Below are 54,295 nucleotides of genomic sequence, written 5' to 3'. Positions count from 1 at the left end.
ATGAAGCGCGGACGCGACCTCCACCAGCTCGACATCGGCTACCCGGAAGGCCCGCTCACCCGCGAACTGCGCCCCGCCGTACCCGAGGGCGCCCCGCGGGCCGGCGACCGCGCGCCGGACGCCCCCTGCGCCACCCCCGACGGCACACCCGTCCGCCTCTTCGACCTCTTCCGCGGCCCGCACTTCACCCTGCTGGTACTCGGCGAGACCGACCTCGACACCACCGCGCTCCCCACCGACCGTGCCCTGCTCCGCACCGTCCGCGCGGCCGGCCCCGCACCCGACCTCATCGACCCCGACGGCCACCTCCGCGACGCCTACGGCACCGCCCCCGGCCTCTACCTCATCCGCCCCGACGGCTACATCGCCGCGGCCACCCCCGCCACAGGGGCCACCGCCCACGCGACCGACGCCCTGCGCCCGTACCTCGCGGACACCACCGCACGGACGGCACGCTGAGGCCGGTCCCGCACACCCGGCGGCCCCGGTCCCGTACGGACGGTTCCCCGACGCGCCCCTCCCCGGCCGACAGCCGCGCCCGCGACCTAAACTCCCGTGGCGGCGCCGCGGCGGACAGCGTGGCGGCCGAGCACCGGACACCTCGTCAGCCCGCGGCGGGTGGCGGGACTTCCCGGCGGGCCGAGCACAGGTGGAGCGATGGTGGAGGCAGCGGAACGGGCCGGTGAGCCGCGGGCGAAGGGCATACGTCCGTGGACGGGGCGGATACCCGCGGCCCGGGAACCCGCGGATGACGCCGAGCGCCGCCCGGCGTTCCGCGACCGCCTTCCCGGGCCGCGCGCCACGGCCTGGTCCCTCACGGCGATCTGCTTCGCGCTCTACACCGTCGTCTCGCTCCTCAGGCACGACCGCATGCTCAACGCGGGCTACGACCTGGGGATATTCGAGCAGGCGATCCGCGCCTACGCGCACGGCCAGGCACCGGTCGTGGAGCTGAAGGGCCCCGGGTTCAACCTGCTCGGCGATCACTTCCACCCGATCCTGGCGCTCGTCGCCCCCGTGTACCGGCTGTTCCCCGGCGCCGTCACGCTGCTCGTGGTGCAGGCCGCCCTGATGGCGCTGGCCTGTTATCCGCTCACCCGGTGGGCGCACCGCGCGGCAGGTCCGGTCGCGGGCCTGGTCGTCGGCTGCGGTTTCGGCGCCTCGTGGGGCATCGCGACGGCGGTGACCAAGGACTTCCACGAGATCTGTTTCGCGGTCCCGCTGCTCGCCTTCAGCGTGACGGCGCTCGGGCAGCGGCGGTGGCGGGCCGCGGTGGCCTGGGCGCTGCCGCTGCTGCTGGTCAAGGAGGATCTCGGGCTCACGCTTGCCGCGATCGGCGGTTACGTGATGTGGCAGGCGGCCCGCGACCGGCGCAACTCGCCGCAGGATCAGCCCCGTTGGCCGTGGTGGCTGGGGCTCGCCGCGGCGCTGGCCGGGGTGGCGGGCACGGCGGTGGAGATGCTCGTCCTGCTGCCCGCCATGAATCCGCACGGCGGCTTCGACTACTGGCAGCAGATGCCGGGCGGCGCGTCGCCCTCCGGTGGCCCGATCGGCCTCGCATCGGCCGGGCTGCACCTCCTCTGGCCGCCGATGAAGTGGCTGCTGCTGTTCATGCTGGCCGCGCCCACCGCCTTCTTCTGCCTGCGCTCCCCGCTGACGCTGCTGTGCCTGCCCACCCTCTGCTGGCGGCTGTTCGCCGGCAACGAGCACTACTGGCAGCCGAACTTCCACTACAACGCCGTCCTGATGCCGATCGTCTTCGCGGGCCTGATCGATGTGCTGCACCGGCGGCCCGAGCTGCTGCCGGGACGCCGGCGCCGCCGGGCCCTGGCCTTCTCCGCCGCGTTCACGGCAATAGCCGCGGCCGTCTACCCCTTCCACGACCTGGTACTGCCGTCGGCCTGGCGCACCCCCGCCCACGTCCGCACCGCCGAGCGGGTGCTGTCGCACATACCCGACGGCGCCCGGGTGGCCTCGTCGAACCGGCTGGCGCCGATGCTGACCGACCGGACCACCGTCAGCCTGGTCTGCTTCGGCACCGGCCCCGACCCGGCCGCACCGACCGGCCTCCCGGCCACGCCACCCGACTGGGTCGTCTCCGACCGGCACGACCCCACCGTCAAAACACCGTGCCCGGCGGCCGGCACCGCCCGCATGCTCGACCTCTACCGCGCCCACGGCTACCGCGAGGTCACCCAGGAGGACGGCATCACCCTCCTGAAACGCCCGACGGCCGCCCCCTGACCGCCCGGAAGGACAGGTGTCCCCCCACCCCATGAGCACCGTGATCCTCACCGTCGCCCTGGCCTTCACCGGCTATCTCGCGACGTACCTCAACGGCCTGCGGCTGGCCCAGCGGCAGGAGCGGCTGGCCCGGGTGAACCGCCAACTCAGCGAGTTCTACGGCCCGTTGCTGGCCCTGACCGAGACCAACAGCCGGATGTACCACGCGTTCGCCGAGCGCCATCCCCGGCCGGACGACAGATCACCGCTCCAGCACGGGCCCGGGGAGACACCGCCGACGGATGAGGAACTGGCGGAGTGACGGCTGTGGGTCACCACGGCCTTCCTGCCCAACCTCCGGCAGATGCGCGACATCCTGGTGTCCAAGGCCGACCTGCTGGCGGAGCCGCACATGCCGGACGTGCTGCTGGAGGTCTACGCGCACGTCGCCTGGGAGGAGATCACCGCGGCCCGGTGGGAGCGGGGCGATTTCGCCCACGAGCTGTTCCCGACCCCGTTCCCCGCCGCCGAGACGCGCCGCTACGTCCGTGAGGGGTTCGACCGCCTCAAACGGGAACAGGCCGCACTCCTGGGCCACCGCCCTCGCCGGCGCGGCTGACCGCGGAGCGGTAACGCACACGGGGCCCTACCGGCGGCGGTTCGGCCGGTACGGCCCCGTGCGGGGTTCCGGGCCCTCGCGGGGGAACGAGGGCCCGGAGAGGACGGGCGCCGGGGGGGTGACGCCCGGGGCGGCTCGGGTGCCGCCCGGTGGGTTCCGCGCCGGTCCGTGGACCGGCGGTCTGCCGTGCCGGACCGCGGCTACAACACCAGCGACAGCAGCAGCACGCAGATGATGCCGACGACCGAGATCAGCGTCTCCATGATCGACCAGGTCTTGAACGTCTGGCCGACGCTCATCCCGAAGTACTCCTTGACCAGCCAGAATCCGGCGTCGTTGACATGGCTGAAGAACACCGAGCCGGTGCCGATGGCCAGGACCAGCAGGGCGACGTGGGTGGTGCTCAGGTCCGCGGCGAGCGGGGCGACCAGACCTGCCGCGGAAATCGTGGCCACCGTGGCGGAGCCGGTCGCGAGCCGGATGGCGACCGCGATCAGCCAGGCGAGCAGCAGCGCGGAGATGTTCCAGTCCTTGGAGATCTCCAGGATCATCTGGCCGACTCCGGCGTCCACCAGCGTCTGCTTGAAGCCGCCGCCCGCGCCGACGATCAGCACGACACCGGCGATCGGGCCGAGCGACTTCTCCACCGTCGAGGCGATCCGCCCCTTGCTGAATCCGGCCGGCCGGCCCAGCGTGAACATCGCGGCGATGACACCGGCAAGCAGCGCGATCATCGGCGAGCCGACCACGTCGAAGACCCGCTGGACGGAGTCCTTCGGATCGTCGACGACGATGTCCACCAGCGCCTTGGCCAGCATCATCACGACCGGCAGCAGCACGGTGGCGACGGTGATGCCGAAGCCGGGGCGCCGGGTCAGGGTGTCCGAAGGCCGCCCGGATCCGTCGGAGTCCTGGAGCATCTTCTCGGGCGGCGCGATGTCGACCCAGCGGGCCGCGTAACGGGAGAAGACCGGTCCCGCGATGATCGCGGTGGGGATCGCCACGACGACGCCGAGCGCGAGGGTGATGCCGAGGTTGGCGCCGACCGCGTCGATCGCGACCAGCGGCCCCGGGTGCGGCGGAATCATGCCGTGCATGACCGACAGTCCGGCCAGCGCGGGGATGCCGATGCGCATCAGCGAGAAGTTGCCGCGCTTGGCGACCAGCAGCACGACCGGGATCAGCAGCACAATGCCGACCTCGAAGAAGATCGGCAGCCCGACGACGCAGGCGATCAGCACCATCGCCCAGGGCATCGACCGCCGGCTCGCCCTGGCGAGGATCGTGTCGACGATCACGTCGGCGCCGCCCGAGTCGGCGAGCAGCTTGCCGAGGATCGCGCCGAGGGCGATCAGCACGCCGGTGCCCGCGACGGTGTCGCCGAGACCTGCGGAGAAGCTGGCGATGGCCTTGTCGAGCGGCGCACCGGCGACCGCCCCGAGCACCAGCGAGCCGATGATCAGCGACAGGAAGGCGTGCAGCTTGAACTTGGTGATGAGCAGGACGATGACGGCGATGCCGGCCAGAACGGCGATGCCCAGCTGTGCATGACCGGCCGAGGTGATCGGCGGGGCCACGTCCGCTGCGAGCATCTCCACGCTGAGATGAGTCACGGCGATTCCTTGAAGAGGGGAAGGGAAGGGAGGCCCTCGGCGGTTCAGACCGCCAGAGCGTGCAGCGCTTCGGCGGCCCGTGCGGCGATCTCCTCGGGCGTGCCGCCGACGTCCACACCGACGCCGCGCTCGTCGGAGCCGAGCGGTTCGAGGGTGGCGAACTGCGAGTCGAGCAGCGCGGTGGGCATGAAGTGGCCCTGGCGTTCGGTCATCCGCGCCTCGATCAGCGCGCGGTCGCCGGTCAGGTGCAGGAAGACCACGCCGGGTGCGGCGGCGCGGAGCCGGTCGCGGTAGCGGCGCTTGAGTGCGGAGCAGCTGACCACCCCGCCCTGACCTGCCTGTTCGTGCGCCCAGGCGCCGATGGCGTCCAGCCAGGGGCCGCGGTCGGTGTCGTCCAGCGGGGTACCGGCCGACATCTTGGCGATGTTGGCCGGGGGATGGAAGTCGTCGCCCTCGGCGTAGGTGACACCGAGTTCGGCGGCCACCAGCGGGCCGATCGTGGTCTTGCCGGTGCCGGCCACTCCCATCACGACGATGACGTGGGGCGTGCTCATCCCGTGTACCTCGCTGTCTTCTTCGACCTCGGTATGACACCCCACTGAAACCTATTAGGTACGACTTATTCAAGACCATGTGGCGAAAACGTCATACTTAAAAGCGTCCGGCCCGGAAAGTAGGGTGATCCCCATGGAAAACCAGGGGAAGGGACTGCACGCTCGGGTGCTCGAATCCCTCGGCCCGGCGATCACCGCGGGCGATTACCCTCCGGGCACGGTCCTGCGCACCGACGAACTCGAAGAGCGCTTCGACGTCTCGCGCACGGTCATCCGCGAGGCCATCCGCGTCCTGGAGTCCATGCAGCTGGTGGCGTCCCGCCGCCGGGTCGGCGTCACCGTCCGCCCCACCGAGGAGTGGAACGTCTACGACCCGAGGGTGATCGGCTGGCGCCTGGCCGGCCGGGACCGCCCACGGCAGCTCCGCTCCCTGACCGTGCTGCGCTCGGCCGTCGAACCGATCGCGGCGGGCCTGGCGGCCACCCACGCCACCCCCGAACAGTGCGCCGACCTGACCGAACAGGCCATGGGCATGGTCGCCACCTCACGCGGCCAGCAGCTCGACGCGTATCTGGTGCACGACACGGCCTTCCACCGCGTGGTGCTGACCGCGTCGGGAAACGAGATGTTCGCGCGGCTCGGCGACGTGGTCGCCGCGGTACTGACCGGCCGCACCCAGCACCACGTGATGTTCACCGACCCCGACCCGGCGGCGGTCTCCCTGCACGTGCAGGTGGCGGAGGCGGTACGGGTCGGCGACGCGGCGCGGGCCGAGTCGCTGACCCGGGAGATCACGGTGGGCGCGATGGCCGAACTGGACGTCCTGGCACCGTAGTCGAGGCGGCACAAGCCCCGCAGGGCCCGTCTCAGAACAGCGGCTGCTGCCCGGGGATCGGCGGCTCTTCCGGGTCGAAGAGCTTCTCCGCCGGCGCCATCATCGGGGCGATCCGGCGCGACCCCGGGCAGGAGATCAGCTCCAGCACCGTACGGCGCCCCGGCGGGTCGTGACGGGCGAAACGGCCGCCGACAACGGCGATCTCTCGGGTGCAGACGGGGCACGCGCGGCGGGGTGACGACATGGGAACAGTCTGACGCAACCCCGGATCAGGTCAGCTCACAGGCCCTGGGACCTCGGCTCATACGTCCCCCAGACCTCGCGCAGCGCGTCGCAGACCTCGCCGACCGTCGCCGAGCCGCGCAGCGCCTCGCGCATGGGGTAGAGCACGTTGTCCGTCCCCTCGGCGGCCCGCCGCAGCCGGGACAGCGCCGCCCTCACCGCGGCGCCGTCCCGTACGGACCGCAGGGCGGCAAGGCGGCTGACCTGCCCGGCCTCGATCGCCGGGTCGACGCGCAGCGGCTCGTAGGGCGCCTCCTCGTCGAGCCGGAAGCGGTTGACGCCGACGACGACCCGCTCGCCTGCGTCCGTCTCCCGCGCGATGCGGTACGCGTTGCGCTCGATCTCGCCCTTCTGGAAGCCCTTCTCGACGGCGGCCACCGCGCCGCCCAGCTCCGCCACCTTCCCCATGAGCCGGCCGGCCGCCGCCTCCAGCTCGTCGGTCATCGACTCGACCGCGTAGGAACCGGCGAACGGGTCGACGGTGGCCGTGACGTCGGTCTCGTACCGCAGCACCTGCTGGGTGCGCAGCGCGAGACGCGCCGAGGTGTCCGTGGGCAGCGCGAGCGCCTCGTCGAAGGCGTTGGTGTGCAGCGACTGGGTGCCGCCGAGCACCGCGGCGAGCCCCTGGAGGGCGACCCGTACGAGATTGACCTCCGGCTGCTGGGCGGTGAGCTGCACGCCGGCGGTCTGGGTGTGGCAGCGCAGCATCAGCGACTTGGGGTTCTCCGCGCCGAACTGCTCCTTCATCACCCGCGCCCACATCCTGCGCGCGGCACGGAACTTGGCGATCTCTTCGAGGAGTGTGGTGCGCGCGACGAAGAAGAACGAGAGGCGCGGCGCGAAGTCGTCGACGTCCATGCCCGCGGCGACGGCGGTGCGGACGTAGGCGATGGCGTTGGCGAGGGTGAAGGCGACCTCCTGCACGGGCGAGGCGCCGGCTTCCGCCAGGTGGTAGCCGGAGACGGAGATGGTGTTCCAGCGCGGGATCTCGGCCCGGCAGTACCGGAAGATGTCGGCGGTCAGCCGCAGGGAAGGGCCGGGCGGGAAGATGTAGGTGCCCCGGGCGATGTACTCCTTGAGCACGTCGTTCTGGATCGTCCCGGTGAGCTGACTACCCGTCACTCCTTGTTCCTCGCCCACGAGTTGGTAGAGGAGGAGCAGTGGCGCGGCGGGGGCGTTGATGGTCATCGACGTGGAGACCCGGTCCAGCGGGATGCCGTCGAAGAGGGCGCGCAGGTCGTCGGCCGAGTCGACGGCGACGCCGACCTTGCCGACCTCGCCGCCCGCGAGCGGCGCGTCCGAGTCGTACCCCATCTGCGTCGGCAGGTCGAAGGCGACCGACAGGCCGGTCGTGCCGTGGGCGATCAGCTGCCGGAACCTGGTGTTGGAATCGGCCGCGGTGCCGAAGCCCGCGTACTGGCGCATGGTCCACGGGCGGCCGGTGTACATCGACGGGTGGACGCCGCGGGTGAACGGGTAGCCACCGGGGACGCCGATGCGGCGTTGCGGATCCCAGCCGTCGAGCGCTTCGGGCCCGTACACCGGCGCGATCGGCAGTCCGCTCTCGGTGTGCCGGACGCTGTCGGAGTCACCTGCCATGGTTCCGCCTCCTGCCGGACGTACGGGGCGCTCCGTGCGGGGCGGCGGCTGCCGCGAGGGGCCGGAGCGGCGGGCCCCGCGCCTCGGGGCGGCGTACCGGGGCCGCATGTCCCAGCCTGCCCGCACGGGCGGCGCGGCGCAGCGCCGGGAGGGCGGGGGCGGGAGGTGCCGGGGAAGTGGGGGGCGCGGGCAGGGCCGGGGGAACGTGCCCCGCCCGCGCCGAATGCGCCAAGCCGTGGGTACGGGGGGAACCCGGGCCTGCGCGCAGCCGATGACCAGTCGGCTTCATCCAGTACTGCGCCGGGCGCCGGAAAAACGTCACACCGTACGGAGGGCCTGGGGTTTCGGGGCCTGGACCGTGGTGCTGCCCGAGGGTCTCGGGCCCGGGGCGTTCCCGCCCTGACCTGGGGTGGAGCCAGGACCGGGTGACGGGTGGTGGTCGTCGTCCTCGTCGTGGCCGCCGTTCTGTCCGCCGCCGGCTTGGCCGCCCGAGCCCGACGGGTACTTCTTGAGGTAGTCGCGGCAGAACCCGTGGACCTTGGCCGGGCCGCCGGCGGCCTGTTCGAGGCGGTGGAGGGTGTCGGCGTCCATCTCGCCGCGCTTGCCCGCCTGGTAGTTGCGGCAGAGCGACGCGATGACGGCGTGCCGGTCGTCCCCGCCGTTCTGCCCGCCGGTGTGACCGCCGCCGTTGCCGGTACCCGCGGTGGCGCCGTCGTCGTCGGAGCCGTCGCCGGGGGTGTGGCCGTCGGCCGGCGGTCCCGAGGTGCCGCCCGCCGAGGTGTCGGGGGTCTCCGAAGCCGCCGGGTCGGTCGGGTCCTGGCCGGGGGGCGTCGTCCCGGGTGACCGCGTGCCGTCCTCGGGGACCGTGCCGGGCTCCTCGCTCTCCAGGATGCCGGGGGTGACCGCGGCGGAGACGCTGGATCCGGGCTCGGGTTCGGTGCCGCCGCCGCGGAACGGCGTGGGCAGCACGCCGGTGCCGGCGGCGACGGCGACCCCGCCGATGGCGCAGGCGGCCAGCGCCACGGCGAGACCGCGCCGGAAGGGGCGGGCGAATGTGGTGGGTTCGGGGCGGACGGGCGCGGGGGCGGGGCGGACCTCCGTCGCCGTCGCACCGGCTCCGGCGTGCGCCCGGCGGAAGGCGGCGACGGCGGCTTCCTCCCCCGGCAGCGGCGCCGGGGCCGTCGCGTCCGCCCGGCCCGCCGCGGCGTCGGCCAGCAGCTGTGCGAGTTCCCTGGAGCCGTCGCCCGTGGTGGAACCGACCGGCTCGCCGCGCAGCAGTCGCTCCGCGGCATCATCGTCGAGCCAGGTGTACCGGTCGTCGGCCATCACATGTCCTTCTGCGTTCGCGCGGCCGTTTCCGTCACACCGGGTACGTACGATTCCGCGACGCCGTCCCGGCGTCTTCGTCCCTGTGCGGGCACCCCGCCCATCGTTCCACCACCCCCGCGCGGACCGCGTTCCGGCCGGTCGGATGGGGTGCCTGCGCGCTGTTCCGTGTCGTTGCCCGGGGCGGGTGACGTGCCGTTCGCGCCGGGTCGTGTGCTGTCCGTGTGTGCTGCCGCGCCGTTGCCGGCCGCCGCTCCCGCGCCGTCCTCCGCACCAAAGTCGCCGGGGTCGCCGGTGAGCAGTTCGGCGAGCCTGCGCAGTCCGCGGTGGGCCGCGGTCCGCACCGCGCCCGGCCGCTTGCCGAGTACCTGGGCGGTGCTCTTGGCGTCGAGTCCGACCACCACCCGCAGCACCACCGCCTCGGCCTGGTCCTGCGGAAGGCGGGCTATCAGCCGGAGGGTCCGGCCGGTGCCGAGGGCTTCGAGCGCCTCGCCCGCGGTGTCCGACGCGGCGGGCGTATCGGCGAGTTCGCTTTCGTCGCCGCCGGCCGCGGGGCGCCTGCCGCGCATCCGTATGTGGTCGAGGGCGCGGTTGCGGGCGATGCGGGCGGCCCAGCCGCGGAATCTGTCCGCGTCTCCGCTGAAGCGGGCGAGGTCGCGGGTGATCTGGAGCCAGGATTCGGAGGCCACGTCCTCCGCGTCCGCTTCACCCACCAACGTCCGTACATATCCCAGAAGTCGGGGGTGTACGGCACGGTAGACGACGCGGAACGCCGCCTCGTCACCGTCCTGTGCCGCTTGCACGGCAACGGTCAGCCGGCTGTCGTCCGGCTGAATGTCGTCCCCTCGCACGGATCCATCCTGTCGCATGCGGAACGTCCGCTGCCCGGTCCTTGCTGATTCACTGCCCCGCCGGTCACCCCGGCGCCGGGGTGACCCCGGAACCGCCGGTAACCCGGATGTTCACGCTGACGGTAACCCGCCTGGTCATCGGCTTCGCACCCGGGCCGGGCCGTGGCACGTTACGGGCCGGGACCTGCCGCCGTCCAGACCACGAGCGGTGCCCCCGCCCCCACCCCCTGTGACGCTTTCGGGCCGTCCGGCGCTGTAACGAATAGGGGCCGTCACCGGCCCCTCCGTGAACGACGGCCGGGGCCTCTCCTGTGGGGGGTGGCGGCCCCGGCCGTCCCTCGCGTCACCTTCGTGCGGGGCCGTCGCCCGCTCACACCTTGTCGGCCAGTGCCCGGAAGTCCGCCCAGCTCATCGCGGGTGTCCGCGGATCCCATACCTTCTGCGACAGCGCCGCGAGCGGCATCCGGATGCCGCGGGCGATCTGCTCCGGGGTCTGCGATCCGGCGAGGTCGCACCAGATCGCGAACCGCGCGCCCTGGATACGGTCCGGGCCCGTCATGCTCTTCGGCACGTCCACGGGCGAGGTGTGGCGCAGCACCGCCGGGGTCCAGCTGCGGTAGATGCGTTCACCGGTCGGGTAGACGAACTCGTTGGGCTCGCCCAGGACGTAGTAGAGGTACTCGTCGTTGAGGTTCACGAGGTTGCGGCCCTCGCGCAGGAATTCCGCGGGGTCGCGCTTGCCGATCTCCTTGCCGGTCCAGTAGCCGACCGTGCGGTTCTTGTCGGCCTTGACCTTCGCGTCCGGGAAGAAGCCGTCGTTCCACGCCTCGATCCGGTTCTTGCCCGCCTTCTCCACCGTCTTCTGACGGTCGTTGAGCCAGCCGGTCGCCAGATCCTCGATGGTGCCCTGCGGCCCGTACTTCTTCCGGGCGGCCTGCGCGAGGCCGGGGTACGAGGCGGCCGGGTCGGAGACCATCAGCGCCTGGTACTCGTCGCCGCCGAGGTGCCAGTAGGCGGGCGCGCCCTTGGGTGAGCCGAACAGCGGGGCGTACTCGCGCAGCAGATCGTCGACGATCTTGGCGGATGCGGGCTTGGAGATGTCGATGGCGCCGCGCAGCACGGTGCCCTGGGCGTTGCGGAGCTGGAGGTCGGGGTGCTTGTCGAGCACCGCGCCCAGGTGTCCTGGCGAGTCGATCTCCGGGATGACGGTGACGTGCCGGGACTGCGCCAGCTTCACCAGGTGGCGGACCTGGGCCTTGGTCAGGTGGTCCTTGGAGACGATCTCCGGGTGGCTGTCGCTCTCGATGCGGAAGCCCTGGTCGTCGGAGAAGTGCAGCTGGAGCTGGTTGAGTTTGAGGTCGCCCAGCTCGCGGATCCTGGCCTCGATCCACTGCGCGTCGAAGGGCTTGCGGGCGTTGTCCAGCAGCATGCCGCGCTGGAGCCGGTCGGGACGGTCGTCGATGGTCCCCTCGGGCAGGCCGCCGGCGGCGTGCACCGCCTGCTTGACGGTCCTGGTGCCCTGGAAGATGCCGGCGTCGGTGGGGGCGCTGAGGGTGAGCCGGGTGCCGCGGGCGGTGAGGGTGTACGCCTCGTCGGCGGTGGAGCGGGCCGGGGCGTTGTCCGGCAGCCCGCCGCCCTTGCCGGTGAGCTTCAGCTCGATGTCGCCGGGCCGTACGGTCTGCTCGCCCCAGACGACGGGGATGCCGCCGAGGTCCTGCGCGAGCAGCCGCGCCTCGTCGGCGACGGTGCTCTTCTCGCCGGCCGGCACCACGATCCGCGCGCCCTTGGAGGGCCGCCAGCCGCGCCCGTCGGCCGGTTTGAAGTCCCGTACGGCGGGGATGGTGCGGGGCTTGCCCGTCACCGCCTGCCAGGTGGGGGTGGGGCCGGCGGACGGCGAGGATCCGGTGCTGCCGGGGGGATCGGCGTCGGCGGCGTTCGAGCAGCCGGCCAGCGCCAGCGCGGCGGCCAGCAGGGCGGCGGGGAGGGCGGCGCGGGATCCGGGGGAACGGGATATGCGCGCCGTTCCTGTGGGTGCGTCAGGGCCCTGGGTGCGGGTCCGCCGCACCCGCGGCGCCAAGTTGGGCCATTCGGGGCGCCTCGGCCGGCTCGGGTTCAACATCGTGCAATCCTCACTTTTCTGGGCGAAGACACGGAAAGTGCGCGGCGTTGACGGCACACACTGCGGAAACGCAAGATCACGACACTGCCTGACGCCCGTCGCCTACGTGAAACGTCTCTCATCCGGGTGAAAAGCGCGCATCCGTCGGACAGTGCCCAACGGCCGTCGTTACGGTGGCGTCTCCACTCGGCAGCCCGCGCACCGGGCTCCCGGACCGCCGGAATCGCACCGGGGTCGCGCGCCGCAGACCAGTCGTCACGGCCCTCACCTCCGCTTCCGCACCCGTCCGGGATCGGTACGCCGCCCGTCCAGCTTCCGTCAGCAGTCCGCACCGCACCCGTCGACGCACCGCCGGCCGCGTGCCCGGCACCCACCCGGTGCGACCCCGTCCCGTCCGCCCCGTCCGAGGAGCCCACGCTGTCCGGTGACCTTCCGGCCGCCCGGCCGACGACGCTGTACCTGTCCCACACTCCGCGGCGCGGCATACCCTCGCAGACCCCGGGCCCGCCCCTGCCGCTTTCGGACACCGGGGAACCGGCCGCCTTCAACGCCCTGCCGCCGGACGCCGCCACGGCCGCGCTGCCGGCCTGCTGCGGCAGCCGCAGGTGGGTCGCGCGGATCGCCGCGCACCGGCCGTATCCCGATCTGGGCGCGCTGCTCGCCGCGTCCGACGAGGCGTGCTACGACCTCACCCCGGCCGATCTGGACGAGGCACTGGCCGCCGAGTCGGCGGCCCCGCTGCCGCTGCCGGTCGCCACCGGGCCCGGCACACTCGCCGCCCACACCGCCCTGCGCGCCGCGCACGCCGAGTACGAGCGCCGCTTCCGGCACGCCTTCGTCATCTGCCTCGACGGCTACCGCGACGACGAGCAGCTGGACCAGATGCTGGCCGGTATCCGCACCCGGCTGGGGAACGACCCGGACGAGGAGCGCGCGGTCACCGCGGACGAGATGCGCCGCCTGGTCCGCGGCCGACTGGCACGCCTTGCGGCTGAATGTCCATAACATCCCGATTCGCTCTTGTGTGATAGCCCGTTGGTGCCTGTTTGATCACACCTAAGGGCCCCGGCGTAAGGAACCGACAGCGCGTCGCTACGATGGCCAGGGCCGGTGGACCGTACCCGGCCGGGCCAGACCGACAGAGAAGCCGGCAGGCCCCAATCCCCGCTCCCGGAGGGTTTTTCCGTGCCGGCTGGAACGCTGTACCGCGGCCGGGAAGGCATGTGGTCCTGGGTGGCTCATCGAGTCACTGGCGTCCTCATCTTCTTCTTCCTGTTCGTACACGTCCTCGACACCGCTCTCGTCAGGGTCTCTCCCGAGGCCTATGACGACGTCGTCGCGACTTACAAGACACCCATCGTCAACGTGCTGGAGTACGGCCTCGTCGCCGCAATCCTCTTCCACGCGCTCAACGGCCTTCGCGTCATCGCGGTGGACTTCTGGTCGAAGGGCCCGAAGTACCAGAAGCAGATGCTGTGGACCGTTGTGGGCGTCTGGGTCGTGCTGATGGCCGGTGCCTTCTACCCCGTGCTGCAGCACACCCTGCGCACGCTGTTCGGGAGCTGATGACGCGAGATGTCTGCTGAAACAACTTCCCCCGCAGGTGCGACCGTGAACGACGTCAGCCTTTACGACGTGGACAACCCCGCGCCCGTGATCGAGCCGCCGCGCAAGCGCACCGGCAAGACCCCGAAGTCGACGCGCACCAACTTCGAGCTGTACGGCTGGCTGTTCATGCGGCTGTCCGGCGTCGTGCTGGTCGTCCTCGTCCTGGGTCACCTGCTGATCCAGCTGGTGCTGGACGGCGGTGTCTCCAAGATCGGCTTCGCCTTCGTGGCCGGCCGCTGGGCCTCGCCGTTCTGGCAGGCATGGGACCTGTGCATGCTGTGGCTCGCCATGCTGCACGGCGCCAACGGCCTGCGTACCGTCATCAACGACTACGCGCAGCGGGACAAGACCCGCTTCTGGCTGAAGATGCTGCTCTACACCGCCACGGTGTTCACCGTCCTTCTGGGCACGCTGGTGATCTTCACCTTCGACCCGAACATCGCCTGAAGCCGGGGCTGAGGTAACGACCAATGAAGATCCACAAGTACGACACCGTCATCGTCGGCGCCGGCGGCGCGGGCATGCGCGCGGCCATCGAGTCGACGAAGCGCAGCCGCACCGCGGTCCTGACGAAGCTCTACCCGACCCGCTCCCACACCGGCGCGGCGCAGGGCGGCATGGCCGCCGCCCTCGCCAACGTCGAGGAGGACAACTGGGAGTGGCACACCTTCGACACGATCAAGGGCGGCGACTACCTGGTCGACCAGGACGCCGCCGAGATCCTCGCGAAGGAGGCCATCGACTCGGTCCTCGACCTGGAGAAGATGGGCCTGCCGTTCAACCGCACCCCGGACGGCACGATCGACCAGCGCCGCTTCGGCGGTCACTCGCGTAACCACGGCGAGGCCCCGGTCCGCCGCTCCTGCTACGCGTCGGACCGCACCGGCCACATGATCCTCCAGACGCTGTACCAGAACTGCGTCAAGGAGGGCGTGGAGTTCTTCAACGAGTTCTACGTGCTGGACCTGCTGCTCCAGGACGTCGACGGCGTGAAGAAGTCCGCAGGCGTCGTCGCGTACGAGCTGGCGACCGGCGAGATCCACGTCTTCCAGGCGAAGTCGATCATCTTCGCCTCCGGCGGCACCGGCAAGTTCTTCAAGGTGACCTCCAACGCCCACACGCTGACCGGTGACGGCCAGGCCGCGGCCTACCGCCGCGGGCTGCCGCTGGAGGACATGGAGTTCTTCCAGTTCCACCCGACCGGCATCTGGCGGATGGGCATCCTGCTGACGGAGGGCGCCCGTGGTGAGGGCGGCATCCTCCGCAACAAGGACGGCGAGCGCTTCATGGAGAAGTACGCGCCGGTCATGAAGGACCTCGCGTCCCGTGACGTCGTCTCCCGCTCCATCTACACGGAGATCCGAGAGGGCCGCGGCTGCGGTCCCGAGGGCGACCACGTCTACCTGGACCTCACGCACCTGCCGCCGGAGCAGCTGGACGCCAAGCTGCCCGACATCACCGAGTTCGCGCGGACCTACCTCGGCATCGAGCCCTACACGGACCCGATCCCGATCCAGCCGACCGCGCACTACGCCATGGGCGGCATCCCGACCAACGTCGAGGGCGAGGTGCTGCGCGACAACGACACCGTCGTGCCGGGCCTGTACGCCGCCGGCGAGGTCGCCTGCGTCTCCGTGCACGGCGCCAACCGCCTGGGCACCAACTCGCTCCTGGACATCAACGTCTTCGGGCGCCGGGCCGGCATCGCCGCGGCCGAGTACTCCGCCGACCACGACTTCGTCGAGCTGCCCGAGAACCCGGCGCAGCAGGTCATCGACCAGGTCGAGCGGCTGCGCGACTCCCACGGCACCGAGCGGGTCACGGACATCCGCAAGGAGCTCCAGGAGTGCATGGACGCCAACGTGATGGTGTTCCGCACCGAGCAGACGATCAAGACCGCGGTCGAGAAGATCGGCGAGCTGCGCGAGCGGTACCTGAACGTGTCCGTCCAGGACAAGGGCAAGCGGTTCAACACCGACCTGCTGGAGGCCATCGAGCTGGGCAACCTGCTCGACCTGGCCGAGGTCATGGCCGTGTCCGCACTCGCCCGCAAGGAGTCCCGCGGCGGTCACTACCGCGAGGACTACCCCAACCGCGACGACGTCAACTTCATGCGGCACACCATGGCGTACCGCGAGGTGGGCGCAGACGGCTCGGAGTCGATCCGCCTCGACTACAAGCCGGTCGTGCAGACCCGCTACCAGCCGATGGAGCGTAAGTACTGATGAGCAGCCCCACGCTTGAGAAGCACTCCGCGGCACTGGACGCGGCGGAGAACACCGCTTCGCAGATGATCACCGCCACCTTCCGGATCCGCCGGTTCAACCCGGAGGTCTCGGACGAGGCGAGCTGGCAGGACTTCCAGCTGGAGATCGATCCCAAGGAGCGCGTCCTGGACGCCCTCCACAAGATCAAGTGGGACCAGGACGGCACCCTGACGTTCCGCCGTTCCTGCGCCCACGGCATCTGCGGCTCGGACGCCATGCGCATCAACGGCAAGAACCGCCTGGCGTGCAAGACGCTGATCAAGGACATCAACCCGCAGAAGCCGATCACGGTCGAGGCCATCAAGGGCCTGACGGTCCTCAAGGACCTGGTCGTGGACATGGAGCCGTTCTTCCAGGCGTACCGCGACGTGATGCCCTTCCTGATCACCAAGGGCAACGAGCCGACCCGTGAGCGGCTGCAGACCGCCGAGGACCGCGAGCGCTTCGACGACACGACGAAGTGCATCCTCTGCGCCGCCTGCACGTCCTCCTGCCCGGTGTTCTGGAACGACGGCCAGTACTTCGGCCCGGCGGCGATCGTCAACGCGCACCGCTTCATCTTCGACAGCCGTGACGAGGGTGGCGAGCAGCGGCTCGAAATCCTCAACGACAAGGACGGCGTCTGGCGCTGCCGCACGACCTTCAACTGCACGGACGCCTGCCCGCGCGGTATCGAGGTCACCAAGGCGATCCAGGAGGTCAAGCGCGCGCTGATCACGCGACGCTTCTGATCCCTGCCCCGGTTCGGGTGCCGATGACGGTACCGATCCGGGTCTGCACGCCCCGGAGGGCCCCGCTTCGCTCCGTACGGAAGCGGGGCCCTTCCGCGTCCGCGCCCGCCGGGTACACCAGCACCGGCGGCAGCCCGGGGTCGGCGGGCGCCACCGGCCCGTCGCAGAAGTACGAGGGCACCAGCAGCAGTCCGCGGCCCGCCAGATGCAGGTCACGCTCCACCGGGTAGCGGACCTCCAGGACCGGCGGACGCCAGCGCATCGCCGCCCCGAAGGTCCGCAGCAGCGCCTCGGCGCCCGACTGTCCCAGCGCGTGCTGCCGCAGCGCCCGGTCGGCGGCCACCCGCTCCGCTATCCGCGACCAGCCGGGCGCGATCGCCAGATGGTGATAGGTGCGCAGACCGCGCGCGAGCTGCCGCAGCGCGGCCGGCTCACCGTCCGCCAGGTCCCGCGCCAGGACCGGCAGCGGATGGCTCTCCGCCAGCACCGCCAGCTCCTCCCGCAGCCGCTGCCGCGGCGTCCGCATCACCGCTTCGAGGCCCGGCTCGACACCCTCCGAACCGGCGTACGGGGTGAGGAAGTCCGGGAAGTAGCCGTGCCGCGGCACCAGGGGCAGCAGGATCCGCAGCGGCCCGGGGCCGTGCCGTACGGCGTGCTGCCGCCAGGCGTCCAGCGCCGGATCGGCCCCGGAGCCCCGCAGTCTGTGCAGGCTCAGCGCGGTCTCCCACAGCGGGTCCGCCCCGTCCGCCACCCTCGTACGCGCCAGATCCTGCCTCGTGAAGTGCACTCGCAGCACGCCAACCCCCCGCCGTCCGGCCCCGCAGCTCCCCCGAGCGCGGTGCACACGAGGATCCGACTCCATGGCCGGTTTTCGCAACCCGCAGGCGGGGATCGAGTAATTCCCGTGACAGGAGGCGGAGTTGAGGCGGGCGGGACGGAGGAGGGAGGGGAGGGGGCGCCGGCCGGACGGCGACGGGGCTCAGGCCGAGCGGAGCGCGCGGGCGGCCAACGCCTCGTCCTGCTCCCGGCGTTCGCGCATCACACCCGCGTACCGGCCCAACGCCTCCCTCCGGCGCAGGAGTTCGGCGATCTCCGCGTCCAGCCGCGCGAGCTGGCCCTCCACCACCCCGCAGGAGAACGCACACGCCTGGAGGCCGGGGCCGCCCTGCGCGCACGGCAGCAGCTCGCGGATGGCGTCCGTACTCAGCCCGGTGGCGAGCAGCTCACGGATCCGCAGGACCGTATCGGCGGCCTCCGGGCGGTAGCGGCGGTAGCCGTTCGCGTCACGTTCGGCGCGCAGCAGCCCCTGCTGCTCGTAATAGCGCAGCGACCGCGCGCTGACCCCCGTACGGTCCGCCAACTGCCCTATCCGCCACGCCTCCTGGCCCCGCACACCCACCCCACTGGACAGCTCCGTCACATCCCCCACACCCGGCTCCACCCGCCGCACGGCACACCACACACCCTTCCCGCACTCCGGCCCTCTCCCCCCACCCCACCGGATTCCCCGCGCACCGGGAGAGAACGCCCGGCGACTTGACCTTGACACCGGTGTCAAGGGGCAACCTGCCCTCCATGACACAGATTCCCGCACCCCCGGCCTCCCCGCTCTCCCCGCTCGCCACGTCGGTCACCCGCCCGCCGGCCGCGGCCCGACCGCCCCACGGCTCCGGCCACGGCATCCTGCTCGCCCACGGCGCCACCGGCAGCATCGCCGACAACTTCGCCTCCCTGATCCCGCCGCTGGCCGCCTCCGGGCACACCGTCGTCGCCCCCGACTACCCCGGCTCGGGCGCCACCCCACGCGCCGAGGGACCACTGTCCCTGGACGCGCTCGCCGACGCCCTCGTCGCCGAGGCGGTCGCGGCCGGCGTGGAGACCTTCACCCTCGTCGGCTACTCGCTCGGCACGGCCGTGTCCGTACGGGCCGCGGCACGCCACCCCGAGCGGGTCCGCGGACTGGTGCTCACCGCCGGCCTCGCCCGCCCCGACCAGCGCATCCGCATCTGGCTCGACCTGTGGCTGCGCCTCCTGGAACGCGGCGATCACGCGGGCTTCGCCCAGGCCCGCACGCTCGCCGCCTTCGCCCCCGACCACCTCAACGCGCTGCCCCCGGCCGCACTGGCAGCCGCACTCGACGACGACCCGACGGTCCCGCCGCCCGGCTCCGCCGAACAGGCCGCGCTGGTCGGCACCGTGGACACCACCGCCGACCTGCCCGGCATCGCGGTACCGACCCTGGTCATCGCCACCACCCTCGACCCCTTGGTCCACCCGTCCGCGTCCCGCTACCTGGCCGACCACATCCCCGGCGCCCGGTACGCGGAGATCGCGACCGGCCACCTCCCGATGGTCGAGCGCCCCGACGCATGGACGGCCCTGATCACCGGCTTCCTCGCCGAACAGGACCTGTGACCCCGCGCCCGGGGCGTACGGCCCGGCCCCCGCACCCCGGGCACACGGCTTGCCGCCCGCCACGGCAAAGGCCATAGGCTCAGGGCAGGCCCGCCCCGCACACCGGAGCGGGCGCAGGACGGCACAAGGACCAGGACGAAGGCGTGGACGAGGGCGTGGACCGGACGTGAGCGACGAGACGCCGGCAGGGCAGGGCCAGGGGCGCAGGCCGGACGAGAGGGACGGGGCGACGGGCGCGGCAGACGCGGCGGGGGCACCGGCCCCGGCCGACGCCTCCAAGCGGTCACGCCGCAAGACGCCGACGAAGGCCACACCCCCGGAGCCGGAGGCAGCCACCCGGCCCGGCCCCGGCACCCCGTCCACCCCCTCCCCGGCTCCCGCCGCGAAATCCGGCCACCCCACCCCCAAGGGCCACCCCACCCCCAAGAGCGAGCAGACCAGAGCCCTCATCCTGGAGACCGCGATGCGCCTCTTCCAGGAGCGTGGCTACGACCGGACGACCATGCGCGCCATCGCCCAGGAAGCCGGGGTCTCCGTCGGCAACGCGTACTACTACTTCGCCTCCAAGGAGCACCTCATCCAGGGCTTCTACGACCGGATCGCGAAGGAGCACGCGGCGGCGGTCGAGGGCGTCCTGGCCTGCGAGACGGACCTGTCGGGGCGGCTGAGCGGCGTCCTGTTCGCCTGGCTCGACATCGCCGCGCCGTACCACGAGTTCGCCGCACAGTTCTTCAAGAACGCCGCCGACCCGGCGAGCCCGCTCAGCCCGTTCTCCGACGAGTCCCGGGGCCCACGCACCGCATCCATCGCCCTGCAACGCCAGGTCCTGGCCGGAACCAAGGTCTCGGCCGACCCCGAACTCGCCGCCCAGCTACCGCAGTTGCTCTGGCTCCAGCAGATGGGCATGGTCCTCTTCTGGGTCCACGACCGCTCCCCTGACTGCGCCCGCACCCGCCGCCTGGTCGAACGCACCTCCCCCTTGGTGGCCCGCGCCATCGCCGCCTCCCGCTTCCGCGTGCTGCGCCCCCTGGTACGCGAAGTCACCGACGTCCTGGCCGAGTTCCTGCTGCCGACGACGGACAAGGTCCCGGAATCGCCGGGCGGGCGGCGGGACGCGTCGGACGGACCGCGACGGCGGGACGCGTCGGACGGCGCCTAAGCCCTCGCCGCCTCCCCCTCCATCACCTTGTCCAGGAACCCCTCCAGGTTTCCCGTCAGGCGCTGGATGCGGTCCTCCACCGGCAGCGTCTCCTCGTACCGCGCGGCGAGCTGCGACCGCTTCCGGCCGCGTACGTAGAGCGAGCACGCGAGGTCGGCGCAGAAATACGCCCCCACGGTGTTCCCCTGGCGCCCCGCGGGACCGGCCCGGCGCGCCGCGAGCAGGCTCACGCCGGAGCCGGGGTGACCGGTCACACAGACCGAACACACCGTCGTCTTCGTGAAGCTCCGCCGCACGCCCTGCGGCACCCGCAGCGTGACCCCCATCAGCCCGTCCCCGCGCGGCGCCACCAGGTAGCCACGGTCCGGCGCCCCCGGGTCGCGCCACCCGAGAAAGTCCAGGTCACCCCAGGGGAGCTCGGCCATCCGCACAGGGAGGCTGATCCGGCTCGCCTCGCCCTTCGAGCAGTTCACGAACGACGCGCGTATCTCTTTTTCACCAACGGGGTCCATGGCGCAAAAAACTAACAGCGGGCCCCGCGACATGTCGCCCGAGTTTCCCCCGGGCGTTCCCCCTCAGCCCCAGGACTGGCCACCCCGGCCGTTCCGGCGCCGCACCAGGGCCACCACACCGATCACGACACCGGCGACGATGACGACACCGAGCCCGATGCCGCCGTAGAGCAGGGTGGCTTGCTTGCCGCCCATGGGGGGGTTGGGATCCTGCCCGTCCCCGGGGGCCGCGGCCTGATCCGACGCCTTGCCCTGCGGCATCGGGAGCGGGCCTTCCTTGGATCCCGCAGGAATCTCATGGGTGAGGGCGGCCAGCGGCTGGATGTAGCCGTAGCCGTAGTGCGCGTCCGGGAGCTTGAGGTGCTGCTCCTTGGCGGAATCCGGCAGCCCGGCGGTCTTCACCAGCCGGTTGGCGATCTGGCCAGGCGTGAGATCGGGGTACTTCTCCCGCAGCAGAGCCGCCGTGGCAGAGGCGTAGGCGGTGGCGATGGAGGTACCGCTGCTTTTGCCGTAGCGGGTGCCGTCGCCGCCCATGATCGGGACGTCGGCACCGGGGGCGGTCAAGTCGACGGTGGAGTTGTAGTTGCTGCCGTCCCAGGACTTTCCGTATGCGTCGATGGCGCCGACACCGATCGCACCCGGGCAGGCGGCCGGGTATTGCTCTTTCGGCAGGGCGTCGTTGCCCACACCGGCCACGACCACCACACCCTTTTCGATCGCGTAGTGGATCGATTCACACATGTCCGGCGTGTTCTTGTCCGCGACGAACGACATATTGATGACTTCGGCGCCGTGATCGGCGGCGTAACGAGTGGCTTCCGGCGCCTTCTTGTCCGCCGTCAGGGGCAGAATTTTGGCGTCGGGTGCCAGCCCCTTGAGTCCGTTCTGCCCGTCGGGCCCGTGTCCGTGCCCGGCAATGAGCGCGGCCATGCTGGTGCCGTGGGTGCGAATGTCCTCGCCCGGCTTTGCCTCGGGGAATTTGCCCACCGAGTTGGGGAATTCATGACCCGACTGGAATACGCCCGTCAGGTCGGGATTGTCGGTGAAGAATCCGGTGTCGATAACGGCGACGGTGACGCCCTTGCCGGTCGCGTGCTTCTGCACGCTCGCCGCATCGAAAGCCGTCAACGGCCACTGTTCACCGACCGGTTGATCCGCCGCGGCCATCCCGCCCGTGGTCAGGAACAGCGCTCCCGTCAGCGCAGCACCGATGGTCGCGCGCAGGGTACGTGTGACCCTCATGCCTTGCTCCTCACTACTTCCGTTCCGGGCGGATACGACCGCCTGAAGGGGTGCCCGTACGGACTGCACGGGACACCCCTCGGCCGGCGGGTCGCCGGCGCTCTGTCGTCGTTCTACTCGATCACGCGTGGCGCCACATTACGTTCCGGAGTCCAGGTCTCCTCGTCTTCGACAAGGTAGTCGGGCCGCTGCTTGCCGGGGCGCTCCTTACCGTCCTTGCCCCGCTTGCCCGTTGCGCCCTGCATCCCCGCGCCTGCCGTCTTGCCCGCCGGCGCCTGCGTGCCGCCCCGGCTGCGGTGCAGCGCGGAACCGCCCTGCTTCGCCCCGCCCGCCGGACCTCCCGGCTTGGCCGGCGTACGCGACGGTGCGCCGCGCCCGGCAGCGCCACCACCGGGCACTCCGGTACGGCCACCGATGCCACGGCCGCCACCGGGCCCCATCGTTCCGCCCATGCCACCGGGCCCGCCGATGACGCCCGGAGGGACGAACACCCCCGAGCCACCGCCCGAGTTGGCGTTCCCCGAGCCGCTGCCACCGCCGCCGGCACCCCCGCCGATGCCGGGGTGCGCCGGGTTCAGCGTTCCGCCCTGGACGCTGTCGAGGTCGGTACGTGTGGACGGCGCGACCGGCTTGATGTTGCCGAGGTCGTCGCGCTGGATGCCCTGACCGCTGTGCCGCGAGAGCGGCGAGTTCGGCGACAGCGCGGAGGTCTTGGGATGTGTGCCACCGACGAGCGGCATGTTCACCGGCGGCGGAGGCGAGTACGGCTCCGGCCGCGTCGGCCAGTCACCGGGGCCACCGGGCGGCGGTCCCGGCGCCACCTGCCCGTTGTGCGCGCGGTAGTGCGCCGCCAGCTCCTCCATCACGATGACGGCCTCGACCTGGCGCTCCTTGCTCAACGAGAGCTTGTCCCGGTTGAGTTCGAGCGCCATCTTCGCGTCCATCTTCGGGTTGGCCATGTCCTTGTGGAACTGCGCGTCGTCACCCGAAGAGTTGAACGCGCTCTCGACCTTGCCGGGATCCTTGATCCCCGACATGGTCTTCTGCGCCTCGCGCAAGTTGTACGCGATGCCGGACTTGGGGCCCGACGCGCGGCTCCCGATGAGCATCGACTCGACGTTGCGCGCATGACCGTAGGTGCGGTCGATCTTCTCCAGGACCTTGCCGGCCTCCCGCCGGAACGCCTCGGCGGCCGAGCCGTGCCAGTGCGCCGACGCGTGGTCAACGGCGTCCTGGAACGCCTTGCGGATACCGCCGTGGCCGTCCTGGCCCGCGAGCCGGTCGGCCGAGCCGCGCCAGTGATCCCCCGAGGTCTCCAGCGCGTGCGGGTCGGCCCCCTCCAGCATTTTGCGGAGTGCGCTGATCCCGTGATGGTGGAAGTCCGATGCGGACTTCTCGACCGGCTTGTGCCCCTTGAACTGCTGGAGCCGCTCCGATCGGTGCTTCTCGTCGATCTGCTTCTCGTACGCCTTGTTACCGTCACGGTCCATCGGGCCGGGCACGGACTTCCCCCTTAGTCGTCTTCCTGGCGTTCGTCACCCGCTCCGGTCTACCCCGTCATGGAGGACCGGGTTTCGTGCTCCTGATCCTCGTACGCGCCCCGGCTCCGCTCGGTTTTCTCGCCGAAATTCTTGATCAGGTCCTGCAGGGCAGTGATCACCTGCGTCATGTAGCTCTGCATCTCGTCGTGCGCCTTGCTGACGTCCGTGGCCTCCAGGAAATCGGATCCGAACGCCGACTTCGGGATGGACGTGCTGTATTTGATCTTCTGGCTGGGATCATCCATGTCCCCCTGAAGATGCTTGAGCTGGCGCACGACACCGTCCAGCTCATCAAGATCGACTTTGAATTGCTCGCCCACTGGTCCACTCCCCCGTTCGCTCGTTCGTGCGGGCCTGCCCGAGCCCACAGTTAAGAGCGGCGTAAATGATTTAAAGACTAGGGAGTTGAGCCCCCAACAAGCAAGATCGAAAGTCAGGATGTGTCCGATATACCGCCGGATCGCGACGCACTTCGTAGGCGCATTGTTACCAAGGCCACAGCAACCTCTCCGCGCCCCACGCACTCCGCGCCGCCGGGGCGTGTGAGGGAAGCGCGAGCCGCGCGAGCGTCGGGCAGGGCAAGCGAGGCGGAGGGTGCGCGGCTTGCCCTGCCCGGAGGGGGTCAGGAAGAGGGGGGTGTGGAGGAGGCGGTGGGCGGAGTGGTGCGCAGCGCACGGACGCCGCGGAACCCGATCACGCCGATCGCCGTCCCCAAGAGAAAGGACGTCACCGCGAGCAGCAGATGGACCCAGAAGTAGGCGGTCGGGTCACCCGCGTCGTCAAAGGCGAGGCCGCTGCCGTCCTGCCAGAGGTTTTTTACGAAAGTGATCCAGATGAACCAGCTCCACACCCCGAAGGCGAGCAGGAACCAGGACACGGGGCGAGAGAGCTTCATGGGTTCCAGTATGGGCAGCGGTGCCGGCCGGCGGTCGGCAGGGGCGCGTTTGCATGGGGTGCCGCCGGTGGGCGGGCGGCGGGCAGGTACGTTCACCGACGTGCCGACGACCTCCCACGCATCCACGTCCGCATCCGTCACTGCGTCCACCGCTGCGCGAGCAGGCGGGCGGGTACGGATAGTTCCTCCCCTTCGTACGGTTTTGTCCGCTCGGGTGGCTGCCGTGCTCGCGGCCTCGGCTCTGGTGGTGCCGCCCGTGGTGCTGGCCGGCGGGACCGCGTACGCCGCGCCCGGTGACGGCAAGGCCCCGCCGAAGACTGCCGCGCCGCCCGCCAAGATGTCGCACGTCGGCGGGGAGCGGCTGAGCGCGCCCGGCGTGCAGGTGCAGCTGAAGGACGGGGCGCCGAAGCTGCCGCACGGCATCACGGCGCGTTCGTGGATCGTGTCCGACGCCGAGTCCGGCGAGGTGCTGGCGGCGAAGAATCCGCACTGGCAGCTGCCGCCGGCCAGCACGCTGAAGATGCTGTTCGCCGATACGGTCCTGCCGAAGTTCCCCAAGAGCGAGAAGTACAAGGTCAAGCCGGCCGACCTGGCGGGGATGGGCGTGGGCAGCAGCCTCGTCGGCATAAAGGAGAACCTGACGTACTCCGTCCACGACCTGTGGCTCGGGGTGTTCCTGCGGTCGGGCAACGACGCGGTGCACACGCTGTCGGCGATGAACGGCGGCACGCAGGCGACCGTCGCCGAGATGCAGAAGCACGCGAAGGAACTGAACGCCGCCGACACGCACGTGGTCACGCCGGACGGTTATGACGCACCCGGCCAGGTCTCCAGCGCGTACGACCTGAGCCTGTTCGCCCGTGCCGGGCTGCAGAACCCCGACTTCCGCGAGTACTGCTCGACGGCGAGCGCGCAGTTCCCCGGCGACAAGGGCAAGGACGGCAAGCGGGCCTCGTTCGGGATCCAGAACACCAACCGGCTGCTCAGCGGCGACTACGACATCAAGCCGTATCCGGGGATCGCCGGGGTGAAGAACGGTTCGACGACGAACGCCGGATCGACCTTCACCGGCGTCGCGCAGCGCGGTGAGCGCAAGCTGCTGGTCACCGTGATGAACCCGGAGAAGAAGGAGCACAACGAGGCGTACAAGGAGACCGCCCAGCTCTTCGACTGGGGCTTCTCGGCCGCGGGCAAGGTGGAGCCGGTCGGCCGGCTCGTCGGGCCGCGCAGCGAGGAGGGCGATGCGACGGCCGCCGGTTCGGGCAAGGGCGCGGACGGCGACGGGAAGAACGGGAAGGGCGGCACGACTCGGGCGGCGCTGGAGGCCGGGGACAGTTCGGGGAGCGTCTGGACGGCGGTGGGGGTCACCGGCGGCGTGCTGATCGTGCTGGGCGCCGTCGCCCTCGGGGTGCGCCACCGCTCCCGGCGCTCGCGGGGCTGAGAGCAGGGAGCGGCGGGCAGGCGGCGGGGCGGGGCGAACGGCCGGGCCCGGGTGAGCCTTCGGGGGCGTCAGCCGTCGGCGGTGCGGTGTCCGCTCCCCGGTCCGGCCGGGCCGCTCCCCGGCTCCCGTGGGGCCGCGTGGGCGCCGCTACCCGGCGGGTCCTGGGGCGCCGCCGTCTTCCCCTCCCTGGCCTCGCGCTCGGCGCCCTCGCTCGTCCGGTCCTGGGTGGCCGTCCAGGCGGAGCAGAACACCAGGAGTTTCGCGGTGAAGTTGATCCAGAGGAGCAGGGCGATCGGGGTGCCGAAGGCGCCGTACATGCTCTTCGATGCGACGCCCTGCAGATAGCCGCTGAGCAGCAGCTTCAGCAGTTCAAAGCCGATCGCGCCGATCAGGGCGGCGAGGGCGACGGTGCGGCGCGGGGGTTCGGCGCCCGGCAGTTTGGTCAGCACGTAGGCGAACAGCAGGAAGTCCGCGAGGACGGCGGTGCAGAAGCCGGCGACGGAGAGCAGCACGCTGCCTGCGCTGCCCTGGGCGAGGCCGAGCGCGTCGGCGACCTTGCCGACGGCGGCGGCTGCGAAGGCGGAGCAGGCGACCGAGAGCAGGGCCACGCCGCCGAGGCCGAGCAGCAGGACGCCGTCCCTGAGCTTGTTGAGGAAGAAGTTGCCGCCGCCGTCGGACTTCTCCCATACGGCGCGCAGGCAGTCGCGCAGCGCCTCGATCCAGCCGATGCCGGTGAAGAGCAGCGCGGCACCGGCGATGACGCCGACGGTGGCGGCGTTGTCGACCAGGCCCGCGAGGTCGAGCTGCCCGGAGATGCCGGGGATCTGCTCGGCCAGTTTGCCCTCCAGGGTGTGGAGTTGGCTCGGGCTGAGGACGGCGGCGCCGATCGCGGCGCCGACGGTGAGCAGCGGGAAGAGGGCGACGAAGCTGGTGAAGGTGATCGCGGCGGCCAGCCGGGTCCAGTGCACCCGCTGCATGCGCTCGTAGGCGCGCCAGAGGTGAGTGGTCATCAGCCAGGTCACGGCCGGTCCGATCACCGGAATTCTGCTCAGCCAGTCCATGGCCTTCCCCTCTTGCCCTCGTGCTTTGTGCGCCGTGCCGGGCGGCCGTACGGCGTCCGCCCGGCCCGCCCGTGTCCGGAGTGATCCGGAACATTAGCCTCCGCCTACCCGGGAATCGTCGCCGGATGGCCGGTACGGTGCCGATTCCCGCGTCGGCCACGGCTGCGGCCCGCGGCGCCTCACCCCTCAACTTCCGTACGCCACGGGCGAGTTTCCCTCCATTTAGACCGTACAGCGCAATAATCACCCTTTTCGGCGAGGGGCGGCCGGGCGTCGCCCCAGGGGAGCGAATCGGAAGACTTCCCGCATTACGGTCACGGATGTGTCACCGGAATCCCCGGGCGGTCGACCGGTCGCCCGGGGCACGTCCAACTACCGCCCTCGCAGCCCCAGTTGACGCGGACCCCCGTGTCGCCCCTCCCCGCGAAGGAAGCACCGCCATGAAGGACGTCTTCGACAATCCGCGGTCCCTGCTCGTGCTCGGCGGCACCTCCGAGATCGCGCTGGCCACCGCGCTCCGCTTCGCCGCCCGCCGCACCCGTACCGTCTGGCTGGCCGGCCGCCCGTCGCCCGCCCTGGAGGAGTCCGCGGTACGGCTGCGGGCGCTCGGCGCCGGCGTCCGTACGGTGGCGTTCGACGCGCTGGACACCGCGGCGCACGAGGAGACGCTCGGCAGGATCTTCGCCTGCGGCGGGATCGACATGGTGCTGCTGGCCTTCGACGTCCTCGGGGACCAGCCCCGCGACGAGGCCGACCCCGCGCAGGCGGTGCGGGTCGCCCAGACCAACTACACCGGCGCCGTCTCCGCCGCCCTGGTCTGCGGGCGGGCGCTGCGCCGCCAGGGCCGCGGCGCGCTGGTGGTGCTGTCGTCGGCGGCCGGTGAGCGGGCCAGGCGGTCGAACTTCATCTACGGGTCGAGCAAGGCAGGTCTTGACGCCTTCGCCCAGGGGCTCGGCGATGCCCTGCACGGCTCCGGCGTGCACGTCATGATCGTCCGGCCCGGTTTCGTGCGGACGAGGCTGACGCTCGGGTCGAGGTCGGGGCCGCTGTCGACGACGCCGGACGCGGTCGCCGAGGCCGTCGAGACCGGTCTGTGGCGGCGCGCCGAGATGGTGTGGGTGCCTGGTGTGCTGCGCTATGTGATGTCGGCGCTGCGGCATGTGCCGCGCCGGACGTTCCGCAAGCTTTCGCTGTAGGCAGACGTTCCGCAAGCTGTCCCTGTAGGCGGGCCGCGGATCCCGCCGGGCGCCGTCCGTCAGCAGGACGGGGCGGGCGGCCTGGAGAGGTCGGCCTGGCGGGGCACCGAAGCCTGCCGGGGGCCGAAGGGGTACTCGCGCTCCAGGCGCCACACCGCGTCGGCGCCCTGCTCGTAGAGGGCGAAGCCGCCGATCGTCCAGGTGGCGCTGAAGTCCTTCAGGCCGGTCTGGGCGCGGTCCATGGCCTCCTCGGCGATGCCGTGCGCGACGGTGACATGCGGATGGTACGGGAAGTGCAGCTCCCGGGCGCACGGCCCGGATGCGGCCCTGACCCTGGCCTGGAGGTCGGCGCAGCCCGCCTCGCCCTCGACGACCTTCACGAAGACGACGGGCGACAGCGGCCTGAAGGTGTCGGTGCCCTCCAGGCGGAGCGGGAACGGGCGGCAGCCGGCCGCGACCTCGGCGAGGTGCCGCTCGACGGCGGGCAGCGCGTCCTCGGGGACCTCGGTCGGCGGGAGCAGAGTGATGTGGGTGGGGATGCCGTGTGCGGCAACGTCCCCGAAGCCCTCGCGCTGCCTTTGGAGGTAGCTGCCGTAGGGCTCCGGGACCGCGATCGAAACGCCCAGCGTTACGGTCCCCACTGCGTTCTCCCTCCGGGTGCTTCGGTGGCGTCGCGCGGACCCTGCCGGGGTGCCGCACGGCGGTGGTGCGCCGCGCTCTGCCGAGAGCGCGCACCGTTGTTCAGTGTGACGGGTGGGCGCACCGCGCGGGAGCGCCCTTTGTCCTGTTGTCGCGGGCCCCGAGGCCCCCTGCGGCGGGGGCCCCGGGCGGCGGCGCGGCCGGACGAGGCCGGTCGCCTCAGTGCTTGGCCGGCAGGAATCCGAGCCGGTCATAGGTGGCGGCGAGGGTCTCGGCGGCCACCGCGCGGGCCTTCTCGGCGCCCTTCGCCAGGATCGAGTCCAGTGTCTCGGGGTCGTCGAGATATTCCCGCGTACGGTCCCGGAACGGTGTGACGAAGTCGACCATCACCTCGGCGAGGTCGGTCTTGAGCGCGCCGTACATCTTGCCCTCGTAGTCCTTCTCCAGCTGCGGGATTCCGGTGCCGGTGAGGGTGGAGAGGATGGTGAGGAGGTTGCTGACGCCGGGCTTGGCCTCGCGGTCGAAGCGGATGACGGTGTCGGTGTCCGTCACGGCGCTCTTGATCTTCTTCGCGGTGGCCTTGGGCTCGTCGAGGAGGTCGATGATGCCCTTCGGCGACGACGCCGACTTGCTCATCTTGATCGACGGGTCCTGAAGATCGAAGATCTTCGCGGTCTCCTTGACGATGTACGGGTTCGGGATCGTGAAGGTGTCGCCGAACCGCGTGTTGAAGCGGTCGGCCAGATCGCGGGTCAGCTCCAGGTGCTGGCGCTGGTCCTCGCCCACCGGGACCTGGTTGGCCTGGTAGAGCAGGATGTCGGCGACCATCAGCACCGGGTACGTGAACAGGCCGACGGTCGTACGGTCCTGGCCCTGCTTGGCGGACTTGTCCTTGAACTGGGTCATCCGCGACGCCTCGCCGAAGCCGGTGACGCAGTTCATCACCCAGCCGAGCTGCGCGTGCTCGGGCACATGGCTCTGCACGAACAGGGTGCAGCGCTCCGGGTCGAGACCGGCCGCGAGCAGCTGGGCGACCGCGACGCGGGTGTTCTGCCGCAGCTCGGCGGGGTCCTGCGGGACGGTGATCGCGTGCAGGTCGACCACCATGTAGAAGGCGTCGTGCGACTCCTGGAGGGCCACCCACTGGCGGACCGCGCCGAGGTAGTTCCCGAGGTGGAAGGAGCCGGCCGTGGGCTGAATGCCGGACAGTACACGCGGACGATCTAGAGCCATGCCACCGATTGTCTCAGGTCCGGGAATCCGCCCCGCGCGAGGTGGCGGATGAGGACGGGCAACCGAAGCGCCGGGGCCCCGGAACGGATGCGCGGGGGCGCGGAGTCGGGGGCTCGGGGGCGCGCGTGCGGATCGTGCCGGAGCGTCGTACGGCCCCGCCCGATCGTCCGGCACGCCCCGTCGGCGTCACCGGGCGGCGGCACGTCACCGCCGCCGCCCGGCCCGCCGTCACCCCACCGGGAGGCCGGGCGCCGGGTGGGCCGCCATCAGCTCGGCGACCTCGGCGCGGATCGCGGCCAGGGCGTCATCGTCGCCCCGGCCCGCCGCCCGTACGCCGCGGTCGATCCACTCCGCGACCAGCGGCATCCGGTCCGCGCCCAGGCCGCGGGAGGTCAGCGACGGGGTGCCGATGCGGATGCCGGAGGGGTCGAACGGTGTGCGCGGGTCGAACGGGACGGTGTTGTGGTTGACGACGATGCCCGCCCGGTCCAGGGCCTTGGCGGCGATCTTGCCCGGTACATCCTTGGACGTCAGGTCGATCAGCACGAGGTGGTTGTCGGTGCCGCCGGACACCAGGTCGAAGCCGCGGGCGAGCAGGGCGTCGGCGAGCGCCTTGGCGTTGGCGACGACGGCGTGCGCGTAGTCGCGGAAGTCCGGGGTGGCCGCTTCGTGCAGGGCGACCGCGATGGCGGCTGTGGTGTGGTTGTGCGGGCCGCCCTGGAGGCCGGGGAAGACGGCCTTGTCGAGGGCCTTGGCGTGGCCGGCGCGGGACATCAGCATGGCGCCGCGCGGGCCGCGCAGGGTCTTGTGGGTGGTGGTGGAGATGACGTCGGCGTGCGGTACGGGCGAGGGGTGCGCGCCGCCCGCGACCAGGCCGGCGATGTGCGCGATGTCGGCGACCAGCACGGCGCCCGCCTCGCGGGCGATCTCGCCGAAGGCGGCGAAGTCGATGGTGCGCGGGACGGCCGTACCGCCACAGAAGATGATCTTCGGGCGTTCCTTGAGTGCGAGGTCGCGCACCTCGTCGAGGTCGGTGCGGCCGGTGCCGGGCCGTACGCCGTACTGCACGCCGCGGAACCACCTGCCGGTCGCCGAGACACCCCAGCCGTGCGTGAGGTGGCCGCCCATCGGCAGCGCCATGCCGAGCACCGTGTCGCCCGGCTCGGCGAAGGCGAGGTACGCGGCGAGGTTGGCGGGCGATCCGGAGTACGGCTGGACGTTGGCGTGCTCGACGCCGAAGACGGCCTTGGCGCGCTGCACGGCCAGCGTCTCGACGCGGTCGATCTGCTGCTGGCCCTCGTAGTAGCGGCGGCCGGGGTAGCCCTCGCTGTACTTGTTCTGCAGGACGGTGCCGGTGGCTTCCAGCACGGCGTCCGACACGTAGTTCTCGCTGGGGATCAGCCGCAGCGTGTCGGCCTGGAGCTGTTCCTCGGCGCCCACCAGCGCGGCGAGTTCGGGGTCGGCGGCCTGTAGGGCGGGGTGGGAAAGGGGCGGTGTCATGGCGTCCTCCGGGGCGATCGGTCGGTTCCGGTCGTGCTCCCGGGGTGCCCAGGCGGGGCGACACCTCGTGATAGCGCCGCGCACCGCTCCCTCGGGGTCGATTCCCCGTACGCCAGTCGCGGCACGCGGCGCCGATTCTATCCGGCGGGGTGAGGGAGCGGGGGCCGATTGCCCGGGTTCGGGCCGTGACCTGCGAGGACCCGGGGCCGGGCCGCGGAGCTACGTGTCCAGGCCGAGCCGCGCGAAGGCGGTCGCCGCCACTTCGTCCGCGCCGCGCCCCGCCACGTCCACGACGTGAACCTCCCACGGGGTCGCCGCGAGCAGCCTGAGGGTCAGCTCGGCTTCCTCGCGCAGATGCCGGGCGGCGGCCCGGAGGCTGTCGACGGCGCGGGTGCCGGGCGAGCCGCCGAGCTTGCCGACGTACCAGTCCGCCCACTCCTGGCCCTCGCGCTCGACGGCCCGGCGCAGCGCCGCGTCGGGGTCGTCGCGCAGGTAGAGGACGCTCACCCGGGCAGGGGCTATGGCCCCGGCCAGCTCGGCCAGGAAGGCGGCGATCTCCGGCTCGCGGTGGCCCCAGGCGACCAGGGAGGGCACGAAGGGCAGCAGCGCGTCCGTCACCAGCGTGTCCGTGCCGTCCGCGCGGGCCCCGTCGACGTACGCCCGGGTGGCGTCGATCAGCGTCGCGGGCCGTACGGAGCCGCTGCCGTCGGCGAACTCGTCGGCCACCGGGCGGAAGGCGGGCCGGGTGAGGATGTCGGCCTCTTCGAAGTGATCGACCACCGCGCCGGTGGCGGCGAGGTGCCCGGCCAGGGCGGTGCAGAGCGTCGACTTCCCGACTCCCGGACTGCTGCCTGCCACCGCGATCAGCTGCGTCGTCGTCATCCCGGCAGTCTGCCACTGCCGGACCGGGGGCGGGGCGGCACGGCCCCGCCCTCCGGTCAGCGGATCACGTGCGGCAGGAAGCGGGCGTACTCGTCGGTGACCGGACCGGCCGACTCCCGGATGCCGAGGCCCGCCGCCTCGTCGTCGACGACCCAGGCGCCGAGCACCACGCGATTGCCGTCGAAGTCCGGCAGCGGCGCCAACTCCTGGTAGCAGCACGGGTCTTCCAGGCCGCGCAGGACGGGCTCCGCGCCCGGCGGGTGCAGGGTGACCCCCGCGCCCTCCCGCCCGAGCAGCGGCTTGGCCACGTAGCCCGCCGTACGGGCCAGCTCGCGCGGCCCGTCGAGGTAGGCGGGCAGCAGGTTCGGGTGCCCGGGATACAGCTCCCAAAGGACCGCGAGGAGCGCCTTGTTGGAGAGCAGCATCTTCCAGGCGGGCTCGATCCAGAGGGTGGAGCCGGTGCCGCCGCCGTTGTCCAGGGTGTCCAGGACGTGCGGCCCGAACGCGTCGGTGGCCAGCCATTCCCACGGGTAGAGCTTGAAGCAGCCGCGGATGAACCGCAGCCGCTGGTCGACGAAGCGGCCGGAGAGGCGGTCCCAGCCGATGTCCTCCATGGAGATCGCCACCGTCTCCAGGCCCGCCTGCCGCGCCGTCTCCTCCAGGTAGGCGACGGTCATCAGGTCCTCGCCCAACTCGTCGCCGGCGGAGTGCGCGAAGTGCAGCGGCGCGCCGGGCGGCAGCAGGGCCGCCTGCCGCTTCCAGGCGGCCACCAGGCGTTCGTGCAGCGAGTTCCACTGGTCGGCGCCGGGGAAGCGGTCCGCCATCCAGAACCACTGCGGGCTCGCCGCCTCGACCAGCGACGTCGGCGTATCGGCGTTGTACTCCAGCATCTTGGCGGGGCCGGTGCCGTCGTAGCGCAGGTCGAACCGGCCGTAGACGGACGGGAGTTCGTCCCTGCGGCGCCAGGATTCGGCGACGAGGCGGGCCAGCCGCGGGTCATCGATGCCGAGGTCGGCGAAGCGTTCCCGCTCCACGATGTGCGCAGCCGCCGCCAGGCACATCGCGTGCAGTTCGTCGACGACCTCCTCCAGGGCCTCGACCTCGGGGAGCGTGAAGGAGTAGTAGGCGCTCTCGTCCCAGTACGGGCGCAGCGAGTCGTCCGGGTAGCGGGTGAGGGGGTAGATCAGCCCCTGTGCCTCGACGGTCTGCTGCCAGCCGGGGCGGGGTGTGAGGGTGTGCCGTTCCATGTGCGCCTCACCCGCCGGCGGTGCCGGAGCAGCCGAAGCCGCCGCGGTCGACGGCCTGGGCCTTGCTGAAGGTGCCCTGGCCCGCGTAGGAGCCGCTGGACTTCTCCGGCCCGTAGTACCACTGCCCGTCGACCCGCGCCTTGCCGCGCGCGCCGCCGCTTCCGTTGCCGCTGCTTCCGTTGCCGCCGGTGGTTCCCGTCGTCCCGCCGGCGTTGCAGTGCCGGTCGCCGACGACGCGGTAGCCCTGGACCGTGTCGTAGCTGTTGCGGTCCACGCAGCGCTTGTCGGGCTCGGATCCGCAGGAGGTCAGGGCGGCGGCCAGCGCGCCCATGCCACCCAGGATCACCGTGCTGGACCGCAGCCTGCGGCGTGCTTTCTCGGCCAATGTTCTGCCTTTCCCCCGTGAACGGTGCCGAAGGACGGCAACCGCCTTGGACAGTCGTACGAACGGAACCAGCCTAGCCAGCCGGTCCGGTACCCCTCAGTCCGCCTGCGGTTCCGGTGGCAGGGCCCGCAGCAGCGCGTCCAGGACCCCGGCGAAGGAGTGGTCGGGCGGCCGTCCGTAGGCCACGACCAGGCCGTCGCGGGCGGGTTCGGTGGCCGCCGGGTCGCGGAAGCGGCTCAGCCCCTCCAGCGCCAGGCCCTGCCAGCGGGCGGCGGTGACGATGGACTGCTCGGTGCCGGGCGGGAGTTCGAGGACCGCGTGCAGACCTGCGGCGATGCCGGAGACCCGTACGTGCGGGGCGTGCGCGGCGAGCGCGGCCACCAGTGCGTCGCGGCGGCGCCGGTAGCGCAGCCGCATGCCGCGCAGATGACGGTCGTAGGCGCCGGACGACAGGAACTCGGCGAGGGTGAGCTGGTCCAGGGATCCTGACTGCCATTCGCCGGTGCTCTTGACGGCGAGCACCGGATCGACGAGACGGTCGGGGAGCACCATCCACGACAGCCGCAGCGCGGGCGCCAGGCTCTTGCTCGACGTCCCCATGTAGACGACCCGGTCGGGGTCGAGCCCCTGGAGCGCGCCGACCTGCTGCCGGTCGTAGCGGAACTCGCCGTCGTAGTCGTCCTCCAGGATCAACGCACCGTGCTCCGCCGCCCAGTTGAGGGCTTCGGCCCGGCGCCCGGGGTGCAGCGGCACGCCGGTGGGGAACTGGTGGGCGGGGGTGAGCAGCGCCGCCCTGACGTCGTCGAGACCGGCGAGTTCGGCGGTGCGGGCGCCGTGCGCGTCGACGGTGAGCGGGACGGTGCGCAGTCCGGCGCGGCCGATGACGTGGCGGTGGAAGTCGAGGCCGTACGACTCGGTGGCCACCGTGCCGTCGCCGGGCCGCCAGCCGTCCGGCGTGGTGCCGGGCCCGCGGTCCGCCGCACCGCGCCGCCCCGCGGCCCTGCCGGGGCCGCCGCCGCCCGCCCGCAGTGCCCGGCTGACCAGCGCGAGGCCCTGCATGAATCCGGCGCAGACGACGATGCGTTCGGGGTCGGCGCGTACGCCGCGGGCGCGAGCGAGGTAGTCGGCGAGTACGGCGCGCAGCTCGGGGCGCCCGCGGGCGGTGCCGTAGCCGAACGCCTCGTGGGGCGCGGCGGTCAGCGCGCGGCGGGCGGCGGCCAGCCAGGCGGTGCGGGGGAAGGCGGAGACGTCCGGGGTTCCGGGGGTGAGGTCGAAGCGCGGGGCGGCGCGGTGGCCGGGGCCCGCGGGGCGGCGGACGGGTACGGCGTGCGGCAGGGCGCGGTCGGCGACGTGTGTGCCGGAGCCCTGGCGGGCGCTGAGCCAGCCCTCGGCGACCAGGTCGGCGTAGGTCTCGGCGACGGTGTTGCGGGCGATGCCGAGGTCGGCGGCGAGCGAGCGGGTGGACGGCAGGCGGGTGCCGGGGGCGAGCCGCCCGGTGCGTACCGCCTCGCGCAGGGCACGGGTCAGGCCGGCCCGCAGTCCGCCGGGTCCGGTGAGGTCCAGGTGGAGGTCGCGCCCGAAAGTGGCCCAGGATTTGTCCATGGAAGTGGACCATACAGTTGCGCCACTGGGGTCGTAGCGTCGTCAGCATGACGAACCACACCACTTCCGCAGCACCCGCCACACCGGATCACAGTGGCCCCCGGATGCACTGGGCCGAGCTGGCACCCGACGTGTTCAAGGCCATGATCGCGCTGGACGCGGCGGCCAGGAAGGGCATCGATCCGGCGCTCGTCGCGCTGGTCCAGATCCGCGCGTCCCAGCTCAACCACTGCGCCTTCTGCCTCGACATGCACACCAAGGACGCCCGCAAGGCAGGCGAGACGGAGGAGCGCATCTACCTCCTCAACGCCTGGGAAGAGGCCACCGGCTTCTACACCGAGAAGGAGCAGGCCGCCCTCGCCCTCACCGAAGCCGTCACCGTCCTCACCGACGGCTTCGTCCCGGACGCCGTCTACGCCCGCGCCGCCGCCCACTTCGACGACACCGAACTCGCCCACCTCATCGCCACCATCACCACCATCAACGCCTGGAACCGCTTCGGCGTGACCACCCGGCGGACCCCGGGCCAGGTGTGAGCGCGATGACCGAACGGCTTTCCCTCATGACGGCGGCGCCCGACCTCTACGCCCCGATGCTGGCCCTCACCAAGGCCGCCAAGAAGGGCCTCGACCCGGCACTCGTCGAACTCGTCCAGATCCGCGCGTCCCAGCTCAACCACTGCGCCTTCTGCCTCGACATGCACACCAAGGACGCCCGCAAGGCAGGCGAGACCGAAGAACGCATCCACCTCCTCAACGCCTGGGAAGAGGCCACCGGCTTCTACACCGAAAAGGAACAGGCCGCCCTCGCCCTCACCGAAGCCATCACCCACCTCACCGACGGCTTCGTCCCGGACGCCGTCTACGCCCGCGCCGCCGCCCACTTCGACGACACCGAACTCGCCCACCTCATCGCCGTCATCACGATGATGAACTCCTGGAACCGGCTGAACGTCGCGGCACGTACCCCCGTCGGCGGCCTGCTGCCCGGTGCGGCGGCGCCATCCCGGAGCGCGGCCTCATGAGCGGCGCCGCCGTACTGCGCGCCCTGCACCACGGCCCGGAGCTGCCGCTCGTCCTGCCGGGCCCCTGGGACGCGGCCAGCGCGAAGGCGTTCGCCGACGCCGGCTTCCCCGCGCTCGCCACCCCCAGCGCGGGAATCGCGGCCTCACTCGGTTACGCGGACGGGCAGACGCCACCGGACGAGATGTTCGCCGCCATCGGCCGGATCGCACGGGCCGTGGACATCCCCGTATCGGCGGACGTGGAAGCCGGATACGGTCTTTCCGCCCACGAGTTGGTGGCACGGCTCGCGGACGCGGGCGCGGTGGGCTGCAACCTGGAGGACACCGACCACACCTCCGGCACGCTCCGCGACGCACAGGAACAGGCCGACCTGCTGGCCCGGGTACGGGCCGAGGCGGGCGACGCGCTGGTGATCAACGCCCGGATCGACACCTATCTGCACGGCGCCGAGGGCGCGCGGGCCGATGGCACGCAGGCCGAGGCCACCCAGGAGGCGGCCCGCCGCGGCCGGCTGTACGCGGCAGCCGGCGCCGACTGCGTCTACCCGATCTTCGCCCCACCCGCACTCCTGGCCACCCTCGCCACCGAAATCGGCCTCCCCGTCAACGCGCTGGCCACCCCCGACGGCCCTTCACCCCGCGAACTGGGCACCCTGGGCGCCTCCCGCGTGACGTTCGGGCCGGGGTTGCAGCGGCGGGCGATGGCGGCGGTAACGGAGCTGGCGGAGGAGGTGCTGGCGGGGCTTGCACGAGGTCGTTGAGTTTGCTTCAAAGGTTCGTTTCGGGGCCCCCGCGCAGCATCCCGACGGCCCCGCACAGCGACGCGCGACACGTGACAGCAACAACTACGGGTGGAAGCTGATCTCCGGGTTCTCGGGGGTCGGCCCGTTGAGGATCGGCTGGTCGGTCCCCTTCAAGTGCAGGGCGAAGAAGGCCGCCACGTATTCCCGGGTGAGCTGCACCCCGCGTTCGGCGCCGATCGTGGTGCCGGGGGGTTCGGGGAAGCCGATCGCGTCGAAGAGCAGTGGGGTGTCCGTGAAGGTGGCGTGGTGGGAGCCGGCGACGGTCAGCCAGCGCTTCCAGCCGTCGAGGTTGGCCCAGCTCTCCGTCCAGCTGGGGTCCTCGCGGCCGTCGCCCAGCGGGTGGCCGATCATCAGAAACGGCTTTCCCTTGAGGCCGGTGGCGGGCACCGGGACGTCCATGGTGCCGTCCAGGTTCGCTCCGGCCCGGATACGGTCATCGGTGAGCAGGGCCGGGACGGTCGCGGAGCCGCCGACCGAGTGCCCGGCCATGCCGATCCGGTCTTGGTCGATCAGGCCGGCGTAGCGCCAGGCCGGGTGCCGCCGGGTGGCCAACTGATCGATGACGAAGGAGATGTCCTTCGCCCGGCTCTCGTTCAGGGCCGCCCACTCCTCCGGCGTCTTCAGCTGGTCGCACATGACGCAGGTGAGCGTCCGGCCGTCGGGAAAGGTCGTCCCGGTGTTCTCGTAGGTGTGGTCGACGAGTGCGACGACGTACCCGCGGCTGGCCAGATCCTCGGAGAGGCTGGTCAGTTCGGTGCGCGGCATGGTGAAGCCGGGAGAGAGCACCACCAGCGGGAACCGGCCGGGCTGCGGGCGCGCGTGGGACTCGGCCCACGTCCGGGTGCCGGTGACCACCTCGGTGGGAGTGGTGTTGCCCGGCACCTTCACGTCCAGCATGAGTCTGGCGGCCTCGGGGGTCATGTACGGGGCCGGTCCGCCCGTCCCCTCCTTGGCCGGGTAGTACATCGACACCATCAACTGGCGCGGGCCCGCCGCCGGAACCCACGGGTCGGGTCGGTCCTGGTCGACGAGGTGCAGGATCTCCTGGCCGGGCGCGTACGGTCCGGTCGGGCGCGGGAGGTCGACGTGGGCGCCCGCCGACGCGGCGGTCCGAGCAGGCGCGGTGGCTGAGGCGGGGACGGTGGACGCGGCCGACGCTGGAGGGGAGGCGGCGACGGACAGCGGCAGCACGAACAGGAGTGCCGCCACGGTGGCGGTGCGACGAGTACCGGTCATGGGCAGGACCGTAGGCTTCCCGTACGGCAGTTGACGTCCCCTCAGGGATGTAGGGGGTTCACCTGAGAGCACGGGGGATTCGGGCGACGGTCCCCTAAGGCGTCGTGCCTTTTGGGCTTGCTGGTTGCTGGCCGCTGGCCGCTGGCCGCTGGTCAAGCCATGGCAGATCCGGTTGGGCGGTTGGCGCTGGAGGAGTTACGGATGCTGTTTCGGCGTGAGGTGCCGCCGAGATTGCCGGACGCTGCGGAACTGCCGGATTTTGCACGGGAGTTCATGCGGGAGCGGGCCGGACGGAAGGGTGTGCGGCGCGAATCCCTCACAGGCGTGGTTTGCCATGGCGATCAACTCAACATGGGACTACGCGAGTTGGAGGACGGTGAACGTCACGGTGAGGGTGCGTGACAGGCGCCCGATCACCCGCGGAGCAAGGAGTAGCTCATGGCCACGTACAACACGGAGATCCAGACGGGGGGCGGCGGCTGGCAGCCGGACGCGCCGCTCAAGCTCAGCATCGTGAACCGCAACGAGGTCGTCCCCGAGAGCGGCGCTCCCTCGACGGGGACAACGGTCACCTGGAGCGGTGAGACGGGGAATGGCTCTGTGACGTTCTTCGACGGCGGCAGCAACTTCCAGGGAACCGCCCAGTTCCCCGGCGAAGGCCCGGTGGGATACCGCGGCACGCGTACGGGCTGACCCAAGGGTGTGGGGCAGGTCGCGACAGAGGACCTGCCCCACACGCCCGAGCCGAGCCCGAGGGGCGGGCCGGCCCGCCGGACAGGTGCATGGACGTCGCTTCCTCTGGCACTGATGGTGCCCGCCGGTGGCACTGATGGTGCCCGCCGGGCGGCTGGGGGAAGTCCAGCGAGACGGCGATCGTCGCCTTCAAGCGGATGGAGGGCGAGTGAGCCGTCACGGCCAGGTCACAGATCATCGGGCAGGACCCGGAACGCCGCATGCCCGGTGAAGGGCCGCAGCACACGGAAGTCGCGGCGGTCCAGCGTCAGCACCGCGTCCGTGTCGTACTCGGCAGCCAGCACCACATTCACTGCGTCCACGAGGTCGAGGTCGAGGTCCTGATACCGCACGCGCAGGGATACCGCTGCGGTCAGGACGGCGGGAGTGGTGTCCGCCAGGGCGACGCGGAGTGTGCGTGCGCGTTCAGCGACGGATCTGACGATGCTGTCCGCCGCACGGCGCCCTGCCCGGATGGTCGCCACGTGGTGCACCTCGGTCATGGCGAGAGGGCTCACCACGAGCAGGCTCGCCTCGTCGGCGACCTTGCGGGCAGCGATGTGCTCCGGTGCGGACCGGTTGAACAGGGCCAGAATCCCCGAGGTGTCCGCAACGACGATCACGCACAGTCCTGACGTCGCAGTCGGTTCTCGTAACCTTCGGTGACGGCGGAGCGGATCTCGTCCCGGGTCACGGGTCCACCGAAGTCGAACGTCTCCTCGTCGGTCAGGAACGGCTCATCCCAGGTGCGGTTGCGCATGAGGTACAGGCGGACGGCATCCCGCGTGATCTCCTGCTTCGATCGCCCCTCGGCGGCTGCTTGCTCACCGAGCCGGGCCTCTTCCTCTTCAGGGAGTCGCATAGTCCAAGCCATGAGTGCATGATACCAAGCTCGATACCATGGCGTCGAGCGATGGCGACAGTGATCGGCCTGGCGTGGGAGACCCTGACGGGGCTTGCGCGAGGTCGTTGAAATCGAATCAAAGGAGATTTGCCGTTTATTTTAACGCGCTCTCTAAAGGGTCACCACCGAGGCCGAGAATAAGTAGGCCACGCGGGCGACAAATTCGTTGAGGGAACTGGGAATTTGCTGGGTCCACAGGGGCGCCCTAGCCTTGGTTGCGCAAAGCAGGAAGCGCACACAAAGGAGTAGCGCTCATGACAGTCACGACCAAGCAAATCATGGCCCTCGAAGACATCACCCCGGATGAGACCACCCACGGCAAGGGGATCAACTTCACCGGGAAAGAGTTGGGTTCGGTAACCACGGCGGTGTACATCCTGGCCGGTAAGGAATACCCGACTCCGGCCACGCCCGTGCCCAACGAAAACACGAAGGCCACAGCAACGGTTCCCAATTCGTGGCCGGTCGGAAGCGGTCAGGTCTTCCTGAAGGGATCACGCGACCGGCAGACCAACACCATACCCTTCGACGTCATCTCAGGTTAGAGATATTCCGCGGAATCGCACGCGGAATGCAGGCCGGGCCGGCGGGGCACCCGAAAGCAGGGCACACCCCGTCGGCCCGGCAATCCTATTTCAGGGTCGCGAATTCCAGATTCGCGAACAGAATTCAGCAGCGAATACATTGCACCCGTGGTCATCGCGACGCGCGGCCCGTACGGGGCCGTCCGGGCGCGTCATCCGTCACCGGCACCAGCCGGTCGTAGATGTTGAGTGCCGCCGCGATCTGCTGAGCCGCCGCGGCCGGGAACGGCTGGTCGATCATCACGTGGGGCACACCGTCGCGCCGGGCCGCGCCCCATACGGAGACGGCATGGCCGAAGCCGAGCAGGGAGTCGCGCAGCATCCGGGCCGCCATGACCCCTTCGGCCTCCAGCGCCGACGCAGGCGGCCTGGCCATCGTGGTCGGCCGGTCGGGGCTGAGGTAGCGACTCCTCCAGAGCAGTTCCGAGATACGTGACACCACTCGCGGTTCAGCGGTGCCGAGCGGGATTCCGGGGTACAGGGGCGTGATGCCGTCCGGGGCGAGGAGTTGGCGTTCGCCGATGGCGTCGATGCGGAGGTGCGCCACGTCGGCGGCGTTCAACAGCTTCATGACGGCGGTCTGTTCGGTATAGCGGGTCACCGGGTGGCCCCGAGACCGGCCGTCTCGGCCAACGGCTCCCAGGAGAAGAGCAGTTGGCAGCCGAAGCGGACAAGGTGCTTCATCTCCGGATACCGCTGCTCATGGTCGACGGACAAGGCGTTGGGCCACCGGACGATGACCACCTCCACCTCACCGCGCTCCGCCATTTCCCGCACGCGCAGCCACCCGCTGCGCCGCTGGGGGACGGGATCGCCGAACGGGTCGGTGACCACCGTGACGATCTCCAGGCCGCGCGCGGCAGCGAAGTCACGGCCCTCCTGCTCCGCCCGTTCCTCGGCCACTCCGGCGACGACGCCGCGCCGGGCGGCACAGATGTAGAGCACCGCCGGAACAGAGGAAGCCTTTTCGCTCATAGAAGCCCTCCCTAACTCTTGGTAGTGATTCCACTACCGAGGGGGCTCAGCGTGGCCTAGGGTTGAGAGCCAATCAACCTGCCGCAAGAGGACGGAAGGTCAGTGAACGCACCTTGAATCGCAAGGAGTTGAACCCGGACGCGTCGCCGCTGGCGGCCTACGGCGCACGCCTGCGCAGCATGCGGGAAGCGCGCGGCTGGACGCAGGAGGATCTGGCCGAGCGCATGGGCTATTCCAGCGTGCACATCTCGGCCATCGAAACTGCTCGGAAGTCTCCCACTCTGCGCTTTTCGCGTAGCGCGGACAGAGCATTCGGCCTGGAGGGCGGCGCGGACTCGTTCGACCGCCTGGGACGCGAACTCCGCCAGGGCTCGCTGCTGGAGGGCTTCCCGGAGTACGTGGGGTACGAGGGCCGGGCGGTGGAGTTGCGGTTGTATCAAATCGGGATCGTTCCCGGGCTGATCCAGACCCGCCAGTACGCACAGGTCCTGGCCGAGAGCGCCATGCACCGGGGCGCCATCTCGCCCGAGCAGGCCGTCGAACGCGTCGATTTCCTCATGGAGCGCCAAGCCGCGCTGGAGCGGGAGCGTCCGCCCATGGTGATGGTGGTGATGGACGAGAGCTGCATCCGCAGGCGGGTCGGCGGCGATGAGGTCATGGAGGCACAGCTCGACCGGCTGATCGAGTTCGCCGAACTCCCCAACACCATGCTCCAGGTGGCGCCGTTCACCATAGGAGAGCGCCGACCGTTCGACCTACCGGTGAACCTGCTGACGATGTCCGACCGCTCCGTCCTGTACTACGCGGAGTCTCAGGCCCAAGGGTTCTTCGAGCGCGAATCCACTTCCGTCATGCCGGTCCTGACGGCCTACCATCAGCTACAGGCCGAAGCGCTCTCCCAGGCGGAGACCGTGGCCATGATCAGCCAGCTGAGAAAGGGCACCCCGTGACGACCGAATCCCCCCGTTGGTACAAGTCCTCGTACAGCAACAACGGCGGCGACTGCATCGAGGTCGCCCCCAACCTCGTCGCCTCACGCGGCGTCGTCCCCGTCCGTGACTCCAAGGACCCGCACGGCCCGGAACTGGCAGTCCCCACCAGCGCGTTCGCGTCCTTCGTGGCAGGCGTCAAGGACGGGCAGTTCGGCACCGTCTGACCCAGGCCGCACCTCCATTGCCGTGATGATCGAGCAGGCACGAAAGGGCACCCCGTGACGACCGAATCCCCCCGTTGGTACAAGTCCTCCTACAGCGGCAACGGCGGCCAGTGCATCGAGGTCGCCCCCAACCTCGCCGCCTCACGCGGCGTCGTGCCCGTCCGTGACTCCAAGGACCCGCACGGCCCGGAACTGGCCGTCCCCGCCACCGCGTTCGCGTCCTTCGTCGCGGGCGTCAAGGACGGGCAGTTCGGCACCGTCTGATCCGTCTGACCCGCCGGTGCAGCGTCGAAAACGATCCGGGGCGCGGCCCGCATCCCCTTGAGGGATACGGGGCCGCGCCCCGGATGCGTTCACCGGTCGCTGCCGAAGGTCACTTCTTCGGCAGCCAGGGCTTCCAGACGTCCGGGTGCTTCTCGACCCAGCGCTTGGCCGCCTCGTCGGCGGAGAGGCCCTGTGAGGCGATCATCTCGGAGACCTCGTTCTGGTTCTCCTTGGTCCACTTGAAGGACTTCAGGAACTGTGAAGCCTCGCTGCCGCTCTTCGCGAAGTCGGTGTTGAAGAACTTCTTGAGCGGCGTGGTCGGGTACGCGCAGTCGATGGACTTGGGATCCTTCGCGCCCTTCTCCGCGCAACTGTCGGTGTACTTCGGGAGCTTGACCTCGACCATCGGGACCTGGTTGAAGAGCCACTGCGGCTCGTACCAGTACGTCAGGAAGGGCTTCTTCTCCTTGGCGAACTGCTGGATCTGGGTGATCTGCGCCGCCTCGGAGCCCGCGAAGACGACCTCGTAGTTCAGATCGAGGTTCTTCACCAGCGCCTTGTCGTTGGTGACGTAGGACGGCGAACCGTCCATCAGCTGGCCCTTGTTGCCGCTCTCCGACGTCCGCAGCTGGTCGGCGAACTTGTTGAGGTTCTTCCAGTCGGTGACCTCGGGGTGCTTGTCGGCCCAGTACTTGGGGACGAACCAGCCGATGTGCCCGGTGACGCCGTTGGGCCCGCCGTCGGTGATCGTCTTCTTGTCCTGGACGTACCGCTTCTCCTGGTCGGGGTGGCCCCAGTCCTCCAGGATGGCGTCGACGCGGCCCTGGCTGAGCGCGTCCCAGGCGGGGATCTCGTCCACCTGGACGGTGTCGACGTGGTAGTCCAGCTCGTTTTCGAGCAGGTACTTCGCCACCGCGACGTCGGACTGCGCGCCGACCCAGGTCTGTACGGACAGGGTCACGGACTTGGTGCCCTTGGCCGCGGCGAACGGCGACGCCTGCTTGGTCATGTCGGCCTTGCCGCAGCCGGAGAGCGCGAGCAGCGTCGCCCCCGCCAGCAGCGACGTGCCGACGATCTTCACCCGGGTACGGGTTCGCGTACGCGTGCGGGACATGGTCACGCTCCCTTCCCCGTGCGGCGTTCCGTCGGCTGGGTGACCCGGTCGAGCATCAGGCCGAGGCAGACGATGGCGACACCCGCGACCAGGCCGAGGGCGAGATCGCCGGTGGCGAGGCCGGTGACGACGTCGTAGCCGAGCGCACCGCCGCCGACCAGGCCGCCGATGATGACGACGGCGAGGACGAGGACCACGCCCTGGTTGACGGCCAGCAGCAGCGCCGGGCGGGCCAGCGGCAGCTGGACCTGGCGCAGGATCTGCCAGCGGGTCGCGCCGAGCGAGGTGGCCGACTCCATGGCGGCCGGGCTGACCTGGCGCAGGCCCTGGGTGGTGATCCGGATGACGGCGGGCAGCGCGTAGACCACGGCGGCGGCGACCGCCGGGGCGCGGCCCACGGCGAACAGCGCGACGACCGGGATCAGGTACACGAACTGCGGCATGGTCTGCATGACGTCGAGCACCGGCCGCAGGATCGCTTCGATGCGCTTGCTGCCGGCCGCGAGGATGCCCACGCCGACGCCGATCACCAGCGTCACCACGAGCGCGGCGAGCACCTGGGAGAGGGTGTTCATGGACGGCTTCCAGACACCGAGCACGCCGATCACGGCCATCGCGATGACGGCGGTCAGGGCGGTGCGCCAGGTGCCGATGAGCCAGGCCAGCGCGGCGACGATGAGCAGTGTGGCGTACCACGGGAGGGCGGTCAGGCCGTCCCGCAGCGGGTTGAGCACCCAGTCGGTGAAGTGCGCGGCCCAGTCGGCGGTGCCGCCGACGACGGGGATGCCGGAGTAGAGGTGGTCGACCATCCACTCCTTGAAGTCGTTGACGGGGCGGGCGATGGCGACGGTCCAGCCGGTGGGCCAGACCTCGGACCCGGCCAGCCGGCCGACGGCGGTGAGCACGGCGGTGACCACCGCGACACCCGCCCAGCCACGCCAGCCGCGCAGCAGGGCGGGCCCCGTGGCCTGCGCGTCGGAGCCGAGGCGTTCGCCCGCGGCGGCCGTGGTGCGGTCCATGACGATGGCCAGCAGCACGATCGGGACGGCGGCGGCGAGCGCGGTGCCGACGTCGACGGAGGCGAGCGCCTGGTAGACACGGTCGCCGAGACCGGCGGCGCCGATCATCGAGGCGATCACGGCCATGGAGAGCGCCATCATGATCGTCTGGTTGAGGCCGAGCAGCAGTTCTTTGCGGGCCAGCGGGAGCCTGGCGGTCAGCAGCCGCTGGCGGCCGGTGGCGCCGAGCGAGGCGACGGCCTCCAGCACCCCGGCGTCCGCGCCGCGCAGGCCGAGCGCGGTGAGCCGGGCCATCGGCGGCGCCGCGTAGACGACGGTGGCCAGCAGCGCGGCCGGCACGCCGATGCCGAAGATCAGCACGACGGGCAGGAGGTAGGCGAAGGCCGGGAGCACCTGCATGGTGTCCAGGACCGGGCGCAGCAGCCGGAAGACGCGGTCCGACAGACCTCCGGCCAGGCCGAGCACCGCGCCGACGACGACCGAGGCGATCACCGCGACGATCATCAGCGCGAGCGTCTGCATGGTCGGCACCCACATCCCCAGCAGACCGCTGACGAGGAAGGAGACCAGGGCGGTCGCGGCGATGCGGAGCCCGGCGACGCGCCAGGCGACCAGGGTGACGCCGGCCGTGACGCCGGTCCAGCCGAGCGCGAGCAGCAGCAGGTAGACGCCGCGTACGGAGATCACCACGGCGTTGGAGAGGTGGCCGAGGAAGTAGACGAACAGCGGGTGGCTGTCGCGGTTGTCGATGATCCAGTCGCTGGTCTTGCCGAGCGGCCCCGACACGTCGACGGTCAGCTCGGTGGGCCACGCGCCGCCGGACCACTGGGCGTGCAGCAGCGGGGCAAGCACCGCGGCGGCGACGGCCAGCAGCAGGATCTTGCTGAGGCCGCGGTGGCGCCGGACGGCGGCCAGCGGCCCGTCGGTGGTGGCGCCGCCGAGGGAGCCCGGCGGCGTGGTGGTGGCGGCGGAACTCATGCGCGGCCCCGCTTCACCGTGCCGGCGAGCACGTTCATCGCGGCGGCCCGCTGGGCCTCGCGCCAGTGGCGCTTGAGGGCGATGCGCAGCCGGGCCGCGGGGGCCGGGTCGCGGGGGACGCGGACGGCGCGCAGGGCGCCGCCGTGGGGGGTGGCGGGATACATCAGGCGGCCACCCCGTCGGGCTGGGGACGGTCGATGCGGGCGACCACGTCCAGCAGGCAGGCGTGGTCGACGACGCCGAGGCAGCGCCCGTCCTCGACGACGCGGGCCGCGTCGCCGGAGCGGACGACGGCTTCGATGGCGTCCGAGATGAGGGTGTCGGGCGCCAGTTCCTTGCCCTTGCCGCTCTCGCCGTCCTCGATGGGGCGCATCGCGCGGCGCACGGTGAGGACCTGCTCGCGGGGGACGTCGCGGACGAAGTCGCGGACGTAGTCGTCGGCGGGGGAGCCGACGATCTCCTCGGGCGTGCCGAGCTGGACGATCTTTCCGTCGCGCATCAGGGCGATCCGGTCGCCGACCATCAGCGCCTCGGCGAGGTCGTGCGTGATGAAGACCATCGTCCGGCCTTCCTCGCGGTGCAGGCGGACGACCTCCTCCTGCATGTCACGCCTGATGAGCGGGTCCAGGGCGCTGAACGGCTCGTCGAACAGCAGGACTTCGGGGTCGACGGCGAGCGCGCGGGCCAGACCGACGCGCTGCTGCTGGCCGCCGGAGAGCTGCCCGGGGCGGCGCTTCTCCAGCCCTGCCAGGCCGACCTTCTCCACCATCTCGGCGGCCCTGGCGCGGCGTTCGGCCTTGCCCACGCCCTGGATCTCCAGGCCGTAGGCGACGTTGTCCAGGACGGTGCGGTGCGGCAGCAGACCGAAGTGCTGGAAGACCATGGAGGCGCGGCGGCGGCGCAGTTCGCGCAGCGCGGTGCGGTCCATGCCGATGACGTCCTCGCCGTCCATCTCCAGGGTGCCGCTGGTCGGCTCGATCAGCCGGGTCAGGCAGCGCACGAGGGTGGACTTGCCGGAGCCGGAGAGCCCCATGACGACGAAGACCTCGCCCTTGTGGACGTCGAAGGAGACGTCCCGCACGGCGGCGGTGCAGCCGGTCTGCTCGCGCAGCTCCTGCGCGCTCAGACCGGTGACCGATGCGTCATCGGGGATGCGGTCCGCTTTGGGCCCGAAGACCTTCCAGAGGTTACGGGCGGAGAAGACGACCTCGCGGCTCTCGCCGCTCCCGGTGTCTTCCTTGCTCTTCGTGGCGGTGGCGGTGGCGGTGGACGCGGATATGCCGGATGCGTCGGCGGACGAGTGCGCCATCACGCATCACCTCCCTTGGCCGGGGCTTCCTGGAGCAGTTCGGCGCACTTCTCCCCCACCATCAGCACGCCGATCATCGGGTTCACGGCGGGCATCGTCGGGAAGACGGAGGCGTCGGCGATCCGGATGCCGGACAGGCCGCGGATCTTCAACTGCGGGTCGACGACGGCCAGTTCGTCGCTCTCGGCGCCCATCTTGCAGGTGCCGGCGGGGTGGTAGACGGTGTGCGCGGCCTTGCGGACCAGCTCGCTGATCTCCGCGTCGTCGGTGACCTCGGGGCCGGGGAAGACCTCACGCTTGAGCCACTTGGCGAACGGCTCGGCCTGGGCGACCTTGCGCGCCAGCTTGATGCCGTCGACGAGGGTCTGGCCGTCGTAGTCGTCCTCGTCCTCGAAGTACCGGAAGTCCAGGGCGGGCTTGACCTCGGGGTCGGCGGAGGTCAGGTAAACCCGGCCGCGGGAGCGGGACTTGGGGATGTTCGGGGTCATCGACACGCCGTGCTCGGGGCGTTCGTAGCCAAGCCGCTCGGGGTTGTCGGTGAACGGGATCTGGTAGAAGTGGAACATCAGGTCGGGGCCCTTGTGTTCCGGATCCCGCTTGACGAACAGGCCCGCGTCGGAGTCCATCGCGGAGTTGCCCGGCAGCGGCCCGTTGGTCTCCCAGACGATGACCGACTCGGGGTGGTCGATGAGGTTCTCGCCGACACCCGGCAGGTCGAGGACGCAGTCGATGCCCAGCGCCTCCAGGTCCTTGCGCGGGCCGATGCCGGAGTGCATCAGCAGCCGCGGGGTGTCCACCGCACCGGCGCAGACCAGCACCTCGCGCCCGGCCTCGACGTAGATCTCCTCGCCGTCCTTGGTGCGCACGTGCACGCCCTTGGCGCGGTTGCCGTCAAGCACCAGCTTGTCCGCCCAGGTCTCCAGCAGCAGCGTGAGGTTGGGGCGGTCACCTGCCTCGATGTGCGGGTGGAGGTAGGCGACGGAAGCGGAGGACCGCTTGTTGTTCTCCGGGTGGTACGACAGGTCGAAGAATCCGACACCCTCGTCGAAGGGCTTGTCGTTGAAGCCGACGACCTCCGGGACGCCGAGGGCGCTCTTGGTGGCCTCGACCCAGTCGGTGGCGATGGCGTTCTGGTCCTTCTTGGCGACCCGCACGATGTTGTTGCGGAGCTTGCCGAAGTAGGGGTCCATGTCCTTGGCGCCCCAGCCGGCCGCGCCGGCCGCTTCCCACTCGTCCCAGTCGGACGGCAGCGGCTTGAAGGAGATCAGCGTGTTGTGCGAGGAGCAGCCGCCGAGCACCTTGGCGCGGCTGTGCAGGATGTGCGAGTTGCCGCGCGGCTGCTCGGTGGTGGTGTAGCCGTAGTCGAGGTCGCCGCCGAGCAGGCCGAGCCAGCGGCGCAGCGTCAGCACGTCCTCACGGTCGATGTCGGTGGGGCCGCCTTCGATGACGACGACGCTGACGTCCGGGTCCTCGGTCAGCCGGGAAGCGATCACGGATCCTGCGGTGCCGCCGCCGACGACGACGTAGTCGGCCTGGATCGTGCGGGAGGCGGGGGAAGAGGGGGGCATGGGGGTGCTCCTTCGTGCACAGTGCGTGAGCTGCTGCGGTACTGCGATGCCGGTGAGGGCGGGTGCTGCAAGCGGGGGCGTACGGGGGGAGTTGCGCACGGTCCGCGGGGAAAGGGGCGGGCGTGCTGCTCGGGCCGCGGGGGCGGCCGGGGTGCCGGGCGGCGGGCGGGCGCGTCAGGGGCCCGCCCGCCGCCGGTCACGGATGATCAGCCGGCGAACCAGCGCACCGGCTCGGGCCGGAGGTTCTCGTAAATGTGCTTGCTCTCGCGGTACTCGTCCAGGCCGGTGGGGCCCAACTCCCGGCCGATGCCGGACTTTCCGAAGCCGCCCCACTCCGCCTGCGGGAGGTAGGGGTGGAAGTCGTTGATCCAGACGGTGCCGTGCCGCAGGCGGGCGGCGACCCGGCGGGCCCGCGCGGTGTCGCTGGAGAAGACCGCGCCGGCCAGGCCGAACTCGGTGTCGTTGGCGAGCGCGACGGCCTCGTCCTCGGTGGTGAAGGTCTCCACCGTCAGGATCGGGCCGAAGGTCTCCTCGCGGACCACCTTCATGTCGCGGTGGCAGCCGTCCAGGATGGTCGGCGCGTAGAAGTAGCCGCTCGCGGGCCGCACGTCCGACGGCTGGGGGCGGGAGCCGCCGGAGCGCAGCTGGGCACCCTCGGAGAGCGCGGAGGCGACGTACGCCTCGACCTTGTCGAGCTGCTGCTGGGAGACGAGCGGGCCGCACTCCACGCCGTCCTCGGTGCCGCGGCCGAGCTTGATCTTCTCGGCGCGGCGGGCGAGTTCGGCGACGAAGCGGTCGCGCACCGACTCCTCGATGATCAGCCGGGCACCGGCCGAGCAGACCTGGCCGCTGTGGATGAACGCCGCGTTCAGCGCCTGGTCGACGGCGGTGTCGAAGCCCTCTTCGGTGGCGCAGGAGTCGGCGAAGACCACGTTGGGGTTCTTGCCGCCCAGCTCCAGGGCGATGTTCTTGGCGCCGGACACCGCGGCGGCGCCCGCCTTCGTGCCGCTGGCCAGGCCACCGGTGAAGGAGAACAGGTCCACGTCGGGGTGGTCGGCGAGCCGCTGGCCGACCGGAAGCCCGGCGCCGGTGACGATGTTGGCGACCCCGGCCGGAAGACCGGCCTCGACCAGCAGCTTGATCAGGTGCACGGTCGACAGCGGGGTGACCTCGCTGGGCTTGATGACGAAGGTGTTGCCCGCGGCGATGGCCGGGGCGACCTTCCAACTGGCCTGCAGCAGCGGGTAGTTCCAGGGCGTGATGAGCGAGCAGACACCCACCGGCTCGTGCACGATGACGCTGTGCACGTCCGGCGAACCGGCGTCGACGACCCGGCCGCCGCTCTCGTTCATCACCACGTCGGCGAAGTACCGGAAGGCGTCGGTGACGGCGTCGACGTCGGCCCGGCCCTCTTCCAGGGTCTTGCCGGTGTCGCGGCTCTCGATGAGCGCGATCTCCTCGCGGTCGCGCTGGAGCAGGTCCGCGACGCGGCGGAGCAGCGCGGAGCGCTCCGCGACGGGCGTGGCGGGCCAGCTGCCCTCGTCGAAGGCGCGGCGGGCGGCGGCGACGGCCGCGTCGGCGTCTTCCGCGCCCCCCTCGGACACCAGCTGGATGACGGTCGCGTCGGCGGGGTCGAGGACCTCCCGCGTGGCGCCGGATGCGGCGGCCCGCCACACCCCGTCTACGTGAATGGTCTCGATTGCCGACACTTCTGTTCTGCCTTCCGCTTACCGATTTGTTCGCACTGGTTCACACCAGCAACGAGGACCCCTCCCCGAAAGCCCCTTGCTTATGCCCAAACATTCATGGAAAGTGACCCGAGTCACTCAATGTGCGGTCGAATGTCCGGAAAAGTACGCTGAATAGCCGTACGCCCTCGTCGGTGCGGAGGTGCCGAGATGACCAGCAGACGCCGTACCGCAACTCAATTCACCGCGCTGACCTGCGGCGCAGCCCTCTTCAGCGGGGTGGCCTGCACGGGTGTCGCGGCGGCGGACGACCCGGGCGACGAAGGCGACCTCGCCGGGAAGACGGCCCAGCAGATCTCGGACGCGTCCCGGAAGGAACTGCTGGCGGCGACGTCCCTGCGGCTGCGCACCCAGACCAGCGTCGACGAGACCAAGCTCGACCTCAGCCTCGACCGCTCGGGGAACTGCATCGGCACCCTCAGCAAGGGCGTCTACGGCCGGGTGGACATCATCAAGCACGGCAAGCAGATCTGGATGAAGCCGGACGACGCCTTCTGGAAGGGCCAGCTGCCCGCGGACGCCGCCGCCGACATCATCGCCCGCGTCAAGGGCCGCTACCTGCAGGGCACCACGTCGGACACCATGCTGTCCGCCCTCTCCGCGCCCTGCGATCTGGCCGCCTTCCAGAAGCAGACCGCGGGCCCCGAACACCCGCAGTCCACACCCCCTTCGCCCGGCGCCAGCCCGACACCCAAGCTGACCCTCAGCAAGGGCAAGCCGACCGTCCAGGAAGGCACCCGGGTACTGCCCGTCATCAAGAAGCGCGGCCCGGCGACCCAGACCCTCTACGTCGCCATCGAGGGCAAGCACTACCCCCGCAGGCTCACCACCGAGATCGACCACGAGACCGCGACCCTGCTCCTGAGCAACTACGGCGTGCCGGTCGCCGCCACCACCCCGTCCCCCGCCGACAGCCTCGCCATCTCCACCCTGAAGGGGAAGCTGCCCGGCGAGACCCAGGAGCCCTCACAGGGCACCTGACCGAGCGGCCCCGCGCCGGGGCCGCCGCCCAACTCCCTTACGGTTCCGACCTGTCCGCCCGCTCCGTCCGCTCCGCGCCGGACTCCGCACCCCCCGGTCGACGCCTGACGTGCTCGTGCCCGGTGCGCCCTGCGGGGTCGTCCCAGCGCTCCCGCGGCCCGCACCCCGCGCCGCCCTCGCCGCCCAGCAGTCCCTGTTCGCGCAGTTGCCGTGCCTGCTGCGCGGCGGGCAGTTCGCTGTCCGGGTCGGAAGGCCGCGGGCCCTCGGGTCCTTCCGGGCCGATCCGCACCAGCCGCTCGACCCTGACCACCTTGAAGCGGCCGGACCAGCCCTCGATCACCACGTCGTCGCCCGGCCGCTCGTCCAGCCGGTTCCCCGCCCGCTCGTACGCGTCCCGCTCCGCCGCGCTCAGCTTCAGGGTCACGGGCGCCAGCACCCGCAGCCACATCGTCAGCGCGTCCCTGGCGGCCTGCGGCGTCCCGCAGGAGGCGGTGTGCGCCTGCCACTCCCCGTCGGCCCGCTCGGCGATCATGAAGGCGGCGGGCAGCAGCACCCCGCCCGGATGCGTATCGGCCGCGAGCTGCGCGTCACGGTGGACGTCCGGCGGCACCGCGCCCTCCGCCTGCACGAACTGGAGCAGGTCGAGCTTGAGGATGCCTTCCGACATGCCCGTGCCGACCGCGGGATCCAGCACGAAGCCCTTGGCGCGGTCGGGCACCCGGTGTGCCTCGCCGGGCGCTGCCGGATCCGGGTCCGAAGGCCGCGGCGGCTCGGGCCCGTCGGGCCCCATCCGTACGAACTCCTCGCACCGCACCACCCGGTAGCGGTCCCCCAGCACGGTCAGCTCGTCGAGCTTCTCCCAGTCCAGCCGGCCCGCCGCCGCCAGGCAGTCGCGCTCGCCCACCGCGTCCCCGGCCGCCCCCGCCACCTGCGCGAGCCGCCGGAACAGCGACGCCATGCCGTCCCTGGCCTCCTGCGGTCCGCCCGCGCCGAACGAGAGCACCTCCCAGCCGCCCAGCTCACGCTCGCGCACGCACCCGAAGACCGGCCCGCCGGTGCCGAGGATCTCCGGATAGCGCTCCCGCGCCCGCCATGCCTCCTCCTCCGAAAACGCCGCCACCGGGCCGTCCTGTGCGGTGACCCTGATGGTCCGGTACGCGGGTACTTCCTCACCGTGTTCCGTCATGCACGCAGTGTGTGCACGGGCCACCTCCGTACGGCGCTGATCGGCGGACAAACCACCTGTCGGGGTGGCATCGGCGCCCGGCACGGCTCACGCCGACGGCCGTGCGCCGTCACGCCCGCCCGTCGGCGTGCCGGTGCCCGCGGCCAGGCACACCGGGAAGACAATTCGGGCATGACTGACACCACGCAGGCAGTGCTCGAAGGCGGCCCCGATGAGCTGCCGGAGCGCATCGTTCCGCTCGACCCGCCCGGAACCGAGCTGAAGATCCCGTTCCGCGGCGGCTACGAACACTTCCGGGCGACCGGCCGGCAGCAGGACACCGCCCAGGGACGGCTGCCCGTCTACGAGTGGTGGGAGCGCACCGAAATCGCGGAGTAGCAGCCGGGCGCCCGCCTCCCGGGCGCCCCGCTCCCCCGGCCTCCCGCACTCAGACGTCCGGCCGGAACGCGTCCAGCGCGACCCGCTGCGTGTCCTCCTGCTGCGGCCAGGCGTCCTCGGGAGCCAGCACCAGCACCGCGAACTGACGGCCGTCATCGGCCGTGAAGGCGCAGTCCACCACCTTGACGCGCCCGCCGGCACGCTCACTGTCGTACGCGTAGACCAGTTGGGCCGCCGCCGAGCCGGGCGCGGGCCCTTCCAGCGGCCCGAGCCCGATCTCCTCGTAGCCGGGATTGCCCGCCAGCCCCTTCGACGCCTCCTCCAGGGCCTGCCGCGGCGTGATGTCCGGCTCCTCGATCTCGAAGATCTGCACCAGCCGGCTGCCGTCCTTCGACGTGTAGAACACCCCGTCCTTGCGTTTGCTGCGCGCCCAGTACTCCGGAACGGCGGTGGTGAAGCCCTCGTCCGCGTCATGGATGAGACGGAAGCCCTCCGGGACCTCGGAGGGTGCCGCCGGGGACGACGGCGGCCCGGCCGTCGTCTCGGGAGCCTCCGTGACCGGCGGCGCGCCCGACGTGTGCACGGCCGGCGGCCCCGCGACCGCCGCGCCGCCCTCGTCCCGCCCCCACAACAGCCAGCTCCCGCCCGCCGCAAGCGCGATCACGGCCACTGCCGCGCCCGCAATGAGGGGCACGGAACGACGCGGCCGAGCAGCACCGCCCGCCCGCGCCCCCTCCTCCCCCACCGTGCCCGGCAAAT

At 71.3% G+C, this 54,295-nt stretch carries 57 protein-coding genes and 1 pseudogene (1 of these 58 running past the window's edge); 23 read left to right on the top strand and 35 right to left on the bottom strand.

The annotated features are described in order from the left end of the window. The 3 genes and pseudogenes from ACIBK8_RS17890 to ACIBK8_RS17880 all read left to right on the top strand — a co-directional run. Positions 1 to 459, top strand: the 3' portion of a protein-coding gene (locus tag ACIBK8_RS17890; protein ID WP_399042787.1) for an FAD-dependent monooxygenase. Its footprint begins 1,125 nt before the window's first position; the window shows 459 of its 1,584 coding nt (coding positions 1,126-1,584); its start codon lies off the left edge, out of view; it ends in the stop codon at positions 457 to 459. 198 nt (positions 460 to 657) lie between these two features. Beyond that, positions 658 to 2,244 carry a DUF2079 domain-containing protein gene (locus ACIBK8_RS17885; RefSeq protein WP_399042786.1) on the top strand — a complete coding sequence of 529 codons (1,587 nt, stop codon included), beginning with the start codon at positions 658 to 660 and terminating at the stop codon, positions 2,242 to 2,244. 31 nt (positions 2,245 to 2,275) lie between these two features. After that, a pseudogene (locus tag ACIBK8_RS17880) lies at positions 2,276 to 2,842 on the top strand (hypothetical protein). Between the two features lie 200 nt (positions 2,843 to 3,042). Here the strand turns inward: ACIBK8_RS17880 and ACIBK8_RS17875 are convergent. Continuing rightward, a complete protein-coding gene (locus tag ACIBK8_RS17875) occupies positions 3,043 to 4,455 on the bottom strand; it encodes a GntP family permease (protein WP_393688924.1) in 1,413 nt (470 codons plus the stop codon). Between the two features lie 44 nt (positions 4,456 to 4,499). Next, positions 4,500 to 5,009, bottom strand: a complete 510-nt coding sequence (locus tag ACIBK8_RS17870) for a gluconokinase (RefSeq protein ID WP_399042785.1) — start codon at positions 5,007 to 5,009, stop codon at positions 4,500 to 4,502. Between the two features lie 133 nt (positions 5,010 to 5,142). On the opposite strand from ACIBK8_RS17870, the gene ACIBK8_RS17865 reads away from it, so the two are divergent. Beyond that, positions 5,143 to 5,844: a FadR/GntR family transcriptional regulator gene (locus ACIBK8_RS17865; protein WP_393688928.1), complete on the top strand. Its 702-nt coding sequence runs from the start codon at positions 5,143 to 5,145 to the stop codon at positions 5,842 to 5,844. A gap of 31 nt (positions 5,845 to 5,875) precedes the next feature. Here ACIBK8_RS17865 and ACIBK8_RS17860 read toward each other — a convergent pair whose 3' ends face one another. The 5 genes from ACIBK8_RS17860 to ACIBK8_RS17840 form a co-directional block, all read right to left on the bottom strand. Beyond that, the gene (locus ACIBK8_RS17860; RefSeq protein ID WP_030981280.1) at positions 5,876 to 6,088 is read right to left on the bottom strand and encodes a hypothetical protein; all 213 of its coding nucleotides are present in this window, start codon (positions 6,086 to 6,088) and stop codon (positions 5,876 to 5,878) included. 35 nt (positions 6,089 to 6,123) lie between these two features. Then, complete coding sequence (locus tag ACIBK8_RS17855) at positions 6,124 to 7,725, bottom strand: methylmalonyl-CoA mutase (RefSeq protein ID WP_399042784.1); 1,602 nt, start codon at positions 7,723 to 7,725, stop codon at positions 6,124 to 6,126. A gap of 318 nt (positions 7,726 to 8,043) precedes the next feature. After that, positions 8,044 to 9,051 carry a hypothetical protein gene (locus tag ACIBK8_RS17850; RefSeq protein ID WP_399042783.1) on the bottom strand — a complete coding sequence of 336 codons (1,008 nt, stop codon included), beginning with the start codon at positions 9,049 to 9,051 and terminating at the stop codon, positions 8,044 to 8,046. Continuing rightward, positions 9,051 to 9,902 carry an RNA polymerase sigma factor gene (locus ACIBK8_RS17845; protein WP_399042782.1) on the bottom strand — a complete coding sequence of 284 codons (852 nt, stop codon included), beginning with the start codon at positions 9,900 to 9,902 and terminating at the stop codon, positions 9,051 to 9,053. Before ACIBK8_RS17845 ends, ACIBK8_RS17850 begins: the two co-directional genes overlap by 1 nt. Before the next feature lie 370 nt (positions 9,903 to 10,272). Continuing rightward, positions 10,273 to 12,021 (bottom strand): glycoside hydrolase family 20 protein, encoded by a 1,749-nt coding sequence (locus tag ACIBK8_RS17840; RefSeq protein WP_399042781.1) that lies wholly within the window; start codon positions 12,019 to 12,021, stop codon positions 10,273 to 10,275. Between the two features lie 459 nt (positions 12,022 to 12,480). Here ACIBK8_RS17840 and ACIBK8_RS17835 point away from each other — a divergent pair, with 459 nt between their 5' ends. The 5 genes from ACIBK8_RS17835 to ACIBK8_RS17815 all read left to right on the top strand — a co-directional run bounded on the left by ACIBK8_RS17835 (position 12,481) and on the right by ACIBK8_RS17815 (position 16,627). Continuing rightward, a complete protein-coding gene (locus ACIBK8_RS17835; protein WP_399042836.1) occupies positions 12,481 to 13,026 on the top strand; it encodes a 2-oxo-4-hydroxy-4-carboxy-5-ureidoimidazoline decarboxylase in 546 nt (181 codons plus the stop codon). A gap of 180 nt (positions 13,027 to 13,206) precedes the next feature. Next, positions 13,207 to 13,587 carry a succinate dehydrogenase, cytochrome b556 subunit gene (sdhC, locus tag ACIBK8_RS17830; protein ID WP_037678497.1) on the top strand — a complete coding sequence of 127 codons (381 nt, stop codon included), beginning with the start codon at positions 13,207 to 13,209 and terminating at the stop codon, positions 13,585 to 13,587. A gap of 9 nt (positions 13,588 to 13,596) precedes the next feature. Then, entirely contained in the window at positions 13,597 to 14,076 is a 480-nt protein-coding gene (locus ACIBK8_RS17825) for a succinate dehydrogenase hydrophobic membrane anchor subunit (RefSeq protein ID WP_399042779.1), read from the top strand. Positions 14,077 to 14,099: 23 nt separating this feature from the next. Then, a complete protein-coding gene (sdhA, locus tag ACIBK8_RS17820; protein ID WP_393688942.1) occupies positions 14,100 to 15,854 on the top strand; it encodes a succinate dehydrogenase flavoprotein subunit in 1,755 nt (584 codons plus the stop codon). Beyond that, complete coding sequence (locus ACIBK8_RS17815) at positions 15,854 to 16,627, top strand: succinate dehydrogenase iron-sulfur subunit (RefSeq protein ID WP_399042778.1); 774 nt, start codon at positions 15,854 to 15,856, stop codon at positions 16,625 to 16,627. Before sdhA ends, ACIBK8_RS17815 begins: the two co-directional genes overlap by 1 nt. On the opposite strand, the gene ACIBK8_RS17810 is transcribed toward ACIBK8_RS17815, so the two are convergent. Together ACIBK8_RS17810 and ACIBK8_RS17805 are read right to left on the bottom strand one after the other, a co-directional pair. Next, positions 16,611 to 17,414 (bottom strand): hypothetical protein, encoded by an 804-nt coding sequence (locus tag ACIBK8_RS17810; protein WP_399042777.1) that lies wholly within the window; start codon positions 17,412 to 17,414, stop codon positions 16,611 to 16,613. The genes ACIBK8_RS17815 and ACIBK8_RS17810 overlap by 17 nt on opposite strands. A 192-nt stretch (positions 17,415 to 17,606) precedes the next feature. Further along, positions 17,607 to 18,056: a MerR family transcriptional regulator gene (locus ACIBK8_RS17805; protein WP_399042776.1), complete on the bottom strand. Its 450-nt coding sequence runs from the start codon at positions 18,054 to 18,056 to the stop codon at positions 17,607 to 17,609. Between the two features lie 146 nt (positions 18,057 to 18,202). Here ACIBK8_RS17805 and ACIBK8_RS17800 point away from each other — a divergent pair, with 146 nt between their 5' ends. After that, positions 18,203 to 19,042 (top strand): alpha/beta fold hydrolase, encoded by an 840-nt coding sequence (locus ACIBK8_RS17800; protein WP_399042775.1) that lies wholly within the window; start codon positions 18,203 to 18,205, stop codon positions 19,040 to 19,042. 166 nt (positions 19,043 to 19,208) lie between these two features. Further along, complete coding sequence (locus ACIBK8_RS17795; RefSeq protein ID WP_399042773.1) at positions 19,209 to 20,201, top strand: TetR family transcriptional regulator; 993 nt, start codon at positions 19,209 to 19,211, stop codon at positions 20,199 to 20,201. Here ACIBK8_RS17795 and ACIBK8_RS17790 read toward each other — a convergent pair. From ACIBK8_RS17790 to ACIBK8_RS17770, 5 genes are all read right to left on the bottom strand, one after another. Continuing rightward, positions 20,198 to 20,713 carry an FBP domain-containing protein gene (locus ACIBK8_RS17790; protein WP_399042772.1) on the bottom strand — a complete coding sequence of 172 codons (516 nt, stop codon included), beginning with the start codon at positions 20,711 to 20,713 and terminating at the stop codon, positions 20,198 to 20,200. The two genes, ACIBK8_RS17795 and ACIBK8_RS17790, sit on opposite strands and share 4 nt — an antisense overlap. 63 nt (positions 20,714 to 20,776) lie before the next feature. Beyond that, positions 20,777 to 22,024 (bottom strand): S8 family serine peptidase, encoded by a 1,248-nt coding sequence (locus tag ACIBK8_RS17785; RefSeq protein ID WP_399042771.1) that lies wholly within the window; start codon positions 22,022 to 22,024, stop codon positions 20,777 to 20,779. 44 nt (positions 22,025 to 22,068) lie between these two features. Then, positions 22,069 to 23,457 (bottom strand): hypothetical protein, encoded by a 1,389-nt coding sequence (locus tag ACIBK8_RS17780; protein ID WP_399042770.1) that lies wholly within the window; start codon positions 23,455 to 23,457, stop codon positions 22,069 to 22,071. Between the two features lie 47 nt (positions 23,458 to 23,504). Beyond that, positions 23,505 to 23,816 carry a hypothetical protein gene (locus ACIBK8_RS17775; protein ID WP_399042769.1) on the bottom strand — a complete coding sequence of 104 codons (312 nt, stop codon included), beginning with the start codon at positions 23,814 to 23,816 and terminating at the stop codon, positions 23,505 to 23,507. Positions 23,817 to 24,118: 302 nt separating this feature from the next. Next, positions 24,119 to 24,391 carry an SCO4848 family membrane protein gene (locus ACIBK8_RS17770; RefSeq protein ID WP_399042768.1) on the bottom strand — a complete coding sequence of 91 codons (273 nt, stop codon included), beginning with the start codon at positions 24,389 to 24,391 and terminating at the stop codon, positions 24,119 to 24,121. Here ACIBK8_RS17770 and ACIBK8_RS17765 point away from each other — a divergent pair. Beyond that, entirely contained in the window at positions 24,390 to 25,832 is a 1,443-nt protein-coding gene (locus tag ACIBK8_RS17765) for a D-alanyl-D-alanine carboxypeptidase family protein (protein WP_399042767.1), read from the top strand. The two genes, ACIBK8_RS17770 and ACIBK8_RS17765, sit on opposite strands and share 2 nt — an antisense overlap. 68 nt (positions 25,833 to 25,900) lie before the next feature. On the opposite strand, the gene ACIBK8_RS17760 is transcribed toward ACIBK8_RS17765, so the two are convergent. Continuing rightward, the gene (locus ACIBK8_RS17760) at positions 25,901 to 26,893 is read right to left on the bottom strand and encodes a YihY/virulence factor BrkB family protein (protein ID WP_399042766.1); all 993 of its coding nucleotides are present in this window, start codon (positions 26,891 to 26,893) and stop codon (positions 25,901 to 25,903) included. A 440-nt stretch (positions 26,894 to 27,333) separates the two neighbouring features. Between ACIBK8_RS17760 and ACIBK8_RS17755 the strand changes: the two genes are divergently transcribed. Then, a complete protein-coding gene (locus ACIBK8_RS17755; RefSeq protein ID WP_399042765.1) occupies positions 27,334 to 28,089 on the top strand; it encodes a decaprenylphospho-beta-D-erythro-pentofuranosid-2-ulose 2-reductase in 756 nt (251 codons plus the stop codon). A gap of 59 nt (positions 28,090 to 28,148) precedes the next feature. Here ACIBK8_RS17755 and ACIBK8_RS17750 read toward each other — a convergent pair whose 3' ends face one another. From ACIBK8_RS17750 to ACIBK8_RS17720, 7 genes are all read right to left on the bottom strand, one after another. Beyond that, positions 28,149 to 28,730: a 2'-5' RNA ligase family protein gene (locus tag ACIBK8_RS17750; RefSeq protein ID WP_399042764.1), complete on the bottom strand. Its 582-nt coding sequence runs from the start codon at positions 28,728 to 28,730 to the stop codon at positions 28,149 to 28,151. A gap of 217 nt (positions 28,731 to 28,947) precedes the next feature. Beyond that, entirely contained in the window at positions 28,948 to 29,961 is a 1,014-nt protein-coding gene (gene trpS / locus ACIBK8_RS17745; protein ID WP_393688971.1) for a tryptophan--tRNA ligase, read from the bottom strand. Between the two features lie 228 nt (positions 29,962 to 30,189). Then, positions 30,190 to 31,461, bottom strand: coding sequence for a serine hydroxymethyltransferase (gene glyA / locus ACIBK8_RS17740; RefSeq protein WP_399042763.1), 1,272 nt, complete (start codon positions 31,459 to 31,461; stop codon positions 30,190 to 30,192). 219 nt (positions 31,462 to 31,680) lie between these two features. After that, positions 31,681 to 32,343 (bottom strand): hypothetical protein, encoded by a 663-nt coding sequence (locus ACIBK8_RS17735; protein ID WP_399042762.1) that lies wholly within the window; start codon positions 32,341 to 32,343, stop codon positions 31,681 to 31,683. A gap of 56 nt (positions 32,344 to 32,399) precedes the next feature. Continuing rightward, positions 32,400 to 33,590 carry a glutathionylspermidine synthase family protein gene (locus ACIBK8_RS17730; protein ID WP_399042761.1) on the bottom strand — a complete coding sequence of 397 codons (1,191 nt, stop codon included), beginning with the start codon at positions 33,588 to 33,590 and terminating at the stop codon, positions 32,400 to 32,402. Positions 33,591 to 33,597: 7 nt separating this feature from the next. Beyond that, the gene (locus ACIBK8_RS17725; protein ID WP_399042760.1) at positions 33,598 to 33,975 is read right to left on the bottom strand and encodes a hypothetical protein; all 378 of its coding nucleotides are present in this window, start codon (positions 33,973 to 33,975) and stop codon (positions 33,598 to 33,600) included. Positions 33,976 to 34,071: 96 nt separating this feature from the next. Continuing rightward, a complete protein-coding gene (locus tag ACIBK8_RS17720; protein WP_399042759.1) occupies positions 34,072 to 35,577 on the bottom strand; it encodes a PLP-dependent aminotransferase family protein in 1,506 nt (501 codons plus the stop codon). A 47-nt stretch (positions 35,578 to 35,624) separates the two neighbouring features. Between ACIBK8_RS17720 and ACIBK8_RS17715 the strand changes: the two genes are divergently transcribed. Genes ACIBK8_RS17715 through ACIBK8_RS17705 form a run of 3 tightly spaced genes read left to right on the top strand, consistent with a single transcriptional unit; the run spans position 35,625 to position 37,362 of the window. Continuing rightward, a complete protein-coding gene (locus tag ACIBK8_RS17715; RefSeq protein WP_399042758.1) occupies positions 35,625 to 36,113 on the top strand; it encodes a carboxymuconolactone decarboxylase family protein in 489 nt (162 codons plus the stop codon). Positions 36,114 to 36,118: 5 nt separating this feature from the next. Next, a complete protein-coding gene (locus ACIBK8_RS17710) occupies positions 36,119 to 36,601 on the top strand; it encodes a carboxymuconolactone decarboxylase family protein (protein WP_399042757.1) in 483 nt (160 codons plus the stop codon). Continuing rightward, a complete protein-coding gene (locus ACIBK8_RS17705) occupies positions 36,598 to 37,362 on the top strand; it encodes an isocitrate lyase/phosphoenolpyruvate mutase family protein (RefSeq protein WP_399042756.1) in 765 nt (254 codons plus the stop codon). The genes ACIBK8_RS17710 and ACIBK8_RS17705 overlap by 4 nt, the downstream gene beginning before the upstream one ends. Positions 37,363 to 37,446: 84 nt before the next feature. Here the strand turns inward: ACIBK8_RS17705 and ACIBK8_RS17700 are convergent, their stop codons facing one another. Continuing rightward, a complete protein-coding gene (locus ACIBK8_RS17700; protein ID WP_399042755.1) occupies positions 37,447 to 38,640 on the bottom strand; it encodes an alpha/beta hydrolase family protein in 1,194 nt (397 codons plus the stop codon). Positions 38,641 to 39,078: 438 nt separating this feature from the next. Between ACIBK8_RS17700 and ACIBK8_RS17695 the strand changes: the two genes are divergently transcribed. After that, positions 39,079 to 39,333 carry a hypothetical protein gene (locus ACIBK8_RS17695; RefSeq protein WP_399042754.1) on the top strand — a complete coding sequence of 85 codons (255 nt, stop codon included), beginning with the start codon at positions 39,079 to 39,081 and terminating at the stop codon, positions 39,331 to 39,333. 227 nt (positions 39,334 to 39,560) lie between these two features. Here the strand turns inward: ACIBK8_RS17695 and ACIBK8_RS17690 are convergent, their stop codons facing one another. After that, the gene (locus ACIBK8_RS17690) at positions 39,561 to 39,995 is read right to left on the bottom strand and encodes a type II toxin-antitoxin system VapC family toxin (protein WP_399042753.1); all 435 of its coding nucleotides are present in this window, start codon (positions 39,993 to 39,995) and stop codon (positions 39,561 to 39,563) included. Next, on the bottom strand, positions 39,992 to 40,246 hold the full coding sequence (locus ACIBK8_RS17685; RefSeq protein ID WP_399042752.1) for a ribbon-helix-helix protein, CopG family: 255 nt from the start codon (positions 40,244 to 40,246) through the stop codon (positions 39,992 to 39,994). Before ACIBK8_RS17685 ends, ACIBK8_RS17690 begins: the two co-directional genes overlap by 4 nt. Positions 40,247 to 40,530: 284 nt before the next feature. On the opposite strand from ACIBK8_RS17685, the gene ACIBK8_RS17680 reads away from it, so the two are divergent. Then, entirely contained in the window at positions 40,531 to 40,821 is a 291-nt protein-coding gene (locus ACIBK8_RS17680; RefSeq protein ID WP_399042751.1) for a hypothetical protein, read from the top strand. A gap of 151 nt (positions 40,822 to 40,972) precedes the next feature. Here ACIBK8_RS17680 and ACIBK8_RS17675 read toward each other — a convergent pair whose 3' ends face one another. Together ACIBK8_RS17675 and ACIBK8_RS17670 are read right to left on the bottom strand one after the other, a co-directional pair. After that, on the bottom strand, positions 40,973 to 41,431 hold the full coding sequence (locus tag ACIBK8_RS17675; RefSeq protein WP_399042749.1) for a hypothetical protein: 459 nt from the start codon (positions 41,429 to 41,431) through the stop codon (positions 40,973 to 40,975). 26 nt (positions 41,432 to 41,457) lie between these two features. Beyond that, complete coding sequence (locus tag ACIBK8_RS17670; protein WP_399042748.1) at positions 41,458 to 41,835, bottom strand: hypothetical protein; 378 nt, start codon at positions 41,833 to 41,835, stop codon at positions 41,458 to 41,460. A gap of 113 nt (positions 41,836 to 41,948) precedes the next feature. Here ACIBK8_RS17670 and ACIBK8_RS17665 point away from each other — a divergent pair, with 113 nt between their 5' ends. The 3 genes from ACIBK8_RS17665 to ACIBK8_RS17655 are packed head-to-tail and all read left to right on the top strand — an operon-like array spanning position 41,949 to position 43,255. Next, complete coding sequence (locus ACIBK8_RS17665) at positions 41,949 to 42,785, top strand: Scr1 family TA system antitoxin-like transcriptional regulator (protein ID WP_399042747.1); 837 nt, start codon at positions 41,949 to 41,951, stop codon at positions 42,783 to 42,785. Continuing rightward, complete coding sequence (locus ACIBK8_RS17660; RefSeq protein WP_399042746.1) at positions 42,782 to 42,991, top strand: DUF397 domain-containing protein; 210 nt, start codon at positions 42,782 to 42,784, stop codon at positions 42,989 to 42,991. Before ACIBK8_RS17665 ends, ACIBK8_RS17660 begins: the two co-directional genes overlap by 4 nt. A gap of 54 nt (positions 42,992 to 43,045) precedes the next feature. Then, positions 43,046 to 43,255 carry a DUF397 domain-containing protein gene (locus tag ACIBK8_RS17655; RefSeq protein WP_399042745.1) on the top strand — a complete coding sequence of 70 codons (210 nt, stop codon included), beginning with the start codon at positions 43,046 to 43,048 and terminating at the stop codon, positions 43,253 to 43,255. Between the two features lie 109 nt (positions 43,256 to 43,364). Here ACIBK8_RS17655 and ACIBK8_RS17650 read toward each other — a convergent pair whose 3' ends face one another. The 6 genes from ACIBK8_RS17650 to ACIBK8_RS17625 all read right to left on the bottom strand — a co-directional run bounded on the left by ACIBK8_RS17650 (position 43,365) and on the right by ACIBK8_RS17625 (position 50,952). After that, complete coding sequence (locus tag ACIBK8_RS17650) at positions 43,365 to 44,369, bottom strand: ABC transporter substrate-binding protein (RefSeq protein WP_399042744.1); 1,005 nt, start codon at positions 44,367 to 44,369, stop codon at positions 43,365 to 43,367. Between the two features lie 2 nt (positions 44,370 to 44,371). After that, on the bottom strand, positions 44,372 to 46,366 hold the full coding sequence (locus ACIBK8_RS17645; RefSeq protein WP_399042743.1) for an ABC transporter permease: 1,995 nt from the start codon (positions 46,364 to 46,366) through the stop codon (positions 44,372 to 44,374). Beyond that, positions 46,363 to 46,530, bottom strand: a complete 168-nt coding sequence (locus ACIBK8_RS17640; RefSeq protein ID WP_393689010.1) for a hypothetical protein — start codon at positions 46,528 to 46,530, stop codon at positions 46,363 to 46,365. The genes ACIBK8_RS17645 and ACIBK8_RS17640 overlap by 4 nt, the downstream gene beginning before the upstream one ends. Next, positions 46,530 to 47,675, bottom strand: coding sequence for a glycine betaine/L-proline ABC transporter ATP-binding protein (locus tag ACIBK8_RS17635; RefSeq protein WP_399042742.1), 1,146 nt, complete (start codon positions 47,673 to 47,675; stop codon positions 46,530 to 46,532). The genes ACIBK8_RS17640 and ACIBK8_RS17635 overlap by 1 nt, the downstream gene beginning before the upstream one ends. Then, complete coding sequence (locus tag ACIBK8_RS17630; protein ID WP_399042741.1) at positions 47,675 to 49,243, bottom strand: GMC family oxidoreductase; 1,569 nt, start codon at positions 49,241 to 49,243, stop codon at positions 47,675 to 47,677. Before ACIBK8_RS17630 ends, ACIBK8_RS17635 begins: the two co-directional genes overlap by 1 nt. A gap of 206 nt (positions 49,244 to 49,449) precedes the next feature. Further along, the gene (locus ACIBK8_RS17625; protein WP_399042740.1) at positions 49,450 to 50,952 is read right to left on the bottom strand and encodes an aldehyde dehydrogenase family protein; all 1,503 of its coding nucleotides are present in this window, start codon (positions 50,950 to 50,952) and stop codon (positions 49,450 to 49,452) included. Positions 50,953 to 51,141: 189 nt separating this feature from the next. Here ACIBK8_RS17625 and ACIBK8_RS17620 point away from each other — a divergent pair, with 189 nt between their 5' ends. After that, the gene (locus tag ACIBK8_RS17620) at positions 51,142 to 51,972 is read left to right on the top strand and encodes a hypothetical protein (RefSeq protein ID WP_399042739.1); all 831 of its coding nucleotides are present in this window, start codon (positions 51,142 to 51,144) and stop codon (positions 51,970 to 51,972) included. Between the two features lie 37 nt (positions 51,973 to 52,009). Here the strand turns inward: ACIBK8_RS17620 and ACIBK8_RS17615 are convergent, their stop codons facing one another. After that, positions 52,010 to 53,158, bottom strand: a complete 1,149-nt coding sequence (locus ACIBK8_RS17615; protein WP_399042738.1) for a DUF5954 family protein — start codon at positions 53,156 to 53,158, stop codon at positions 52,010 to 52,012. 171 nt (positions 53,159 to 53,329) lie between these two features. On the opposite strand from ACIBK8_RS17615, the gene ACIBK8_RS17610 reads away from it, so the two are divergent. Then, a complete protein-coding gene (locus ACIBK8_RS17610; RefSeq protein WP_399042737.1) occupies positions 53,330 to 53,536 on the top strand; it encodes a DUF5988 family protein in 207 nt (68 codons plus the stop codon). A 49-nt stretch (positions 53,537 to 53,585) separates the two neighbouring features. On the opposite strand, the gene ACIBK8_RS17605 is transcribed toward ACIBK8_RS17610, so the two are convergent. Beyond that, positions 53,586 to 54,230 (bottom strand): hypothetical protein, encoded by a 645-nt coding sequence (locus tag ACIBK8_RS17605; RefSeq protein ID WP_399042736.1) that lies wholly within the window; start codon positions 54,228 to 54,230, stop codon positions 53,586 to 53,588. Positions 54,231 to 54,295 lie beyond the last annotated feature (65 nt).

It is taken from the genome of Streptomyces sp. NPDC050161, from assembly GCF_044460025.1.
In the GTDB taxonomy this organism is placed as follows: domain Bacteria; phylum Actinomycetota; class Actinomycetes; order Streptomycetales; family Streptomycetaceae; genus Streptomyces.
Note: the sequence above shows the minus strand (reverse complement) of the source record. Positions and strands in the feature narration are given on the sequence as shown.

Bases quoted from the DNA above. Each gene is read 5' to 3' on its own strand.
- ACIBK8_RS17885 (WP_399042786.1), top strand. From the start codon at position 658: ATGGTGGAGGCAGCGGAACGGGCCGGTGAGCCGCGGGCGAAGGGCATA.
- ACIBK8_RS17870 (WP_399042785.1), bottom strand. From the start codon at position 5,009: ATGAGCACGCCCCACGTCATCGTCGTGATGGGAGTGGCCGGCACCGGC.
- ACIBK8_RS17865 (WP_393688928.1), top strand. From the start codon at position 5,143: ATGGAAAACCAGGGGAAGGGACTGCACGCTCGGGTGCTCGAATCCCTC.
- ACIBK8_RS17860 (WP_030981280.1), bottom strand. From the start codon at position 6,088: ATGTCGTCACCCCGCCGCGCGTGCCCCGTCTGCACCCGAGAGATCGCC.
- ACIBK8_RS17855 (WP_399042784.1), bottom strand. From the start codon at position 7,725: ATGGCAGGTGACTCCGACAGCGTCCGGCACACCGAGAGCGGACTGCCG.
- ACIBK8_RS17850 (WP_399042783.1), bottom strand. From the start codon at position 9,051: ATGGCCGACGACCGGTACACCTGGCTCGACGATGATGCCGCGGAGCGA.
- ACIBK8_RS17840 (WP_399042781.1), bottom strand. From the start codon at position 12,021: ATGTTGAACCCGAGCCGGCCGAGGCGCCCCGAATGGCCCAACTTGGCG.
- ACIBK8_RS17825 (WP_399042779.1), top strand. From the start codon at position 13,597: ATGTCTGCTGAAACAACTTCCCCCGCAGGTGCGACCGTGAACGACGTC.
- sdhA (WP_393688942.1), top strand. From the start codon at position 14,100: ATGAAGATCCACAAGTACGACACCGTCATCGTCGGCGCCGGCGGCGCG.
- ACIBK8_RS17815 (WP_399042778.1), top strand. From the start codon at position 15,854: ATGAGCAGCCCCACGCTTGAGAAGCACTCCGCGGCACTGGACGCGGCG.
- ACIBK8_RS17800 (WP_399042775.1), top strand. From the start codon at position 18,203: ATGACACAGATTCCCGCACCCCCGGCCTCCCCGCTCTCCCCGCTCGCC.
- ACIBK8_RS17790 (WP_399042772.1), bottom strand. From the start codon at position 20,713: ATGGACCCCGTTGGTGAAAAAGAGATACGCGCGTCGTTCGTGAACTGC.
- ACIBK8_RS17765 (WP_399042767.1), top strand. From the start codon at position 24,390: ATGGGTTCCAGTATGGGCAGCGGTGCCGGCCGGCGGTCGGCAGGGGCG.
- ACIBK8_RS17770 (WP_399042768.1), bottom strand. From the start codon at position 24,391: ATGAAGCTCTCTCGCCCCGTGTCCTGGTTCCTGCTCGCCTTCGGGGTG.
- ACIBK8_RS17760 (WP_399042766.1), bottom strand. From the start codon at position 26,893: ATGGACTGGCTGAGCAGAATTCCGGTGATCGGACCGGCCGTGACCTGG.
- ACIBK8_RS17755 (WP_399042765.1), top strand. From the start codon at position 27,334: ATGAAGGACGTCTTCGACAATCCGCGGTCCCTGCTCGTGCTCGGCGGC.
- trpS (WP_393688971.1), bottom strand. From the start codon at position 29,961: ATGGCTCTAGATCGTCCGCGTGTACTGTCCGGCATTCAGCCCACGGCC.
- glyA (WP_399042763.1), bottom strand. From the start codon at position 31,461: ATGACACCGCCCCTTTCCCACCCCGCCCTACAGGCCGCCGACCCCGAA.
- ACIBK8_RS17735 (WP_399042762.1), bottom strand. From the start codon at position 32,343: ATGACGACGACGCAGCTGATCGCGGTGGCAGGCAGCAGTCCGGGAGTC.
- ACIBK8_RS17730 (WP_399042761.1), bottom strand. From the start codon at position 33,590: ATGGAACGGCACACCCTCACACCCCGCCCCGGCTGGCAGCAGACCGTC.
- ACIBK8_RS17720 (WP_399042759.1), bottom strand. From the start codon at position 35,577: ATGGACAAATCCTGGGCCACTTTCGGGCGCGACCTCCACCTGGACCTC.
- ACIBK8_RS17715 (WP_399042758.1), top strand. From the start codon at position 35,625: ATGACGAACCACACCACTTCCGCAGCACCCGCCACACCGGATCACAGT.
- ACIBK8_RS17710 (WP_399042757.1), top strand. From the start codon at position 36,119: ATGACCGAACGGCTTTCCCTCATGACGGCGGCGCCCGACCTCTACGCC.
- ACIBK8_RS17705 (WP_399042756.1), top strand. From the start codon at position 36,598: ATGAGCGGCGCCGCCGTACTGCGCGCCCTGCACCACGGCCCGGAGCTG.
- ACIBK8_RS17700 (WP_399042755.1), bottom strand. From the start codon at position 38,640: ATGACCGGTACTCGTCGCACCGCCACCGTGGCGGCACTCCTGTTCGTG.
- ACIBK8_RS17695 (WP_399042754.1), top strand. From the start codon at position 39,079: ATGGCCACGTACAACACGGAGATCCAGACGGGGGGCGGCGGCTGGCAG.
- ACIBK8_RS17685 (WP_399042752.1), bottom strand. From the start codon at position 40,246: ATGGCTTGGACTATGCGACTCCCTGAAGAGGAAGAGGCCCGGCTCGGT.
- ACIBK8_RS17680 (WP_399042751.1), top strand. From the start codon at position 40,531: ATGACAGTCACGACCAAGCAAATCATGGCCCTCGAAGACATCACCCCG.
- ACIBK8_RS17675 (WP_399042749.1), bottom strand. From the start codon at position 41,431: ATGAAGCTGTTGAACGCCGCCGACGTGGCGCACCTCCGCATCGACGCC.
- ACIBK8_RS17670 (WP_399042748.1), bottom strand. From the start codon at position 41,835: ATGAGCGAAAAGGCTTCCTCTGTTCCGGCGGTGCTCTACATCTGTGCC.
- ACIBK8_RS17650 (WP_399042744.1), bottom strand. From the start codon at position 44,369: ATGTCCCGCACGCGTACGCGAACCCGTACCCGGGTGAAGATCGTCGGC.
- ACIBK8_RS17645 (WP_399042743.1), bottom strand. From the start codon at position 46,366: ATGAGTTCCGCCGCCACCACCACGCCGCCGGGCTCCCTCGGCGGCGCC.
- ACIBK8_RS17640 (WP_393689010.1), bottom strand. From the start codon at position 46,530: ATGTATCCCGCCACCCCCCACGGCGGCGCCCTGCGCGCCGTCCGCGTC.
- ACIBK8_RS17635 (WP_399042742.1), bottom strand. From the start codon at position 47,675: ATGGCGCACTCGTCCGCCGACGCATCCGGCATATCCGCGTCCACCGCC.
- ACIBK8_RS17630 (WP_399042741.1), bottom strand. From the start codon at position 49,243: ATGCCCCCCTCTTCCCCCGCCTCCCGCACGATCCAGGCCGACTACGTC.
- ACIBK8_RS17620 (WP_399042739.1), top strand. From the start codon at position 51,142: ATGACCAGCAGACGCCGTACCGCAACTCAATTCACCGCGCTGACCTGC.
- ACIBK8_RS17615 (WP_399042738.1), bottom strand. From the start codon at position 53,158: ATGACGGAACACGGTGAGGAAGTACCCGCGTACCGGACCATCAGGGTC.
- ACIBK8_RS17610 (WP_399042737.1), top strand. From the start codon at position 53,330: ATGACTGACACCACGCAGGCAGTGCTCGAAGGCGGCCCCGATGAGCTG.